A 54,487-nucleotide genomic window follows, 5' to 3' on the forward strand; every position below is an offset into this window, starting at 1 on the left:
CAGGAGATCGCCGCCGCCGGCAAGGATCCCCTGTCCGGGCCGCTGCGTCTGGGCGTGATCTACACCATCGCGCCCTACCTGCTGCCGCGGCTCATCCCGCGTGTGCATAAGCTCGCGCCGCGCATGCCGCTGATCATCCACGAAAACTACACGACGCGGCTGCTCGAGGCGCTCAAGCGCGGCGAACTGGACGTCATCGTGCTGTCGCTGCCTTTCGAGGAGGCCGGCGTCGTCGCGCAGCCCGTCTATGACGAACCCTTCCGTGTGCTGATGCCGGCGAGCCACCCCTGGACCGACCTCGAGCACATCGACCCCGACAAGCTCGCCGACGACCAGCTGCTGCTGCTCGGCGCCGGCAACTGCTTCCGCGACCAGGTGCTCGAAGTCTGCCCGCACTGCCGCAGCGTCAGCGGCCTGCAGCGCACGCTCGAAGGCAGCTCGCTCGAAACGATCCGCCACATGGTCGCGACCGGCCTCGGCGTCACGGTGCTGCCCAGCACCGCCGCCGACGAGCTGCCGGCGCAGAACGCGCTCGTCGCCGTGCGGCCCTTCTCCGACCCCGAACCCTCGCGCCGCGTCGTGCTCGCGTGGCGCGTCACCTATCCGCGCAGCGGCGCGATCGACGTCCTGCGCACGGCCATCCTCGAAAGCGAACTGCCCGGCGTGCGCCCGATCGGCCGTGTCGTACCGCTGGAGGCCGTGGCGACCTGAGCCGCGCGCGTCGGCTGCTGCCGCCGGCGTGACCGATTGCCGCGCCCCGCCACCCGGCGGGCTATAGTTTGAAGGCAGGCTTTCACCGGGGGATCGCCGTGGCTGCTCCGCTCCTGATCGTCGGCACCGGCCTCGCCGGCTACGCGCTGTTGCGCGCGGTGCGCCAGGTCGATCGCCACCGCGAGATCTGCATGATCGACGCAGACGCCGCCGCGGCCTACTCCAAGAGCCAGCTGCCGGACGGGCTCGCCCGCGGACGCGATGCGGGCGAGCTGGTGATCGCCACGGCCGAGCAGATGGCCTACCGGTTCGAGGCGACGATCACGCCGCACCGCCGCGCGCTCGTGCTCGACCCGGTGCGCCGCATCCTGCGCACCGACAACCCCGCCCAGGCCGAGCAGCCCTGGTCGCAGCTCGTCCTCGCCACCGGCGCCGAGGCGATCCGTCCGGCCAATGTGCGCGGCAGCGGCGCCGCCGCCATCCTGACCGTCGGCAGCCTCGCCGAGTACGCCTACCTGCGCACGCAGCTGGCCGGCCGCCGCCGCGTCGCGGTGATCGGCGGCGGCATCGCTGCCTGCGAACTGGCCGAAAGCTTCAAGCGCGGCGGCTGCGAGGTCGTCCTGCTGGAGCTGGGCAGCCACCTCCTCGGCCGTGCCTGCCCCGCGCTGTGCGGGCAGCGCGTCGCCGAGGCGCTCGCCGCGGCAGGCGTGCGGGTGCGCCTCGAGGACCGGGCGCAGCGCATCGACCACGGCATGCATGACTTCGAGCTCACGACCCTGGGGGGCCATACGCTGCCGGTCGATGTCGTCGTCGCCGCGCTGGGCACCCGCCCGCGCATGCAGCTGGCGCGAGCGGCCGGACTGGATGTCGCGGGTGGCATCGTCGTCGACCACGGGCTGCGCACCTCGGCCGAGGGAATCTTCGCGCTGGGCGCGTGTGCGGAGCTGGACGGGCGGCTGTTCGCGCTCAGGGAAGACATCGAAAACGCCGCCCACGTCCTCGCCGACGTGCTCGGCGGGCACGCCACGCGCATGCGCTGGAGGCCGCGCACGCTGCAGCTCAACCTGGAATGCTGCCCGGTGGCGATCTGCGAGCCGCCGCCGGTTGCGGGCGAATGGCACGAATCGGCGACCGCGCGCGGCGTGCGGGCGCTGTTCCACGACCTTTCCGGCGCGTTGCGCGGCTTTGCGCTGGTCGGCGAGCCCGCCGGCGAAGCGGGCCGGCTGCTCGCCCGCGTCATGCACTGACGCGCTCAGGCTTCCTTGCGTGTCCGCGGGCTGGCCTTGCGGGCCGCCGGCTTCGCGGCGGCGTCCGCCGTCGCCGCCGCGCCTTCCTTGGCCGCACCGTCGCCCGCCTTGCCCTTGGCCCCGGCCTTCGGCGCCTTGGGTTCGAACTCGAAGCCGACCTTGCCGTCGGCCCCGCGCACGAGGAAGGCCGAGAACTTGCGCTTGGTGCGCGTCGACACGAAGCCCTTGAGGAGATCCGTGCGCCCGTCCGCGAGCAGCTTCGTCATCTGCTCACGCTCGACCGGCTGCTGCAGGATGATCTTGCCCGAGCGGAAATCGCAGGACTTTTCCGGCCCGACCGATTTCTCGCACACATAGGCCATGCCGTGCTCGTACACCGACGCGCTGCACTTCGGGCACGCGCCGAGCGCCTCCTGGCCGGAGAAATCGACCGCCTCCGCACCCTCGCCGTCGTCCTTCGGCTGGCCGAAGTCGAACTCGGGCTGCTTGTCGTCATTGAGGCGGATCTCGGCGTTGAAGAGCCGCCCCATCTTGCTGCGGAAGCCCATCAGCGGGCCGACCCGGCCCTCGCGCAGCAGCGTCTCGATCTCGTCGATCTCGAACTGGCGCCCGGCGACGATCTTCCACGCGCTCCAGTCGCAGGCCTGGCAGGCGAACTTCTTGTAGTTCTCCTTCACCACGCCGCCGCACTTCGGGCACGGCGCGCCGAGCGTCGCGAAGTCGCCCGGCACGGTGTCCGATTCGTAGCGCTTGGCGCGCTCGACCACTTCGCGCGCCATCTCGGCGATCTCGCGCATGAACTCGGGGCGCGAGAGCTGGCCGCGCTCCATCTGCGCGAGCTTGTGCTCCCATTCACCGGTGAGCTCCGGCGAAGTCAGCGCGGAGACGTCGAGGCCCTTCAGCAGCGTGATCAGCGAGAACGCCTTCGCGCTCGGGATCAGCTCGCGGCCCTCGCGATGGATGTACTGCTCGGCGATCAGCCCTTCGATGATCTGCGCGCGCGTCGCCGGCGTGCCGAGGCCGCGCTCGGCCATCGCCGCGCGCAACTCCTCGTCGTCGACCATCTTGCCCGCACCTTCCATCGCGGAGAGCAGCGTCGCTTCGTTGTAGCGCGCGGGCGGCTTGGTCACGAGGCTCTTCACGAGGATGTCGTCGGTCGACACCGTCTCGTTCGGCTGCACCGCACACAGCTGCGTGCCCCCGCTCTTGTCGTCGTCGTCGTCCTTGACGCCTTCCTTGCCGTACACCGCGAGCCAGCCCGCGTTCACCAGCACCTTGCCCTCGGTCTTGAAGGCCTCGCCCTCGACGCGCGTGATGCGCGTCGTCACGCGGTATTCGGCCGCCGGGTAGAACACCGCCAGGAAGCGCTTCGTCACCAGGTCGTAGATCTTGTGCTCGGCTTCCGACAGGCTCTTCGGCAGCGTGCCGGTCGGGATGATCGCGAAGTGGTCGGAGATTTTCGCGTTGTTGAAGATGCGTTTGTTGGGCTTCACCCAGCCCTGCTTCGCGATCTCGTCGGCGAACGGCGCGTAGGCGTCCGGCAGCGCGCGCATCACGTCCTTCACGGCGCCGACGTAGTCCTCGGGCAGCGCGCGTGCGTCGGTCCGCGGGTAGGTCAGCACCTTGTGCTTCTCGTACAGCGCCTGCGCGATCTGCAGCGTCACCCGCGCGGAGAAGCCGAAGCGGCCGTTGGCCTCGCGCTGCAGGCTGGTGAGGTCGAAGAGCAGCGGCGAGAGCTGCGTCGACGGCTTGGATTCCTCGCTGACCGTGCCCGGCTTGCCGTCGCACTTCGCCTTGATCGCCTCGGCGCGCGACTTGTCCCACAGGCGGAACGCGGTCGCGTGCTCGTCGCCCTCGGGCTTCCTGAACTTCTCGTCGAACCAGCGTCCGGCGTAGCTGCCGGCCTGGCAGCCGAAGGACGCTTCGAGTTCCCAGTAGTCGCGCGGCTTGAACTGGCGGATCTTCTGCTCGCGCTCGACCACGATCGCCAGCGTGGGCGTCTGCACGCGCCCGACCGTGGTCAGGTGGAAGCCGCCGGTCTTGGAGTTGAACGCGGTCATCGCGCGCGTGCCGTTGATGCCGATCAGCCAGTCGCTCTCGGCGCGGCACACCGCGGCCTGGCGCAGGCCCTCGACGTCCTGCGCGGCGCGCAGGTGGGCGAAGCCCTCGCGGATCGCGTTGGCCGTCATCGACTGCAGCCACAGGCGGCGCACCGGCTTGTCGGTCTTCGCGTGCTGCGCGATGAAGTTGAAGATCAGCTCGCCCTCGCGGCCCGCGTCGCAGGCATTGACGAGGCCGGTGACGTCCTTGCGCTTGATTAGCCGCGTCAGTAGCTTCAGGCGGTCGTCGGTCTTCTCGATGGGTTTCAGCGCGAACTGCGGCGGGATCACCGGCAGGTGGGCGAAAGTCCATTTGCCGCGCTTGACTTCGTATTCGTCCGGCACGACCAGCTCGAGCAGGTGGCCGACGGCCGAGGACAGCACGTAGTCGTCCGACTCGAAGTAGTCCTTTTCCTTCGTGAAGCCGCCGAGTGCGCGGGCGATGTCCTGCGCGACCGATGGTTTCTCCGCGATGATCAGTTGCTTGCTCATGCCGCTTGGCCGCCTTGGAAAGCCCTGGGGGCTTTCATGTATGGGGTGATCGAGCGGCGCATGATAAGCAGCGCGCCGTCAAGGGCGCAAGCGCAGCGGGCGCGCCTAGTTCGGCAATTGCCCCGCTTCTTCGCCTTCTTCGCCGAGCAGTTCGTCGATGATCAGGCTGTCGAGCGGCAGTTCGCGCTGCCACAGCACCATCAGCACGATCACCTTGAGCCGCGCGACGCTGACGCTCAATCCGCTCAGCGCGAGGGTGCGTTCGATGATGATCTCGCGCGTCGCGGCGTCGAGCGCGCCGGCGCCTTCGAGGAAGGCGAGAAAACCGCGGCATTCGGCGTTCAGCCGCGCTTCCTCCTCGGCCGCATAGATGCGGAAGGCGCCCGGGGCGGGCGTCGTCGCGAGCGGCGAGGCGTCGGAAATGCTGCGCAGGCCCGAGAGCCAGTCGAGGGCCTCGGTGATTTCATCCTCCTCGAAACCGGCCGCCGAGAGCTTGCGGGCGAGCTGGTCGATTTCGGGGCAGGCGGTGGCGTGAACGTAGTTCTCGAAGAGATATACAAGGATGTCGAACATGGCGGCACACCGGCAGGTCAATGGCGCTGGAAGCGTCCGCCGGGAAGTCGGCTGACTCGCCCGTCGAGTTCCAGTGTCAGCAGAATGGCGTAGAGCGCATCGAGCGTCAAGCCGCTGCGTGCCGCCAGGCTGTCGACGTCCAGCGGGTCGTGGCCCAGCGCGGCGAGCACGGCGGCGTGCTCGGGCGGAAGGTCCGTCTCGGGTTCGGGCGGGGCGAACAGCGCCTGCGACGCGGCGCCCGCCGCGCGGCTGCGTCCCCGCGCCGTGCCGCGCGCGGGCGGCGGTGCGGCGGGAGCGGCAGCCGGCCGGCCCCAGGCGAGTTCGTCGAGCACGTCGGCCGCGGTCTCGACCAGCTTGGCACCGTCGCGGATCAGGCGGTGGCAGCCGCGCGCGAGCGGCGAGTGGATGGAGCCGGGGATCGCGAACACCTCGCGGCCGCAGTCGGTCGCGAGGCGCGCCGTGATCAGCGAGCCGCTGCCGACCGCCGCCTCGACGACCAGCACGCCGCGCGACAGGCCCGCGATGAGGCGGTTGCGGCGCGGGAAGTTGTGCGGCAGCGCGGGCGTGCCGAGCGGCAGTTCGCTGACGATGGCGCCCTGCCGCGCGATCTCGCGGGCGAGCGGCTGATGGCGCGCAGGATAGACACGGTCGGCGCCCGTGCCGATGACCGCAATCGTCCTGCCGTTTTCGTGCGCGAGGGCGCCCTGGTGCGCGGCCGCGTCGATGCCGAGGGCGAGCCCGCTGACGATCGTGAGCCCGGCCGCGGCGAGGCTTTCGGCGAAGGCCTGGGCATTGGCGACGCCGCCCGGCGTCGCGGAGCGGGCGCCGACGATCGCGAGCGCGGGCGAAGACAGCAGCGCCGGATCGCCTTTCACGTACAGGAGGACCGGCGGATCGGGGATCTCGAGCAGGCCGCGCGGGTAGGCGGCGTCGGCGAGCGTGAGGACGTGGTTGCCGGGTTCGGCCGCCCACGCGAGGGCCGCGTCGAGGCGCGCCTGCTCGGGGGCGGCGAGCAGCAGGTCGGCTGTTTCCGCGCCGACGACCGCCGTGATCGCGCTGCGCCCGGCGGCGAAGATCCGCCCGGGCAGCCCGAAGGCCGCGAGCAGGCTGCGCTGCCGTTCGGGGCCGATGCCGGGGAGGAGGGTCAGCCGCAGCCAGGCGGCGAGATCGTCCTCCACGCGAGCGCCCGTCAGGGCTTGCGCACGCTGTCGCCGACCGCGACCTGGCCGTCGGTTTCCATCACCAGCGCGTAGGACACGCGGTTGAAGACACGGAACACGAAGGCGAGGCCATAGCGCTTTTCCGGCAGCACGAAGGATTCCTTGTTGCCGTCGTCATCCTTGTAGACAACCGAACCGCGGTTGCGGTGCAGCGCCAGCACGGTGCCGCGATCGACGCCTTCGCGGGTGCCGACGTTGAGCGTGACGACGTGGTTGCGCCCCGTTTCGGAGACGCCGCGGTAGATGCCGATCAGGCGCCCGGCGACGTCGGCCACCGGCGCGTGCGGCACGAACGAGAAGACTTCGGGCTTGTCGCTGGCGACGAGGCGGTCGCCGGTGCCGATCTCTTCGACCGCGCTGAGAATCTCGAGCGTGGCGGGCGTGCCGTTCGCGGTGACGCGCGCGGCGCCGAGATAGGCGGCCTCGTAGCCGAGCACTTCCCCGGTCACCGGATCGACCAGCGGTTTGGCCGGACGCAGGACCTGCCACACCTTCTGGTCTTCCCGGATGTTCTTGGCGAAGATCGTGTCGCCCGGTCCCATGAAGACCCGGCTGGTCTCGGTCGCGACCACGGTGCCGGCGTCGGCCAGCCGCGCTTCGTCGATGACCAGCGGCTTCGTCAGGAAGGGCTCGATGTCCTGCGTGGGGATGCTGGAGATGGCATCCTTGAGGTCTTCCTGATAGACCTGCGGCTCCAGCTTCTGGTCGCCGACGCGGCGGCCGATCGAGAGATAGGGACCGCTGCGGTCGAGCACGATGACCTGGCCGGGGTAGATCAGGTGCGGGTTGCGGATCTGTTCGCGGTTGAGGCGCCAGACTTCGGGCCAGCGCCAGGGTTCCTTGAGGAATTTCCCGGAAATGCCCCACAGCGTGTCGCCGCGCACGACGGTATGGCTGTCGGGCGCGTCGTCGGCGAGGGCGGCCGGGGCTGCGAGGGCGGGCGTGCCGAGAAGGGTCGCAACGCTGAAGAGGAGAGGGAATATAATGCGGGTCATCGCTCGCTTCCGATTGGGACGGGCCGGATTTCTCGCTGTCGGAACGCCTCCCGATGGCCGAGGATCCAATCCGCAGAGTCGATTCGAATGCCGGGACGACCCCGACAGCATGCCAAAGCACTTGAAATTCTGCACGTAATGACTTAACCCGGCAAGCATTTATGGCGCTATTACCGATCCTCCGTTATCCCGACCCCCGCCTGCACAAACGCGCCGCTGCGGTCGCGCAGGTGGACGAGTCGATCCGCCAGCTCGTCAAGGACATGGCCGAGACGATGTACGAGGCGCCCGGCATCGGGCTCGCCGCGACGCAGGTCGACGTACACCAGCGCGTGGTCGTGATCGACGTCAGCGAGGACCGCTCCGACCTGCGCGTCTTCATCAACGCCGAGATCCTCGAGAAGTCCGGCGAGCACGTCGGCGAGGAAGGCTGCCTGTCGGTGCCCGGCATCTACGAGAGCGTGCGCCGCGCCGAGCGCGTGCGCGTGAAGGCACTCGATGCCGACGGCCAGGCTTTCGAGCTGGAGGCCGACGGCCTGCTGGCGGTATGCATCCAGCACGAGCTCGATCACCTCGAAGGCAAGGTCTTCGTCGAGTACCTGTCGCCGCTCAAGCTCAACCGCATCAAGACGCGGCTGGCGAAGAAAGCGCGGATCACCGCGTGAGCGCCGCACCCTTGCGCGTCGCCTTCGCGGGCACGCCGGAGTTCGCCGCCGCGGCGCTGGAAGCGATCCTCGCCGCGGGTTTCGAGGTGCCGCTGGTGCTGACGCAGCCCGACCGCCCCGCCGGGCGCGGCATGAAACTCACCGCGAGTGCGGTGAAGCAGGTGGCGCTGGCGCACGGCATCGCCGTCGACCAGCCCGAGAAGCTGCGCACCGAGGAACAGCGCGCGGCGCTCGCCGCGTGTGCGCCGGACATCCTCGTCGTCGCGGCCTACGGCCTGCTGCTGCCGCCAGCGGTGCTCGGGCTGCCGCGCCTCCTGGGCTGCATCAACATCCACGCGTCGCTGCTGCCGCGCTGGCGCGGCGCCGCGCCGATCCATCGCGCGATCGAGGCGGGCGATGCGGAGACCGGCATCACGATCATGCAGATGGACGCGGGCCTCGACACCGGCGCGATGCTGATGAAGCGTGCGCTGGCGATCGCGCCCGAGGACACGACCGCGACGCTGCATGACCGCCTTGCCGCGCTGGGCGCGGAGATGGTTGTCGCGGCGCTGCATGCGCTGCCGCAGGGTGAGCTGACGCCCGAGCCGCAGCCGGAGGCCGGTGTGACCTATGCGGCGAAGATCGGCAAGGCCGAGGCCGCGATCGACTGGCGCCGGCCGGCGCTGGAGATCGCGCGGGCGGTGCGCGCCTTCAATCCTTTCCCGGGCGCGGTCGGGACACTGCGCGACGTGCCGGTGAAGGTGTGGCGCGCGGAGCCTGGCGCGGGAACGGGCGCGCCGGGCACGGTGCTGTCGGCGGACGCGTCGGGCGTCGTCGTCGCGTGCGGCGCGGGCGCGCTGCGCCTCGTCGAGCTGCAGAAACCCGGCAGCCGGCGCATGCCGGCCGGGGAATTTCTGCGCGGCTTCCCGGTCAGTGCAGGCGAACGCTTCGACGCCGTCGCGGCCTGAGCCATTTCGACTCCCGGCGCGGCCTGCCGGTTGATTCAGGCGCGTTCGGCCCCATCTGGGGTGCTACAAGCCCATTCACTGAGGAAGGAATCACGCACATGTTCGGCAACTGGCTCAAGACCTCGATCCTGATGGCAGGCATCGTCGCCCTGTTCGGTGCCGTGGGGGGCATGCTCGGCGGCAGGCAGGGCATGCTGCTGGCGCTGGCGTTCGGCGGCGCGATGAACGTGTGGGCCTACTGGTTCTCCGACAAGATGGTGCTGCGCATGTACAACGCGCGCGAAGTCGATGCGACCAGCTCGCCCTACCTGTACAACATGGTGCAGGGCCTCGCGCAGCGCGGCGGCCTGCCGATGCCCAGAGTGTATATCATCGACGAGGAGCAGCCCAACGCGTTCGCGACCGGGCGCAACCCGGAGCACGCGGCAGTCGCGGCGACCAGCGGCATCATCCGCATGCTGTCCGAGCGCGAGCTGCGCGGCGTGATGGCGCACGAGCTGGCGCACGTGCAGCACCGCGACATCCTGATCTCGACGATCTCGGCGACGGTGGCGGGCGCGATCTCGATGCTGGCGCAGTTCGGCATGTTCTTCGGCGGCAGCCGCGACGACGAGCGGCCGAACCCGGTGCTGGCGATCCTCGTGATGATCCTCGCGCCGCTGGCGGCGATGATCATCCAGATGGCGATCTCGCGCACGCGCGAATTCGGCGCGGACCGCGGCGGCGCGGAGATCTCGGGCGACCCCGAGGCGCTCGCGAGCGCGCTCACGAAGATCGACGCCTACGCGCGCGGCATCCCGATGCACACCGCCGAGGCGCATCCGGAGACGGCGCAGATGATGATCATGAACCCGCTGTCGGGCGAAGGCCTGCGCGGGCTGTTCTCGACCCACCCGTCGACGCAGGAGCGTGTCGCCCGCCTGCGCGAGATGATGGTCGCCCGCTAAGGCGCGCCCTTTGCCGGCGTCGAGCCGTGCCGCGCATTCCGGAGCGTCGCGCCGCCCGCGCTGGACCGATGCGCTGCGGCGCTCGGTGCGGGCCAAGCTGCTGGCGCTCGTCCTTGCCCCGCTGCTCGCCGGGGTGCCGGTGCTGCTGGGCCTGGTGTGGACCTGGGGCAGCGAGGCCTACGGACGCCTCCTGAACTTCAAGATCGGGTCCGATCTCGTCACTGCGCACGAGTATTTCGACCGCGTGCGCATCGGCGTCGGCAGCGAAGTGCAGGCGCTCGCCGAGTCGCACCGCCTGATCCGGCAGCTCGGCGCGCCGTCGTCCGCGACGTCGGTGCTGCTCGCGGAGCTGGCGCCCGCCCGGCGGCTCGATTTCCTGCTGCTGCTCGATCGCGAGGGGCGCCCGGTGGCGGCCTCGCAGGCGCTGGCGGGCGAGCCGGCGCCGCGTGTCGACTGGCCGGTCGTCGCGTCCGCGCTGCGTGGTGCGGCGCTGACGACGGTCGAACGATTCTCCGTCGATGCGCTCCAATATCTGTCTCCGGCCCTGCGCGAGCGCGCCTGGCTGCCGCTGGTGGAAACGCGCGCCGCCGCACCCGATGCGCGTACCGCGGAGGGCCGCGGGCTGGTGATCCACGCTGCCGCACCGGTGTATGACGACAAGCGCAACCTCGTGGGCGTGCTCGAAGGCGGCGTGCTGCTCAATGGCAATCTCGAGATGGTCGACCGCATCAACGCCATCGTCTATCGCGACGGCTCGCTGCCGCTCGGCAGCCGCGGGACGGCCACGTTGTTCCTCGACGACACCCGCATCGCGACCAACGTGCGCCTGTTCGGCGACACGCGGGCGCTCGGGACGCGCGTGTCGCAGGCGGTGCGCGAGCGCGTGCTGGGGCGCGGCGAGACCTGGCTCGGCACGGCCTTCGTCGTCAATGACGACTACGTGTCGGGCTACGAGCCGATCGCGAACGGTCGCGGCGAGCGCATCGGCATGCTGTACGTGGGCTTCCTCGAAGCGCCCTTCCGCGACGCCGGCCGCATGGCGATGGGGGCGCTGTTCGTGCTGTTCATCGTGATCAGCGCGGCCGGCGCGGTGCTCAGCCTGCGCTGGGCGCGCAGCGTGTTCCGGCCGATCGAGCGCATGAACGCGGTGATCCAGCGCGCCGCACAGGGCGAGGCCGATGCACGCGTCGGCGCGGTGGAGAGCCGCGACGAGCTGGGGCGGCTCGCGGGCGAATTCGACCACCTGCTCGACACGCTGTCGGCCAAGCGCGAGGAACTGGAGCGCTGGGCGGAGGAGCTCGATCGCAAGGTCGCCGAGCGCACCGTGGAACTGCGCGAGGCGAACGAGATGCTGCGGCGTGCGCAGCAGCAGCTGGTGATGAGCGAGAAGCTCGCGGCGATCGGCGAGCTGACGGCGGGCGTCGCGCACGAGATCAACAATCCGGTCGCGGTGATCCAGGGCAACCTCGACGTGCTGCGTGACCTGCTGGGACCGGCCGCCGAGCCCGTGCGCCAGGAGATCCGCCTGATCCATCAGCAGGCCGACCGCATCCGCCAGATCGTCACCAAGCTGCTGCAGTTCGCGCGCCCCGGCGAGTTCGCGGGCTATGCGGAGGCGGTGGAGGTGAACGAGGTGGTCGCCGACTGCCTGTTCCTGACGCAGCACAACTTCGACCGCCGCGCGATCGGGGTCGTGACCGACTACCGGGCGACGGTGCACATCGAGATCAACCGCAGCGAGCTGCAGCAGGTGCTGATCAACCTCATCGTCAATGCCGCGCAGGCGATGCCCGACGGCGGCCGGCTCGCGATCGCGAGCGACGACTGGCGCGAGGACGGCGTGCCGACCGGCGTCACGATCGCGGTGCGCGATACCGGCGCGGGCATCGCGCCCGAGGACCTGTCGCGCATCTTCGACCCCTTCTTCACCACCAAGAAGGGCAGCGGGACCGGGCTCGGGCTGTCGATCAGCTACACGATCGTCGAGCGCTATGGCGGACGCATCACCGTCGAGAGCCGCCCGGGCGAGGGCAGCGTGTTCACGCTGTGGCTGCGGCACGTCGCGCGCTACGACGAAACGCCTAGTGCGCCGGGTTTCCTGAAACGTTGGTAAACCCTTATTCGGCGCCCCGTGCGCAGGGAGTCGGTTATCATCGGAAGTCAGGCCACGCAGAAGGGGCGCGCGCCACCGGATATGAAAAGGACATTCATGCAGCACGAGCGCGAGGATGGGGCGCCGAGCCCTGCCGGCACTCCGGAATTCAACTGGCAGGCGCATTCCATCCTGATCGTCGACGACGAGGAGGGAATGCGCAGCTTTCTCGAGCGCGCATTGAAGCCGCGCTGCGGGCTGGTCGAGACGGCGCCGGATGCGGAACATGCGATGCGCCTGATGGCGCGCGTGCACTTCGACCTGCTGATCCTCGACATCGCGCTGCCGGGCAAATCCGGCCTCGACTGGCTGCACGAGCTGCGCGAAGCGGGCTTCGCGGGCGACGTGATCCTGATCACCGCCTTCGCCGACCTCGACACCGCGATCAACGCGCTGCGCGGCGGCGCATCGGACTTCATCCTCAAGCCTTTCCGCGTCGACCAGATCCTCAACGCGATCAAGAACTGCTTCCAGCGCGCCCACCTCGCGCGCGAGAACTTCATCCTCCGCCGCGAGCTGGCGGGCCTGTCGGTGGAAGTCGACGGCCTGGTCGGGCACTCGGCGGTGATGGAGAACCTGCGCGCGGTGCTGCGGCGCGTCGCGCAGACTGCCAGCACCGTGCTGCTGCTGGGCGAATCGGGCACCGGCAAGGAAGTCGCCGCGCGCGCGCTGCATCGCATGAGCCCGCGCGCGCAGCGCCCCTTCGTGCCGGTGAATTGTCCGGCGATCGCCGCCGAGCTGATCGAGAGCGAGCTCTTCGGTCACGTGAAGGGCGCCTTCACCGGCGCGACCGAGAGCCGCAACGGCCTGTTCTACTACGCGCACGGCGGCACGCTGTTCCTCGACGAGATCAGCGAACTGCCGCTTCCGCTGCAGACGCGCCTGCTGCGCGTGCTCGAGGAGCGCCGGCTGCGGCCGGTCGGTTCCGAGCGCGAAGTGCCGGTGGATGTGCGCATCATCGCCGCGTCGAACCGCGATCTCGCGGCCGAGGTCGCGGCCGGGCGCTTCCGCCAGGACCTGTACTTCCGCCTCGCCGTCGTCGACATCGAGATCCCGCCGCTACGCGAGCGCGCCGAGGACATTCCCGACCTGATGCGCCATTTCATGAACCTGCTGACCGCGCAGCTGGGCGTCGCGCCGCTGGCGATCACGCAGACCCTGCTCGCCCGCCTCACGGCCTATGGCTGGCCGGGCAACGTGCGCGAGCTGCGCAACTTCGTCGAGCGTTCGCTGATCCTCGACGGTTTCCCGGTCGAGACGCTCGCGGCGCGCAGCGACACCTTCAGCGGGGTCGATCTGCCGCTCGGCGAGGTCGAGAAGCGCCACATCCTCAGGATGCTCGACGCCTGCGGCGGCAACAAGTCGGAAGCCGCGCGGCGCCTGGGGGTGTCGCGCAAGACGCTGGAGCGCAAGTGCGCGGAGTGGGGCGAGTCGGTCGCGTGAGCGCGCACCGACGCCCGTGAGACAGGACAGACCATTGAAAGTGATCGGATTCGCCGGCTGGTCCGGCAGCGGCAAGACTTCGCTGATCGAGAAGGTCGTCGCGGTGCTCGCCGGGCGCGGGCTCGAGGTGTCGCTGATCAAGCACGCGCACCACACGTTCGACATCGACCACGAGGGCAAGGACTCGTGGCGCCACCGCGAGGCGGGCTGCCGCGAGGTGCTGATCAGCTCGGAGCGGCGCTGGTCGCTGATACACGAGCTGCGCGGCGACGCCGAGATGTCCCTGGAAGCGCTGCTGCTGCAGCTTTCACCCTGCGACCTGGTGCTGGTGGAGGGCTTCAAGCACGCGGCGATCCCCAAGATCGAGGTGCGCCGCACCGTGGTGCGCGAGGCGCCGTTCTACCTGAAGGACCCGCACGTCGTCGCCGTCGCGACCGACGTCAAACTCGATACCGCGCTGCCGCAGCTGGACATCAACGATGCGCAGGCGGTCGCGGATTTCGTCGTCGATTACGCGTTCAGGATGGCGGCGGTACAGCCATAGAACGCTCGGAGCGGAGTGACGACGGGGGCGCCTGCCGGGCGCCCTCGGTGCTTGTGGGCCTGGAGATCAATGCAGCCGGCGTTTCCCGTCGTAGCGACGCCGGCCTGTTGATTTCATTGTCATTTTAACGCTGAAATATAATGACAATGGAGTTATCATCATGGCTGGACCAACCCAGCGCGCGAGCAAATTTTGCGTAGTAACGAAAATTCTTGACCCGGGCAATTATCGTTACCACAATAAATATGAGCACGCGCATCGTCTGGGACGAGGTCAAGCAGGAAGGCAACCTGGACAAGCACGGCCTCGATTTCCTCGATGCGGTTCTGGTGCTGGAGAGCCCCTATCGCCTGGACGTGGAGAGTGTGCGCAGCGGAGAGTGCAGGACTCAGTCGTTCGCCTATGTATTCGATGTCCTGGCAGTCCTGACGGTGGTGCCTGTCGAGCGTGGCAATGCCTTGCGGATCGTCAGTTTCCGCCCGGCGAGTGAAGAGGAAAGGAGCGCCTATCATGACTGGCTCGAAAACGACTTCGACGACGATTGCCCGGATGCGGGCCGGGCGCGCGCGGGGCGAGAGCAAGACTGATGCGGCGAAGCTTCGCGCCGCCGCGCCCTACGCGTGGGACGGTGAGAACGAGGACGAAAGGCCGTTGACGCGCGAAGAGATGCAGGCGGGCATCGCGGCCTATCGCAGACGGCGCGGTCGGCCGGCGGGCAGCGACAAGGAGTCGACGACCATCCGTCTCGACCGCGACATCCTCGCGGTCTTCCGCGCCAGCGGGCCGGGCTGGCAGACACGCATGAACGCGGCGCTGCGCGACTGGCTTAGAACGCACACGCCGACGTGACCGGTCGATGCCCGTCGCTTTCGGGCGGAGCTGCGCTCAATCCAGTGGTGATACCTGTCCCAGCGTCGTGAGCTCGTAGCCGCCGAGCTGCCGCGCGAGCTCGCCGAGCTCCGCGCTGCCCAGCCGCGCGAGCAGGCGCTGGAAGAGGTGGCGGAAGTAGATTTCCTTCGGCAGCGCGAGGTCCAGCGCTTCCCAGCCGAGCGGCAGGAAGTCGAGGCCGAATTCGGCGGCGGTCGCGCGCGTGCCGGGCGTGCAGTCGGCGCCGTCGTGCAGGAGCAGGGCCGCGGCCTCGCGTTCGCCGGCGGCGGTTGCGACGGCGCTGCAGTCGTCGGCATGCAGTCCGCGCGCGCGCAGCGCCGAGGCGAGGAAGTGGCCGGCGCCCGATCCCGCGCCGCGCATCGCCCAGCGCACGTCGAAGGCGACCAGGGTTTCGAGCTGGTCGATGCCGAGCCCGGGGCGCAGCAGCACGCCTTGCTCGCGCAGGCCGAGGCGCACCAGCGTCCAGCGGGCGTGGCCGGGATGGGCGCGCAGCAGCGTCGCATGCTGGGCGAGGCTGTGTTCGGCGCCGCCCCAATGCACGGCGCTGAGATCGACGCGGCGGCGGGCGAGCTGTTCGAGGCCGGTCAGGGTCGCGGTCGGGCTGTAGGCGACGAAGGCCTCGGCGCCCAGTTCGGTGGCGAGCAGCCGCACGGCCGCGGCGAGCAATGGGTCATCGCCGCCGGCGATCAGCAGGCGGTCGGTGAGTACGCCGCCGTGCGCCTGTTCGAGCAGCCATTCGTCGAGCAGCCGGCGCGGGAAGAGCCACTTGCCGCCGACGCGCGCGGCCGGGACTTCGCCGCTGTTGGCGAGTTCGTACAGCTTCTTCTCGTTGAGGTGCAGGTAGGCCGCTGCCTGCTTCGCGGTGAGGCAGGGGCTCTCCGGCGCAAGGGGGGCGACGACCGGCGGCTCGGGGGCGCTCATTTCTCGACGTCGTTGAGCTCGTCGCGCGTGTTGATGTTGCGGAACGCGGCTTCCTCGTCGTCGAAGCGCACTTCGACGATCTTCAGCGTCGCATACCAGAAGTCGATCTTGCGCCCGCCGCCGGCGAGGAATTCGTCGAGGTGCGGCAGCACGTCGCGCCGGCACAGGCAGAACACCGGGTGCGGCTGGTCGAAGGTGCGCGCGACGGCGAGCTCGGCGCCGGCTTCGGCGAGGCCGCGATGCAGGCGTTCGACGAGGTCCTGCGGCAGGAAGGGCGAATCGCAGGGCGCGGTTGCGACGAGCGGATGCCGGGCGCGCGACAGCGCCGCGTGCAGGCCCGCGAGCGGGCCGGCGAAGCCGCCGATGTCGTCGGGGAACACGGGATGGCCGAAGGCGGCGTAGCGTTCGGCGTTCTGGTTGGCGTTGATGATGAGCTCATCGACCTGCGGGCCGAAGCGTTCGATCACCCATTCGGCCATCGGTCGCCCGCGCAGCTCGACCAGACCCTTGTCGACGCTGCCCATGCGGCGCCCCTGCCCGCCGGCGAGGATCACGCCGGTGATTTTCTCTCTCGCGTTCATCGCGTGAACCGCTCCTCGCCGGTGAATAGGAGGTAGTGCTTGCCCTGCGCGCGCCCGATCATCGTGAGCCCGATTCGGCGCGCGATCTCCCAGCCCATCTGCGTGAGGCCGGAGCGCGAGACGAGGAAGGGGATGCCCATCTGCGCGGTCTTGATGACCATCTCGGACGTGAGTCGGCCGGTCGTGTAGAAGATCTTGTCGCCGCCGTCGAGGCCGTCGAGCCACATCTGGCCGGCGATCGCGTCGACGGCGTTGTGGCGGCCGACGTCCTCGACGAACATCAGGATCTCGCAGCCGCCGCCCGCGCCCGGCGCTGCGAGCGCGCAGCCATGCACGGCGCCGGCCTGCTTGTAGATCGATTCGTGCACGCGCACCGCGTCCATCAGCGCGTACAGCGTCGCCTGCGACAGGCGGCGCTCGGCCGGCAGGCGGATCGCGTCGATCTCGTCCATCAGGCCGCCGAACACCGTGCCCTGGCCGCAGCCGGTGGTGACGGTGCGGCTGCCGAGGCGTTCCTCGGCGTCGATGAGGCCGTGGCGCGTGGTCACCGCGACGGCGTTGACCTCCCAGTCGACCTGCACGGATTCGATGTCGTCGAGGCTCGCGACGAGGCGCTGGTTGCGCAGCCAGCCGATCGTGAGCGCCTCGGGCGCGGCGCCCAGCGTCATCAGCGTGACGATCTCGCGGCGGTCGACGTAGATCGTCAGCGGGAACTCGCCGGCGATCGGCGTCGGCACCGCTTCGCCGAGTTCGTTGACGGCCGGGATGGTCACCGTCAGGGGATGGCTCGCGTGGCTCAGCAGCGGGCGGCGCGGCGTGTCGGGGGCTGGGGGCATGGAGGTCGCAGGAAGGTTTGGCCGGTATTCTAGTGTGGCGGGCCGCATGTTCGCCAAGGGCCGCGGCGCGCGGGTCGCCCGGCGTCGCGGCTTCGCCTATCCTATGAGGGATCGAGTCACCCGGAGTTCGCCGCATGGATCGCTTTCCCCTCGCCGTCATCATGGAGCGCCGCCGCCTGCAGAATCGCTGGGCGGACGAGGCGTGGGAGGCGGTCGGTGTCGTGCCGGCCTTCGGCGACAACCCGGCCGCGACGCGCCTGCTCGTCGCCGAGAGCGATCGCGACCAGTACCTCGTCGGCGGCTTCGCGCTCGAGCTCTTTCGCGACGAGGCGGACAACTACTTCCTCAACCTGAGTTCGCCGGTGCCCAAGGTGTTCGTGATGTGTCGGCGCGAGGACGGCGTCGCCAAGCCGCTCGTCGTCACCGTGAGCTACGGCGAGGCGGCGCGCCTGCTCGACTCGGGCGAGCAGGTCGATGGCGTGGCGATGCCGCGCGAGATCGCCGACTGGGTCGGCGAGTTCGTGAACCTGCATTACAAGCCGGAGCCGCGCAAGAAGGTGCGCCGCAACGACCCGTTCGCGCAGGATCGGGAACACCTATGAGCGACCGTTTCCTCTCCCGCTGGTCGCGCCTGAAGCGGCAGGGCGAGGCGCCGCCGAGCGCCCCGCCGCCGGCTTCGCCGGCGCCTGCGGCAGAGCCGGTGCCCGCCGCGCCCGCAACCGAAGCGGCACCTTCTGCCGCCGCCGCGGAGGCCGCGCTGCCGCCCGTCGACAGCCTGGACTTCGCCGCCGACTTCAGCGCCTTCATGCAGAAGGAGGTCAGCGAAGCGCTGCGCCGCACCGCACTGCGCAAGCTCTTCAGCGATCCGCACTTCCACTTCGAGCAGATGGACAAGCTCGACATCTACATCGACGACTATTCCGTCTCCGATCCGATCCCCGCGGACGTGATGCAGCGCCTGCGCCAGTTCGAGGTTTTCCTCAAGGACGAGGAAGCCGCCGCGGCGGCGCCGGACGTGCCGGCGAAGGGGCCGGACGAGCAGGCGGACCCTGCCGCCGCAGCGCCCCCGTCGGGCAAGGCCGCAGCGCCCGCCGCGCAATCCGGGCCCTCGGGCGACTCCGATGCGGCCCCTGATCCTTCGCCGGACCCTGCATAAGGAATGCGACATTTTGGGGACTGCGGGACATTTAGTCCCGCTTGAGTCTTTTTTTGGCGCCGGGCGACGGTAAATCGAGGATCCCTGCTCCGTTCTCTTCCCGCGTCGATGGTATGTCATCTGCTTGGCCTTCATCACTACCAACAGGCAGGCAGAACCCGAAAAGTGGAGAGACAGATCAGGCTGTGCGACTGCAACCGCAGTTTCACGGTCGATGAAAAAGCCCTCGCGGCGGGCATCCAGGCGCCGCTGAAAGTCCATCACGAACTCTGCCGGCGCGAGATCGGCGAGGTCGAGTCCGCGCTCGCCTGCGGCGACGTGCTGGTCGGCTGTACGCAGGAGGCCGCACTCTTCGCCGAAGTCGCCGCCGAGCGGCCGGCCGCGCGCATCGACTTCTTCAATCTGCGCGAAAACGCCGGCTGGTCCGCCGAAGGCCGCGGTGCGACGCCCAAGATGGCGGCGCTGCTCGCGGCGGCGACCCTACCCGAGCCGGAGCCGGTGGCGGGCGTCACGCTCGTCGCCGGCAACCATCTGCTGATCGTCGGCGAAGCCGGGGCGGCGCTGGGCTGGGCCGAGCGGCTGGCGGCGCGCTTCGACGTGTCGGTGCTGCTCACCGGCGCGAGCCGTGATGCGGAATTGCCGACCGAACGGCGCTACCCGGTGTGGTCCGGCGCGGGCGTGAAGCTCTCCGGCCATCTCGGCGGCTTCGAGGTCGCGTGGACGCAGCAGAACCCGATCGACCTCGACCTGTGCGTGCGCTGCAACGCCTGTATCCGCGTCTGTCCCGAAGGGGCGATCGGCTGGGACTATCAGGTCGACACCGCGCGCTGCCAGTCGCACCGCGCCTGCGTGACGGCCTGTGGCACGGTCGGCGCGATCGACTTCGCGCGCGCCGACGGGCAGCGCGAAGGCCGCTTCGACCTCGTGCTCGATCTTTCCGCCGAACCGCTGCTGAAGCGCGTCGAGCCGCCGCAGGGCTACGCCGCGCCGGGGCGCGATGCGCTCGACCAGGCGCTCGCCGTGCAGGCGCTGGGCGAGCTCGTCGGCGAATTCGAGAAGCCGCGCTACGTCGCGCTCGAGCCGAAACTGTGCGCGCACAGCCGCTCGCGCAAGACCGGCTGCACGAACTGCATCGAGTCCTGTTCGGCCGAAGCGATCGTGTCGGCAGGCGATGTCGTGCGCGTCGACCCCTACCTGTGCCAGGGCTGCGGCACCTGTTCGACGGTGTGCCCGACCGGCGCGCTCGCGGCGCAGTATCCGCGCGTCGAGGACCTCGGCCTGCGCGTGAAGACGGTGCTCGCGCGCTACCGCGACGCGGGCGGCGAGGCGCCCTGCCTGCTGTTCCATTCCGCCGAAGCCGGGCGCGCGCTGATTGAACGCCTCGCGCGCCGCGGCAAGGGCCTGCCCGCGCGCGTGATCCCGCTCGAAACCTGGAGCGCCGACGCGGTCGGCCTCGACTTGATGCTGGGCAGCGTCGCGCTCGGCGCCTGTCAGGTCGCGGTGCTCGCCGCCGGCACGCACGACGCGGCGCCCCTGCGGGCGCAGGCCGCGCATGCGCAGGCGATCCTCGCGGGCCTCGGCTACGCCGGCGAGCACCTGCGCATCATCGACGCGGAAGACTGGAACGGACTCGAAGCCGCCCTGTGGGACTGGACTCCGGCGCAGGGCGTGAGCCCCGCGGCGACCTTCCGCCTCGTGCCGCGGAAGCGCGACACGCTCGATCTCGCGCTGCGCCATCTGCACGAATCGGCCCCCGCGCCGGTCACGGAAATCCCGTTGAAGGCCGGCGCGCCCTTCGGTGCGGTCGCGGTCAGCGACGCCTGCACGCTGTGCATGTCCTGCGTCGGCGCCTGCCCGACCGGGGCGCTCAATGCCGCGACGGACGCGATGCGCCTCGGCTTCCTCGAGAAGGCCTGCGTGCAGTGCGGCCTGTGCGCGAATTCCTGCCCCGAGAATGCGATCACGCTCACGCCGCGGCTGCTGCTCGACGAGTCGGCGCGCCGTAGCGTGCCGCTGAAGGAGGCGGAGATCTTTCACTGCGTCCGCTGCGGCGCCGCGATGGGCGCGAAGCCGATCATCGACGCGATGGTGAGCCGCCTTGCCGGGCACGCGATGTTTGCCAGCGAGGCGCAGCGCCGGCGCCTGCACATGTGCGCCGACTGCCGCGTGATCGACCTGATGGAAAACGAGAACGGCACCAAAGCCTGGAACATGACCGAATGAACGCACCCGCCGCGATCATCGAAGCACACCCGGCGCCGGCCGGCGACACGCTGATCCTGGGCGACGAGGACCGTGCCCGCGCCCATCACTATGCGCTACTCGCGCGCCTGTTCTTCGCCGCGCCGGATGCTCCGCTGCTGGCGGCGCTCGCCGCGTCGGCACGCGTGATGGGCGACGGCGACTCGCCCTTCGCCCGCGCCTGGGCCGAGCTCGGCGAGTGCGCCGAACAGGCCGACGCGTCCGCGCTGCGCGACGAATACGACGCGCTCTTCTACGGCATCGGCCGCCCCGACGTGATGCTGTACGGCTCGTGGTACCTGGCCGGCTTCCTGATGGAGGAGCCGCTCGCCGAACTGCGCGACGACCTCGCCGAGCTGGGCCTCGCACGCCGCGCCGGCGTCGCCGAGACCGAGGACCACATCGCCGCGCTCGCCGAGGTGATGCGCCACCTGGCGCTGACCGGCCCCGACGAGGCCGGCCTCGCGCGGCAGCGCCGCTTTTTCGTCCGTCATCTGCAGCCCTGGTACGCGCGCCTCGCCGACGCGCTCGCCGCGGCGCCGCAGGCACGGTTCTATGCCCGCACCGGTGCGCTGATGCGGGCGTTTTTCGACATCGAGAGCGAAGCTTTCGCAATGGAGCAGGGCGCCGCCGGTCACTAAGGACCGGACGAGGCGACCCGGCATGGGGGAAAGAGGATGGAAGACAAAAAATCCGGCCTGCAGCGCCGTCATTTCCTGCTGACGCTCGGTGCCGGCGGTGCCGCTGCGGCAGCGGCGGTCGCGACCGTCGCGGGCAAGCCGGCCACCGTGGCCGCACCGCTCGCCGCGGCCGCGGGTGAGCCCGAAGCGGAGCGCGGCGTCAGCGAGCACGCCCGCAACTACTACCGCACTGCGCGCATCTAGGCGGGGGACACGCGATGCTTACGAGGAAATCCACCCAGGCGACGGGCGCGGCCCGTCAGCTGCGCAGCTCGGCCGCGCGGCATTTCGGCCAGACCATGGACCGGCGCACCTTCCTGAAGCGCTCGGGTTTAGGCGTCGGCGTCGGCGCGCTCGCCGCGCAACTGCCCTATAACCTGATCGGCAGCGCCGATGCGGCCGCCCCCGCAGCGGCCGGCGCGGCAGGCGACACGAGCGTGCGCCGCACCGTGTGCACGCACTGTTCGGTCGGCTGCGCGATCGACGCAGTCGTCAAGAACGGCGTGTGGGTGCGCCAGGAGCCGGTGTTCGACTCGCCGATCAACCTCGGCGCGCACTGTGCCAAGGGCGCATCGGTGCGTGAGCACGGCCACGGCGAGCATCGCCTCAAGTACCCGATGAAGCTCGTCGACGGCAAGTACCAGAAGATCACCTGGGACCAGGCGATCCAGGAAGTCGGCGACCGCCTGCTGAAGATCCGCGAGGAATCCGGCCCCGACGCCGTGTACTGGATCGGCTCGTCGAAGCACAGCAACGAGCAGTCCTACCTGCTGCGCAAGTTCGTGTCCTTCTTCGGCACGAACAACATGGACCACCAGGCGCGCATCTGCCACTCGACCACCGTCGCCGGCGTCGCCAACACCTGGGGCTACGGCGCGATGACGAACTCCTACAACGACATGCAGAACGCGAAGGCGATGCTGTTCATCGGCTCCAACGCGGCCGAGGCGCACCCGGTGTCGCTGCTGCACATCCTGCATGCGAAGGAGAACGGGTCGAAGATGGTCGTCGTCGACCCGCGCTTCACGCGCACCGCGGCGAAGGCCGACTACTACGTGCGCATCCGCTCGGGCACCGACATCGCCTTCATCTGGGGCCTGCTGTACCACATCTACCAGAACGGCTGGGAGGACAAGGAATACATCCGCCAGCGCGTGTTCGGCATGGACAAGGCGCACGAGGAGTTCATGAAGTGGACGCCGGACCGCGTGCAGGAAGTCACCGGCGTGCCCGAGGAACAGGTGAAGAAGGTCGCCGAGACGCTGGCGAAGAACCGGCCGTCGACGGTCGTGTGGTGCATGGGCCAGACCCAGCACACCGTCGGCAACGCCAACGTGCGCGCGATGTGCATCCTGCAGCTCGCGCTCGGCAACGTCGGCGTTTCGGGCGGCGGCACGAACATCTTCCGCGGCCACGACAACGTGCAGGGCGCGACCGACGTCGGCCCCAACCCGGACTCGCTGCCCGGCTACTACGGCCTCGCGCCCGGCTCGTGGAAGCACTGGTGCAGGGTGTGGGGCGTCGACTACGAGTGGGTGAAGTCGCGCTACAGGTCCGAGGACCTGATGACCAAGTCCGGCATCACCGTGTCGCGCTGGATCGACGGCGTGCTCGAGAACCCGGAGCTCATCGACCAGCCCAACGGCAACCTGCGCGCGGTCGTGTACTGGGGGCACGCGCCGAACTCGCAGACGCGCGGCGCCGAGATGGTCGAGGCGATGAAGAAGCTCGACACCCTGGTCGTCATCGACCCCTATCCGTCGGCCACCGCCGCGATGGCGGCGATGGTGCGGAAGGACGGCGTGTACCTGCTGCCCGCGTGCACGCAGTTCGAGACCTCCGGCTCGGCCACCGCGTCGAACCGCTCGCTGCAATGGCGCGAGAAGGTGATCGAGCCGCTGTTCGAATCCAAGCCCGACCAGACGATCATGTATGCCTTCGCGAAGAAGTTCGGCTACGCCGACGAGCTCGTGAAGAACATCAAGCTCGTGAAGGACAAGCAGGGCTGGGACGAGCCCGAAACCGAGGACATCCTGCGCGAGATCAACCGCGGCACCTGGACGATCGGCTACAGCGGCCAGTCGCCCGAGCGGCTCAAGCTGCACATGCGGAACATGGCCACCTTCGACGTGAAGACGCTGAAGGCCAACGGCGGCCCGTGCGACGGCGAGTATTTCGGCCTGCCCTGGCCGTGCTACGGCACGCCCGAGCTCAAGCACCCCGGCACGCCCAACCTGTACGACACCTCGAAGCACGTGATGGACGGCGGCGGCAACTTCCGCGCCAACTTCGGCGTCGAGCGCGACGGCGTGTCGCTGCTCGCCGGGGACGGTTCCGCGTCGAAGGGGTCCGAGCTGCAGATGGGCTACCCCGAGTTCGACGACGTGCTGCTGAAGAAGCTCGGCTGGTGGGATGAGCTCACCGACGCCGAGAAGGCCGCCGCCGAAGGCAAGAACTGGAAGACCGACCTGTCGGGCGGGATCATCCGCGTGACGATGAAGAACCACGGCGTGCACCCCTACGGCAACGCGCGCGCGCGCGCGCTGGTGTGGAACTTCCCCGACCCGATCCCGCTGCACCGCGAGCCGATCTACTCGCCGCGCCCGGACCTCGTCGCGAAGTACCCGACGCACGACGACAAGATGAAGTTCTGGCGCCTGCCGACGCTGTACAAGTCGCTGCAGGAGAAGGTCAAGGACATCTCCAAGGAGTACCCGCTGATCATGACCTCGGGGCGCCTCGTCGAATACGAGGGCGGCGGCGAGGAGACGCGCTCCAACCCGTGGCTCGCCGAGTTGCAGCAGGAGATGTTCGCCGAGGTCAATCCGAAGGACGCCAACGACGCCGGCTTCCGCGACGGCGACTACATCTGGGTCGAATCGCCGACCAAGGCGAAGCTCAAGGTGCGCGCCCAGGTCACGCAGCGCGTGGCGCCGGGCACGGTGTTCCTGCCCTTCCACTTCTCCGGCTGGTGGCACGGCAAGGACATGCTCGAGTTCTACCCCGAAGGCGCGGCGCCGATCGTCCGCGGCGAGGCGGTCAACACCGCGACGACCTATGGCTACGACTCGGTGACGATGATGCAGGAAACCAAGACCACCCTGTGCCGGGTTTCGAAGGCCTGAGGGAGGGGAGAACGATATGGCACGCATGAAATTCCTGTGTGACGCCGAGCGCTGCATCGAGTGCAACGGCTGCGTCACCGCCTGCAAGAACGAGCACGAAGTGCCGTGGGGCGTGAACCGCCGGCGCGTCGTCACGATCAACGACGGGGTGCCGGGCGAGCGCTCGATGTCGGTCGCCTGCATGCACTGCTCGGACGCGCCATGCGTCGCGGTGTGCCCGACCAACGTCATCTACCAGACCGAGGAAGGCATCGTCCTGCACGACAAGGACGGCTGCATCGGCTGCGGCTACTGCTTCTACGCCTGTCCGTTCGGCGCGCCGCAGTTCCCCAACGGTCCGGCGGCCTTCGGTGCGCGCGGCAAGATGGACAAATGCACCTTCTGCGCCGGCGGCCCGGAGGAAAACGGCTCGCAGGTGGAGTTCGAGAAGTACGGCCGCAACCGCATCGCCGAAGGCAAGCTGCCGCTGTGCGCCGAGATGTGCTCGACCAAGGCGCTGCTCGCGGGCGATGCGGCCGAAATCTCGGAGATCTTCCGCGACCGCGTGCTGCGCCGCGGCAAGGGCGTCGAGGCCTGGGGCTGGATGACCGCTTACGGCAAGGAGGAGGCGAAAAAATGAAGACGCGCATCCCTTACGTGATCGCCGCCGCATGCGCGGCGGTGCTGCTGGCCGGCTGCGGCGAGAAATCGCAGGTCGCCAAGTACGAGCACGGCAAATATGCCGGCAAGAGCGACACCCGCCCGTGGGAGGGCGGTGTCTACAAGGGCGACAAGGGGGCGTGGGAGCAGGCGCTGCGCAACCGCATCCGCACCCAGAACGAATACAAGCGGGTCGAGTGAGGAGCCGGTGATGAGCACAACCCTCAGGCAACGCAGCGGCGTCGCGCTGCTGCTGGCGCTGGTGTCGTGGCTGTTCCTGCTGGGCAGCGGGGCGGCGATGGCGCAAGCCGACCCGGCCGCGGCGCAGGTCGAACGCCAGCAGACGCAGCCGCTCAACAACGCCCCGGTATGGCGCGAGGTGCGCTCGGGCGAGTCCCACTTCACGACCGTGCGCGGTCCCGAGACCGGCGTGCTGATCCAGACCGAAGGCCAGGTGTGGCGGCAGTGGCGCAACGGCCCGATCACGTTCTACGGCGGCATCCTGCTGCTGGTCGTGCCGACGGCGATCGGACTGTTCTTCGCGATGAAGGGCGCCCTGAAGCTGCACGGCGCGCCGACCGGACGCCGGCTGCAGCGCTTCAGCACCTTCGAGCGCGTCGTGCATTGGGGCACCGCGGCCACCTTCGTCATCCTGGGCCTCACCGGCGTGTGCATCCTGTTCGGCAAGCACTTCATCGCCCCGGTGTTCGGCACCGCGGTGCTGGGCGGGCTGCTGACGGCGGGCAAGGCCGTGCACAACTACGTCGGCCCGCTGTTCGGCGTGTTCACGCTGCTGATGATCGTCGCCTTCCTGCGCGACAACGTGTGGCAGGCGATCGACAGCGTATGGATCCGCAAGGCCGGCGGCATCGCCAGCGGCGAGCACGTGCCCTCGGGGCGCTTCAACTTCGGCGAGAAGACCTGGTTCTGGATCGGCGTGACCTTCCTCGGCCTGATCGTCGCCGGTTCCGGCCTCGTCATGGACTTCCCCAACTTCGGCCAGACGCGCGCCGACATGCAGCTTGCCAACGTCATCCACGGCGTCGGCGCGATCCTGCTGATCGCCCTGTCGCTGGGCCATATCTACATGGGCACGATCGGCGTCGAAGGCGCGTACCAGTCGATGAGGACCGGCTACGTGGACGAGACCTGGGCGAAGGAGCACCACGAAGCGTGGTACGAGGAGGTGAAGGCCGGCCGCTCGGGCCATCCGTGATCCGGGACCGACCGGACCGACTGTCGCCTCGTGCCAAACTCGTCACGCGTGCGCGGTTTTCCTGCATCGCGTTCGCGACTAGACTGAGCGGGTAAAAAGGGCGCCGGTCGGCGCCTTCCAACCGCAAGGAGAACCCCGCATGAGCACCGTGACCCTGGGTGGCAACCCGATCGAAGTCGCCGGCAAGTTCCCGCACAAGGGCGACACCGTCCCGCCGCTGTCGCTGGTCGGCGCGGACCTGAAGGACGTGACGCTCGCCGACTACGGCCGCAAGCGCAAGGTCCTCAACATCGTTCCCAGCCTCGACACCCCGACCTGCGCGACCTCGACGCGCAAGTTCAACGCCGAGGCGTCCAAGCTCGCCGACACCGTCGTGCTGGTCATCTCCGCCGACCTGCCCTTCGCCGCCAAGCGCTTCTGCGTCGCCGAAGGGCTGGAGAACGTCATCACGCTGTCGACGATGCGCGGGCGCAGCTTCATGAAGGACTACGGCGTCGAGATCGCCTCCGGCCCGCTCGCCGGCGTCGCTGCGCGTGCCGTCGTCGTGCTGGACGCCGACAACCGCGTGCTGCATTCGCAGCTCGTGGGCGAGATCAAGGATGAACCCGACTACGCGGCGGCGCTCGCGGCGCTGAAGTAAGCAGCGGGCATAACCCGTCACCTAAAACGGGTTTATCATACGGGAGCGAGTGGCCGCGAGCCGGCTGCGCGCTCCCGCTTCCGGCTGACGGAATCAGCCGCTCCCTCGTCCGTCGCCCGAAGCAAGCAGATGCCGGATTTACTGCCGAAAGTCGGCCTCGAACAGCTCCAGGTGGGCATGTTCGTGTCGCTCGACGTGCCCTGGCTGGACCATCCCTTCCTGGTCAATTCCTTCCGCATCAGCAGTGCGAGGCAGCTCGCCACGCTGCGCGAGCTGGGGCTGCGCAAGATCGCCTACGACCCGACACGCTCGGCCGCCGAGCCCTTGCCGCCGGGCGGCGAAACCCCGTCCGTGCCGCCGTCCCTGCCCGAACCCGGGGAGCGGGAGCACATCGAGGCCAAGCGGACCCGCGCCGCGCGCATGGCCGAACAGCGCGACCTCATCCGCAGCTGCGAAAAGGCCTATGCGAACTGCGTGGATTCGACGCGCGACCTGCTCGCCGACGTGCTGCACTATCCGGCCGACGCGACCGCGCAGGCCGGGGCGATGGTGGGCGAGCTCGCGTCCACTTCCTCGAGGATGCCGGCGCCACCGTGATGCTCATCGCGTCGCGCAAGCGCGACGACGCCACGCACCAGCATTCGCTCAACGTGATGATCCTGACGATGATCCTCGCGAAGGGGCTGAACCTCAAGCGCGAGGTGTTCGAGGCGGCCGGCATGGGCGCGCTGCTGCACGACATCGGCGCCCGGCGCATCAATCCCATCGTGCTGCGCACGAAGGAGCGCAGCCGTCCCGAGGAATCCCTCTACCGCATGCACGGCGAGTACGGGCTGCAGATCGTCGGCAAGCACGTCCCGGCCCCGGTGTGCGCGATCATCCGCGAACACCACGAAGCCATGGACGGCAGCGGTTTCCCGGCCGGGCGCAAGGGCCCGGACATCAACCCGCTGGCGCGCATGGTCGCAATCGCAAACCGCTACGACAACCTGTGCAATCCGCACTCGCTCGTCGAGGCGCTGACACCCGCGGAAGCGCTGTCGCAGATGTATGCGCGCGAGGCCGCGCATTTCGATCCCTTCATGCTGTCGGTGTTCATCAAGGAGCTCGGCATCTATCCGCCCGGCTCCTTCGTGCGCCTGTCGACCGGCTCGATCGCGATCGTCGTCGCCGTTACGCCGGGCAACACGCTGCGGCCGACCGTGCTCGTGTATGAACCGGGCGTGCCGCGGCGCGACGCGCTGGTGCTGAGCCTCGCCGACGCGCGCGAGGTCGCGATCGACACCGTGCTCAAGCCGCGCGCACTGCCGCGCGAAGTCGTCGATTACCTCAACCCGCGCATGAACCTCGCGTACTTCGCGCAGCGCGCGCGCCGCTGATCACGCGGGGGCGATCGCGTCGAGCGCCTTTTCCAGCGCCTTGACGCTGCGCTCGACCGCGTGCAGCTTGTCGAGGCCGAAGAGCCCGATGCGGAAGGTGCGGAAATCCGCCGGCTCGCCGCACTGCAGCGGCACGCCGGCGGCGATCTGCAGGCCCTGCGCGGTGAATTTCTTCCCCGACTGGATCTCCGCATCGTCCGTGTAGCACACGACCACGCCCGGCGCCTCGAAGCCTGCTGCCGCGACGCTGCGGAAGCCGCGCGCGGCGAGCAGTGCGCGCACGCGCCGGCCCAGCTCCTGCTGTTCCGCCTGCACCTTGTCGAAGCCGTAGGCCTCGGTCTCCAGCATCACGTCGCGCAGCGCGGTCAGCGCGTCGGTCGGCATCGTCGCGTGGTAGGCATGGCCGCCCTTCTCGTACGCTTCCATGATGTGCAGCCATTTCTTCAGGTCGCATGCGAAGCTGGTGCTGCCGGTGGTCTCGAGGCGCTCGCGCGCGCGTTCGCCGAGCATCACCAGCGCGCAGCACGGCGGTGCGCTCCAGCCCTTCTGCGGCGCGCTGATGAGGATGTCGACGCCGCTTGCCGCCATATCCACCCAGATCGTGCCGGAGGCGATGCAGTCGAGCACGAACAGGCCGCCGACCGCGTGCACGGCGTCGGCGACCGCGCGCAGGTAGTCGTCGGGCAGCATCATGCCGGAGGCCGTCTCGACGTGCGGCGCGAACACCAGCTCGGGCCGGTGCTCGCGGATCGCCGCGACGACCTCGGCGATCGGTGCCGGCGCGAAGGCCGCCTGCGGGCCGGGTGCGACCGGACGTGCCTTCAACACCGTGCATTGCGACGGGATGCCGCCCATGTCGAAGATCTGCGTCCAGCGGTAGCTGAACCAGCCGTTGCGGATCACCAGGCACTTCTTCCCGGTCGCGAACTGGCGCGCGACCGCCTCCATGCCGAAGGTGCCGCTGCCGGGCACGACGATCGCCGTGTGCGCGCCATACACCTTCTTCAGCACGCGCGAGATGTCGCGCATGACGCCCTGGAAGCGCTGCGACATGTGGTTGAGCGCGCGGTCGGTATAGACGACGGAGTATTCGAGCAGACCTTCGGGATCGGGGTGGGGCAGCAGGCTGGGCATCTTCTTCGGGCTCCGCAGAAATGAATCCAACATGGCCGTCCAGCTTAGCACGCGACGCGGTTCAGGGCGGGCAGGGGCGTTGGTGCAGGTACTTCTCGCATTCCTCGGCGGTGAAGCCGTGTGTGACGCGCTCGCGCAGCGCCGCCGCGAGCTGTGCCGGGTCGAGCGGAAGGAAATGCACCCGCTTGTCGCCGCCGCCGGTCGCGAGCGTGCTTCCGTCGGGGGAGAACGCGACCGCATTCACCGCGGCGTCCTGCGGCGGCAGCGTGAAGCGCTCCGTGCCGCTCGCGACGTCCCACACGCGCGCGCTGCGGTCGCGGCTGGCGGTTGCGAGCAGGCGGCCGTCGGGGCTGAAGGCGAGCGCGCCGATGGCGCCGGTGTGGCCGGCGAGTTCGCGCAGGGCCTTGCCGCTGGCGAGATCCCACAGGCGCGCGCGCCGGTCCGCGCCGGCCGCCGCGAGCAGGGCGCCGTCCGGGCTCAGCGCGATGTCGTCGATCTCGTCGCCGCGTTCCTGCAGGCGGCGCTGCAACTTGCCGTTCGCGGCGTTCCACTCCGCGAGCCCGCCGTCGGCGCCGGCCGTGAGCACGTGCTGCCCGTCGCGGCTGAAGAGGGCGCGGTTCAGCGGCGCCGTGCCGGTGCGCAGCCACAGGCGCCGCACTCCGCTCGCCGCATCCCAGATGCCGGCCATGCCGTCGTGCCCGGCGGTGACGACGAGGCGCCCGTCGGCGCTGAAGGCCACGCTTTGCACGCGTCCCGCATGTCCGCGCAGCAGGCGCGGCGCCTGGGCGCCGGTGGCGTCCCACAGCGCCGCCGTGCCGTCGACGCTCGCCGTCGCGAGGTGCTTGCCGTCCGGGCTCCACGCGACGCGGAACACCGTGCCCGTGTATCCCGTCAGCTGCTGCAGCACCTTGCCGCCGGCGCGGTCCCAGATTTTCGCGACGGCGTCGCGCGAAGCCGTCGCGAGCCGGCTGCCGTCGGGGCTGAAGGCGATATCGGAGATCGCGCCGCCGTGGGTGAAGGCGACGTCCCACAGCCTCACGCTGCCGTCCCCCCCCGGCGGTCGCGAGCCTGGGGCCTGCCGGATCGAAGGCGAGGCCGTGGACGGCGTCGCCGTGGCCGCCGAGCGTCGTCAGCGGCTGGCACTCGCCTTGCGGCCGGGTGCAGCCGGCGACGTCCCACAGGCGCGCGGTGCCGTCGAAGCCGCCGGTCGCGAAGGTCAGGCCGTCCGGGCTGAAGGCGAGCGCATCGACCGCGTCGGGCTGCTCGGGCAGTTCGCGCACCAATGCGCCGCTCGCAGCGTCCCACAGGCGTACGCTGCGGTCCTGGCTCGCGCTCGCCAGCCAACGCCCGTCGGGGCTGAAGGCCACCGCGAAGACCGTGTCCGTGTGGCCGTCGAGCACGTGCTCGGGCCGTCCGCTCAGCAGGTTCCAGATGCGCACCGATGACTCCCGCCCGGCGGTCGCGAGGCGCCGGCCGTCGGGACTGAAGGCCACTGCGTGCACCTCGGCCCGGTGCCCGGTCAGGTTCGTGAGCAGGCGGCCGGTGTCGACATCCCACAGGCGCACGACCGGGTCCTGGCCGACCGTTGCGACGAGCTCGCCGTCGGGGCTGAACGCGACGCCCTGCAGGCGTTCGGCCTGGCGCGGCAGCTCGCGCAGCCGCTCGCCGCGCGCGACGTCCCACAGGATCGCCCTGCCGTCATGGCCCACCGACGCGAGTGTCCCGCCGTCGGGGCTGAACGCGACGGCGCGCACCGCGCCCTCGTGCCCGCGCAGCACCGCGAGTTCGGCCCCGTTCGCGGCGTCCCACAGGCGCACGCTGCCGTCCTGTCCGGCGGAGGCCATGTGCGTGCCGTCCGGGCTGAAAGCCACCGCCTGCACGCGCTGCGCATGCCCGTGCAGCGTCAGGCGCAGCCGCGTCGCATCGAGTGCGCGTCGCGCCGCATCCTCGGCCTCCCCGCGCACGAACGGGGGGGCGTCCGCGGTGCGCCGCAGTGCCTCCAGTGCGGCGTGGGTGCTGATTTCCGGGTCGCTGTCGAGATAGCGCAGCGAGGTCGCGACGAGCTGCACCGACAGCGCCAGTTCGGTCTTCTGCCGCCGCTGTGTCTCGGCCACCTGCTGCGCGATCAGCGTGCCGATCGCCGCAATCGCCGCGAGGAAGGCGATCACCCCCAGCCCGACCGCGAACCGCCGCATGCGCCGCGCGATCGCGGCCTCCTCCGCGGCCTGCGCGCGTGCCGCCGCGAGCTCGCGCGCGCGTTCCGCGTCCTGTTCGCGCTGCAGGTAGCCGTGCCGCCACGCCAGGATCGCCGGTGCGAGCACGTCGTGGCAGATCTCGTACTGCGCACCGCGGTCGTCGCCCTGCGGCGGCGCAATGCGGTTCAGCACCTGTTCGCCGGTAAGGCGCTGCAGCACCGCCGCGATCTCTTCGTCCGGCGCCTCGGCGCAGTCACGCAGGTCCGCGACGCGGCACGCGATCTTGGCCCCTGAAGGCGTCACCATGCGTTCGAAGAACTGCGCGCACAGCCTTTGCTCGTCGGTGTCCAGGCGTGCCATGAGCTCGGCGAGATGCCGGTGCGCGATCTCGTGCACGTCGCCCAGCGCCATGAGGCTCGCCAGCCGCAGCACGCGGGAGCCGGCGCGCATCTCCTCGTGCCAGATGTGCGTCAGCACCAGCTGCAGGGTCGCCGCCGGGATGCCGTTCGCGCCCCTGCCGTCGCCGGCGCCGACCTCGGCGATCGCACACTCGACGAATCCGTCCTCGACCGTCAACGGCACGTCCTGCGCGCCCGTGCCGTTGAAGACCGCGAGCGGGCCGCGGATCGCCGCCGCAGCGCCGGGCGTGTCGAGGGGGTCGAGGCGGAGCGTGTTCGCGAGCAGCGTGGGGATGCGCCCGCACAGGCGGTCGAGGCGCGCGAGGCTGTCGTCGCGCAGCGACAGCAGCACGCCGAAGTCGAGGCCGGCGTTGACCGCGTCCGTGAATTCGCGCTCGAAGGCATCGCCGGTCGCGGTATCCGGGTGGTAGAGGAAGTACTCCTCGAACTGGTCGAGCACCAGCAGCACCGCGCCACCCACCGCCTGCGCGAGTGCCGCGACGATGCCTTCGAGGGGGGCTGCGGCATCGACGCCGGGCGTCGTCCCGGCCGGGAACGCCGCGATCAGTTCTCCCTTCAGCGCCGCGAGGAAGTCCGTGCGCGGCCACGCACGGAACACCGCGATCGCCGTGCCCGGCCGCGCCTTCAGCGCCGGCACGACGCCTGCGAGCAGCACCGAGCTCTTGCCGACGCCGCTCGCGCCGTAGAACACCGTCAGCGGGGCGGACGACAGGTGCGACGCGACGACGCGCTGCTCGCGCTCGCGGCCGAAGAACAGTCCGTGCTCGGTCTCGGTGTAGGGGCGCAGGCCGACGTAGGGGCAGGACTCCGCGCCCGCGACATCGCTCATCGGCGTGCCCCCGCGGCCACCGAGGCACGGTACTGGCAGGGTCGCGGTTGAAACGGTACCACCCGGCTGCGCCGCGGCCGGATCCAGATCACGCCGTAAAGGGGGTTCCGCCACCGCCGTCCTCCATGCCGATCCGTCGCAGGGCGCACCGCTATGTCATCCGGCGCGCCTCCGATGCTGAACTATAGTTGAAATCGTACTCCCGGCCGAAGGAGTTGGATGCGGGCCCCGACATCGGCCACGCTGCCCCGTCCCGCGTGCATGCGCCCGGTGTGACCGCGCCGTTCCCCTCGAGTTCGCCGCCCATGCTGCGGACATGAATCCGGCGCTGATCGTCCCTTGGCACGGGGCCGGGTCGCGCCTGGCGCGTACCGGCCTGCCCGCGCACTCGGGGTCAACCCGCATCACCGATTGCCGCGCAATGCCTTACGATTGGCGCGGGAGCATGCTGTTCGCCGCACGTGCCGGCCTCGCGCGGGCGCCGTGCCGAAGGCATTTCAGACCAACGCGATTGGAGTGTCCGTTCATGCGCAAGTCCCTCACCGCTATTGCCCTGTGTTGCGCCGTCGCCGGCCTCGCCGCGCCCGCGCACGCCCAGCTCACCGGCACGCTGCAGAAGATCAAGGATTCCGGCGCGATCACGGTCGGCCATCGCGAATCCTCGGTGCCCTTCTCCTACCTCGACGCCAACCAGAAGCCGATCGGTTATGCGATGGACCTGTGCGCGAAGGTCGTCGACGCGATCAAGGCGGAGCTGAAGATGCCCAACCTGAAGGTCAATTACCAGGCCGTGACCTCGCAGAACCGCATCCCGCTGATGCAGAACGGCACGATCGACCTCGAATGCGGTTCGACCACCAACAGCATCGCGCGCCAGCAGCAGGTCGGCTTTTCCGTCGCCTACTTCGTCACCAGCGTGCGCCTGGCGGTGCGCAAGGACTCCGGCATCAAGGACATCGGCGACCTCAACGGCAAACCCGTCGTCACGACCACCGGCACGACCTCCGACCAGCTCATCAAGATGAACGAGCGGGGCAGGTCGATCAATGCGAGGAACATCTACGGCAAGGACCACGCCGATTCCTTCCTGATGGTCGAGAGCGGCCGCGCCGCCGCCTTCGTGATGGACGACATCCTGCTCGCGGGCCTGATCGCCAGCTCCAAGAGCCCGGCCAGCTTCGAGATCGTCGGACCCTCGCTGCGCGACGAGCCCTACGCGGTGATGATGCGCAAGGACGACGCGCCGTTCAAGGCGCTGGTCGACAAGACCCTCATCGGCCTGATGAAGTCCGGCGAGGCCGAGAAGCTCTACACCAAGTGGTTCATGAGCCCGATTCCGCCGCGCAACGTGAACCTCAACTTCCCGATGAGCGCGGCAGTCAAGGCGGCGTTCCAGCATCCGACCGACAAGGGCGTCGAGTAAGGCGCCCCGCGCGGCGGCCTGAGCCGGGCCGCCGCGACCCGACATCCGACAGACCGGCCCGGCGCGCCGCCCAGGGAGGGGAGTTCGCATGAACTACCATTGGGACTGGATGTTCTTCTTCCGGGAGACCGACGACGGTCTCAAGTATTACGACTGGATCATGTCCGGCCTCGGCTGGACCACCGCCGTGTCGCTCGCCTCGCTGGCGGTCGCGCTGCTCCTCGGCTCGGTCCTGGGCGTCATGCGCACGACGCCCCGGCGCTGGCTCGTCGGCCTCGGCGACGCCTACGTCGATGCCTTCCGCAACGTCCCGCTGATCGTCCAGCTCTTCATGTGGTTCTTCGTCGTGCCCGAGCTGGTGCCGGAAAAGTTCGGCATCTGGCTGAAGCAGGACCTGCCCTACGTCGTCACCGCGGTCGTCGGCCTGGGCCTCTACACCGCTGCGCGCATCGCCGAACAGGTCAAGGCGGGCATCAACGCGCTGTCGCGCGGCCAGCGCAACGCCGGCCTCGCGCTCGGCTTCACCGAGTGGCAGACCTATCGCTACGTGCGCCTGCCGATGGCCTACCGCATCGTGCTGCCGGCGCTCACGTCGGAGGCGATGAACATCTTCAAGAACTCCGCCGTCACCTACGCGGTGGGCATCCTCGAGCTCTATTTCCAGTACAAGCAGATCATCGAGAAGACCTCGCAGGTGCTGGAGATCACCATCGTCGTGACCCTGTGCTACTTCGTGCTGGCCTTCGTCATGAACCGGCTGCTTGCCTTCATCGAGGCGCGCACGCGCGTGCCGGGCCTGATCGTCGGCACCAAGGGCGACAAGTGAGGAGGCCGGCACCATGAGCGACTTCGACTTTTCCGTCATCGCCGCGAACTGGGCCTTCCTCGCCGAAGGCCTGCGCTACACGCTGCAGGTCACCGTCACCGCGATGCTGGGCGGCATCCTCATCGGCACGCTGCTCGCGCTGATGCGCCTGGGCTCGATCACGCCGCTGCGCTGGTTCGCCATCGGCTACGTGAACTTCTTCCGCAGCGTGCCGCTGGTCCAGGTGATCCTCGCCTTCTACCTCATCCTCCCGCTCGTGCTGCAGATGATCACCGGCCGGCTGGAGCCGATCGGCGCGGCGAACTCGGCCTACTTCACCTTCACCATCTTCGAGGCCGCCTACTACTCGGAAATCATGCGCTCGGGCATCCAGTCCGTGCCCCGCGGCCAGATCGGCGCCGGCTACGCGCTCGGTTTCACCTACGCCCAGACGATGCGCCACGTCGTGCTGCCGCAGGCCTTCCGCAACATGCTGCCGGTGCTGCTCACGCAGACCATCATCCTGTTCCAGGACATCTCGCTGGTGTATGCGATCGGCGCGACCGACTTCTTCGGCGCCGCCGACAAGATCACCCAGCGCGACCTGCGCCCGGTCGAGATGTACACGACCGTCGCGGTCGTCTATTTCATCATCTGCTTCTTGCTGTCGCGCCTCGTGAAGAGGCTGCAGTCGCGCATCGCCATCATTCGATAGGAACCGGAGCCCGGAACGATGATCGAGATCACGAACGTCTCCAAGTGGTACGGCACTTTCCAGGTGCTCACCGATTGCACGACCAAGGTCGACAAGGGCGAGGTCGTCGTCGTGTGCGGGCCGTCGGGCTCGGGGAAATCGACGCTGATCAAGTGCGTGAATGCCCTCGAACCCTTCCAGCAGGGCAGCGTCGTCGTCGACGGTATCCGTGTCGAGGACCCGAAGACCAACCTGCCCAGGCTGCGCTCGCGCGTCGGCATGGTGTTCCAGCATTTCGAGCTCTTCCCGCACATGACGATCACCGACAACCTCGCGATCGCGCAGGTCAAGGTGCTCGGCCGCAGCCGGGACGAGGCCGTCGAGCGCGGCCTGAAGCTGCTCGACCGCGTCGGCCTCAAGGCGCACGCGGCGAAGTTCCCGGGCCAGCTGTCGGGCGGTCAGCAGCAGCGCGTCGCGATCGCGCGTGCGCTCGCGATGGACCCGATCTGCATGCTGTTCGACGAACCGACCTCCGCGCTCGACCCCGAGATGATCAACGAGGTCCTCGATGTCATGGTGCAGCTCGCCCAGGAAGGCATGACGATGATGTGCGTCACGCACGAGATGGGCTTCGCGCGCAAGGTCGCCAACCGCGTGATCTTCATGGACCGCGGCGCGATCGTCGAGGACGCCGCGAAGGAAGCGTTCTTCGGCCAGCCGCGTTCCGAGCGCGCGCAGACCTTCCTCGCGAAGATCCTCAGTCACTGAGGCATCGGGGGCGAGGCGCCGCCCCCGGTGTTCACACCTTCTTCAGGTAGCAGGCCTTCAGCATGAAGTTGCCGGCGTCCATCCGGCAGTCGACCTCGTGATCGCCGCCCACCAGGCGGATGCTCTTCACCTTGGTGCCGACCTTCAGCGTGATCGACGAACCCTTCACCTTCAGGTCCTTGATCAGCACCACCGCGTCGCCGTTCTGCAGCACGTTGCCGTTGGCATCCTTGACGACCGCCTCGCCCTCGTCGTCAGCGGGCGCGGCTTCGGCCATCGGCCACTCGTAACCGCAGTCGGCACACACGTAGTTCGCGCCATCGGGGTAGGTATTCTCGAGGGTGCATTGGGGGCAGGACGGGATGTTCGACATGGCGTACTCGCTGATTGCGGCTGCGAAAAGCCCCGGAGTATCCCTAACGGCGGGGTGGTTGGCAATCTCCGTCGGCGCGCCGCTTTACTCCCGTGCGTGCTTGCAGTCGAATGAACGGCCCGCAGGGCCCAAGGAGTGACGATGAACATCGAACGCAAACCCATCCGCCGCGGCGGCATCCGCTCCGCCGGCTACGACCGCGGCGCGCGCATTCTCGAAATCGAGTTCGATAATGGCAGCGTCGTGCAGCACAGCGGTGTCGGCGACGAGATCGCGCGGCGCTTCCTCGCCAGCAGCTCCCCGGCGAGCTACTACCGCGACAACATCGAGGAAGAGTTCACCGCCCGGCGCGTACGCTGAGAGGCCGCCGCAATGCGCTGGCACCCACGGCAACATGGCCAGCGTATTGCGGGAAGGATGCGGGTCAGGCAGCGTCTCTGCCCGGCTCGTGCAGATGGAAGGGGCCGGTTTCGCTGCGGCGGGCATTGATCAGCACTTCGCTGATCTGGATGACGGGCTGGATGTCCGTGTAGTTGGGAATGTCGGCCATGATCGCTTCGGCATGCGGCGCGAAGGCGTTCTGGAATGCCTCCACCGAATCGAAGAACAGGTGCGCCATCGCCACGTTCTGCGGCGCCGACCCCGCGGCTTCGCCCGACAGGCCGCGATCCACGGCGATCCCCCGGCAGGCTTCCCCGAGTCTGTCCTTCACCATCGGCATGTGCCGCTTGCAGTAATAATCGAGGTCGAACCGGAAACCGTCGGAGTAAGGGTACAAAACGCTGACTTTGATCATGATCCACGCTCCTCGTGTGCTGGCGTGCGCGGGGGGCCGCGACGCTCGACGCATCTCATGTCCTTCGATCAGGAATAGCATAGCCAAAGCGACTCCGCCTGTCGCACGGTTCGCCGCAGCGATCCCGGCCATCGCTGAAATTGTGCCTCAAGTAACTGTTTGACAATGGATTTTCCGTGAAACACCGCGGCGCAACCCTAGGCTTTCGCACTGCAACAGCGTAAAATCCCCGGCCTTCCCGCTTCACCTGCGCCGGGGTGCGCCATGCTCTATCCCTCCCGTTTCGATGTCATCGTTGTCGGTGGCGGCCATGCCGGCACCGAGGCCGCGCTCGCGTCCGCGCGCATGGGCGCGAAGACGCTGCTCCTCACGCACAACATCGAGACCCTCGGCCAGATGAGCTGCAACCCGTCGATCGGCGGCATCGGCAAGGGCCACCTGGTCAAGGAAGTCGACGCGCTGGGCGGCGCGATGGCCGCCGCCACCGACGAAGGCGGCATCCAGTTCCGCATCCTCAATGCGTCGAAAGGCCCGGCGGTGCGCGCGACCCGCGCCCAGGCCGACCGCGTGCTGTACAAGGCCGCGATCCGCCACCGCCTCGAAAACCAGCCCAACCTGTGGCTCTTCCAGCAGGCCGTCGACGACATCACCGTCGCGAGCGACCGCGTCACCGGCGTCGTCACGCAGATCGGCCTCGCCTTCGAGGCGCCCGCCGTCGTCCTCACCGCCGGCACCTTCCTCAACGGCCTGGTGCATGTCGGCCTCGAACACTACTCCGCGGGCCGCGCCGGCGACCCCCCGGCGATCTCGCTCGGCCAGCGCCTGAAGGAACTCAAGCTCCCGCAAGGCCGCCTCAAGACCGGCACCCCGCCGCGTCTCGACGCGCGCACGATCGACTTCTCGGTGATGCAGGAACAGCCCGGCGACGACCCCGTGCCGGTGTTCAGCTTCCTCGGCTCCGCCGCACAGCATCCCGCGCAACTCCCGTGCTGGATCACACACACCAACGAGCGCACCCACGACATCATCCGCGCCAACCTCGACCGCTCGCCGATGTACTCGGGCGTCATCGAAGGGGTGGGCCCGCGCTACTGTCCGTCGATCGAGGACAAGATCCACCGCTTCGCCGACAAGGACAGCCACAACATCTTCCTCGAGCCCGAAGGGCTCACGACGCACGAGATCTACCCTAACGGCATCTCCACGTCGCTCCCCTTCGACGTCCAGCTCGCGGTCGTGCGCTCGATCCGCGGCCTCGAGAACGCCCACATCCTGCGCCCCGGCTACGCGATCGAATACGACTACTTCGACCCGCGTAACCTCAAGAGCAGCCTCGAAACCAAGACTTTCCACGGCCTCTTCTTCGCCGGCCAGATCAACGGTACCACCGGCTACGAGGAAGCCGCCGCGCAAGGGCTCTTGGCCGGTGCCAACGCCGCGCTGCAGGCGCAGGGCCGCGAAGCCTGGTGCCCGCGCCGCGACGAGGCCTACCTCGGCGTGCTCATCGACGACCTCATCACGCGCGGCGTCGCCGAGCCCTACCGCATGTTCACGTCGCGCGCCGAATACCGCTTGTCCCTGCGTGAAGACAACGCCGACCTGCGCCTCACCGAAAAGGGGCGCGAACTGGGCCTCGTCGATGACATCCGCTGGGAAGCCTTCTGCCGCAAACGTGACGCGATCGAGCGCGAAACCGCGCGCCTGAAAGCCACCTGGGCCGTTCCCGAACGCGTGCCGGCGACGGACGCCGAGCGTGTCGTCGGCAAGGCGCTGGAGCGCGAATACCGCTTCTTCGAGCTGCTGCGCCGCCCCAACACCCGCTACCCGGACCTGATGACGCTGCCCGGCGCGCCCGAAACGCCCGAGACCGACCCGCAAGTCATCGAGCAGCTCGAGATCGCCGCCAAGTACCAGGGCTACATCGACCGCCAGCAGGACGAAGTCGCCAAGCAGCTGCAGGCCGAATCCACGCGCCTGCCCGCCGATCTCGACTATGCCGACGTGCGCGGGCTCTCCAAGGAAGTGCAGCAGAAGCTCAACCTGCACAAGCCCGAGACCATCGGCCAGGCCGGCCGCATCCAGGGCGTCACGCCGGCCGCGATCTCGCTGCTCCTCGTGTGGCTCAAGCGCCGCGAACTCGCCGCGCGCGTGCGCAACGGCGCGTCCGACACGCAGGCTCGTTCGGCATGAGCGCGATGACGCTCGAGCGCGGCCTCGACGAGCTGGGCCTGGATCTGCCCGCCGACGTGCAGGCGAAGCTCCTCGCCTTCGCCGCGCTGCTCGCGAAGTGGAACAAGGTCTACAACCTGACCTCGATCCGCGACGCCGGCCAGATGCTCACGCACCACCTGCTCGATTCGCTCGCCGTGCTGCCGCATCTCGCGGGCATAGCACGCCTCGCCGACGTCGGCTCGGGCGGCGGGCTGCCCTGCATCCCGCTCGCGATCGCTACGCAGGGGCGCGAACCGGCGCTCGCGATCAGTTCGATCGAGACCGTCAACAAGAAGGCGAGCTTCCAGCAGCAGGCGAAAATCGAGTTGGGACTCGCGAATCTCACCGTGCTCAACGAGCGCGTCGAAAACGTCCGGCCCGACCAGCCGTTCGACGCCGTCATCTCGCGCGCCTTCTCCGAACTCGCCGATTTCGTCGGCCTCACGCAGCATCTGCTGCGCCCCGGCGGTCGCTTCCTTGCCATGAAGGGCGTGTATCCTGATGACGAAATCGCACGCCTGCCGGCCAACTTCCGCGTCGTCGAGGCCGTGCCGCTGACGGTGCCCGGATTGGGCGCCGAACGACACCTCATCATCGTGGAAAAGAGCTGAATGGCCCGAATCTTCTGCGTCGCCAACCAGAAAGGTGGAGTCGGCAAGACCACCACCTGCGTGAATCTCGCCGCCGCGCTGCAGCTTGCCGGCCAGCGCACCCTGCTCGTCGACCTCGACCCGCAGGGCAATGCGACGATGGGTAGCGGCATCGACAAGCGCGAGCTGCAGCACTCCGTGTATCACGTGCTCGTCGGCCTCGCCACGCTCGACGAGGCGCGCGCGACCTCGCCTTCCGGCGGCTACGACGTGCTCCCGGCGAACCGCGACCTCGCCGGCGCCGAAGTCGAACTCGTCGATCTCGAACGGCGCGAAAACCGCCTGCGCGATGCCTTCCGGCAGTTCGACGCCGACTACGACTTCGTCCTCGTCGACTGTCCGCCCTCGCTGTCGATGCTCACCCTGAACGGCCTGTGCGCCGCCCATGGCGTCATCATCCCGATGCAGTGCGAGTACTACGCGCTCGAAGGCCTGTCCGACCTGGTGAACACCATCAAGAAGGTGCATGCCAACCTCAACCGCGACCTCAAGATCATCGGCCTCCTGCGCGTCATGTTCGACCCGCGCATGACGCTGCAGCAGCAAGTCTCCGCCCAGCTCGAGAGCCACTTCGGCGACAAGGTGTTCGACGCCATCGTGCCGCGCAACGTGCGGCTGGCCGAAGCGCCCAGCCACGGCATGCCCGGCGTCGTCTTCGACCGCGCCGCCAAGGGTGCGCAAGCCTACATGGCCTTCGCGAAGGAAATGATCGAACGCGTGAAGACGCTGTAACCCGACCCGAATTTCAGGCAAAGCCCATGTCCCGACCCAAACTCAAAGGCCTCGGCCGCGGCCTCGACGCCCTGCTCGCGGCGAACCACGACGACGAAGCCGCCGGCGAACTGCAGACCCTCGCCGTCTCCACGCTGCGCCCCGGCAAGTACCAGCCGCGCACGCGCATGGACCCCGGCTCGCTCGAGGAACTCGCCGCCTCGATCAAGGCTCAGGGCATCATGCAGCCCATTCTCGTCCGTCCCGTCGACGGTAGCGGCTACGAGATCATCGCCGGCGAACGCCGCTGGCGCGCCGCGCAGATCGCCGAACTCGCCGAGGTCCCCTGTCTCGTGCGCGAGATCCCCGACGAAGCCGCGCTCGCGATGTCGCTGATCGAGAACATCCAGCGCGAAGACCTCAATCCGCTCGAGGAAGCGAGCGGCATCCAGCGCCTCATCGACGAATTCGGCATGACCCACCAGCAGGCCGCCGACGCCGTCGGCCGCTCGCGCCCGGCCGCCTCCAACCTCCTGCGCCTCCTCAACCTCGCGCGCCCGGTGCAGGAACTGCTGATGGCCGGCGACATCGACATGGGCCATGCGCGCGCCATCCTCCCGCTCGACGGCGCCAACCAGATCCAGCTCGCCAACCAGGTCGCCGCGCGTGGCCTGTCGGTGCGCGACACCGAGCGCCTCGTCCAGCAGACCGTCAACCCGCGCCCGAAGAAGGCCGCCCAAGCCCCCGACCGCGACCTCCAGCGCCTCGAGGAAGAAATTTCCGACGTCATGGGCGCGACGGTCCGCATCAAGGCCAACCGCAAGGGCGCGGGGGAAATCACGCTGCAGTTCGGCAGCCTCGACCAGCTCGACGGCCTCCTCGCGCGCCTGCGCGGCCCCTGCGACTGACCCCGCCGAAACGCCCGCGGCGCGGCCGGCGGAGCGAAATGCACTACGCAGTTCTGCGTATCTTGTATAAGATGCATGACTTGGCGCGGACGCCATGTTGCACCGCCATACATATTTGACTTTGTTACGGTTAACCCCTAGTATTCGCGGAATTTTTGAGGCGATCGGCGCCTGACAGGCGCGGCGCGGCGGCAGATCCATGCTGAAGATGGTTTTACTGCAGTTGGGCGCAACGATCGTGGCAACGGCCATTGCGGCCGTTTTTTTCGGCCCGGCCGGGGCGATTTCCGCGGTACTCGGAGGTCTCTCCTGCGTGCTCCCGAGTGCGCTCTTCGCGCTCAGGTTGCATCTCGTCGCCCAGCGCGGCGGGTCAGGTCATGTGACAGCTTTTTTTGTCGGCGAGTTCTTCAAGGTCGCGTCGATCGTGGGATTGTTGGTGCTGGTCGGGCTGAAATATGAAGACGTCCACTGGGGCGGCCTCTTCATCGGCCTGATCCTGGCACTCAAGGCGAATTTGTTTGCATTTTTGGTGAAGACCTGAATATGGCTACCGAAGCACCCACCGCAGGCGAGTACATCGTCCACCACCTCACCCACTTCAACTCCACCGGGCACGCGCAGAAAGCCGTCATCGACTGGAGCATCCTCAACCTCGACACCCTGTTCTTCTCGATCGCGCTGGGCGTCATCACGCTGTTCTTCCTGATCCGCGCCGCCAACAAGGCTACCGCGGGCGTGCCGGGGCGCTTCCAGGCCGCCGTCGAGATCCTCGTCGAGATGGTTGCTGACCAGGCCAAGGGCATCGTGCATAGCGCCGAGTCGCGCAAGTTCGTCGCGCCGGTCGCCCTCACCGTGTTCCTGTGGATCTTCCTCATGAACTCGATGGACTTCCTGCCGGTCGATCTGCTGCCCAAGCTGTGGCAGGTCTCGACGGGCAATTCGCACGCCTTCCTGCGCGTCGTCCCGACTGCCGACCTCAACGGCACGCTGGGCATGTCGATCGGCGTGTTGCTGCTGTGCCTCTACTACAACGTCAAGATCAAGGGCGTCTCCGGCTGGGTGCATGAACTCTTCACCGCGCCTTTCGGCGGCCACCCGCTGCTGTACCCGATCAACTTCTTCATGCAGATGATCGAGTTCCTCGCCAAGACCATCTCGCACGGCATGCGACTGTTCGGCAACATGTATGCCGGCGAACTGATCTTCATGCTGATCGCGCTGCTCGGGGGCACCGCCACCGTGTTCGGTTTCGTCGGCCACATCGTCGCCGGTTCGATCTGGGCTGTGTTCCACATCCTGATCGTCGCCCTGCAGGCCTTCATCTTCATGATGCTGACGCTGGTGTACATCGGCCAGGCTCACGAAAGCCACTAACTGTTTTGTAGTCGTCACTGGTTTCTTTTTAACTTCAATCTCTAACTAAGGAGTCGTCATGGAAAACGTTCTGGGTTTTGTTGCGCTGGCCGCCGGTCTGATCATCGGTCTGGGTGCTATCGGTGCTTGTATCGGTATCGGCATCATGGGCTCGAAGTACCTCGAAGCCTCGGCCCGTCAGCCTGAGCTGATGAACGCGCTGCAAACCAAGATGTTCCTCCTCGCCGGTCTGATCGACGCAGCGTTCCTGATCGGTGTCGGTATCGCGATGATGTTCGCCTTCGCCAACCCGTTCCAGCTCTGATCGGTTCGCTCATTTGGCCAATATCGGCCTCATTGAACACAACTGAGGAGCAAGAACAGTGAATTTGAACGCAACACTGATCGCCCAGCTCGTTGTGTTCTTCATTCTGGCGTGGGTCACGATGAAGTTCGTGTGGCCCCCCATCGTGAAGGCACTCGACGAGCGCGCGAAGAAGATCGCGGACGGGCTCGCGGCTGCGGACAAGGCAAAGGCCGACCTCTCTCACGCCGAGAAGAAGGTCGTCGAGGAAATGCGCAAGGCCCGCGAATCGGCCGGCGACATGCGTGCTGTTGCCGAAAAGCAGGCAACCAATGTTCTCGACGAAGCCCGCGCGGAAGCCGCACGCATCATTTCCCAGGCGCGTGAAGCCGCGCAAGGCGAAGCCGCCGCTGCCGCGCAGCGCGCGAAGGAAGCCCTGCGCGACCAGGTCGCCAACCTCGCCGTTGCCGGCGCCGAGCGCATCCTGCGCCGCGAGATCAACGCCCAGGTGCACGCCGACCTGCTCGCCAACCTGAAACAGGAACTGCAATAAGCCATGGCCGAGAACGTCACCATCGCGCGCCCCTATGCGGATGCCGCCTTCGAGCTGGCTCGCGGGGCCGCTGCGCTGGGGCCTTGGTCGGAAGCTCTCGATCGGCTGGCCGCGATTGCCGCGGACAGCTCGATGCGGGCCTGCATCAGTGATCCGAAACTGTCGGCGCAGCAGCTGTACCAGCTGTTCCTCGACGTTGCGGGTCAGGGCCTGACCCCCGAGCTGCAGAATTTCGTTCGCGTCCTCGTGGATAACGAACGCCTGCAGGTGCTTCCGGAGATCCGTGACCTGTTCGTCGATCTCAAGAACGAACATGAAGGTGTCAGGGAGGCCGATATCGCCTCCGCCTTCCCGCTCGACGATGCGACTCTGGCCACGCTGAAGTCCGATCTTGAAGCCCGCTTCAAGACCAAGCTGAACATCAGCGTGAGCCTCGACCCCGAACTCATCGGTGGGGTCCGTATCGCCATCGGCGACGAAGTGATCGACGCCTCGGTCCGCGGCAAACTCGCGAACATGGCCGCTGCGCTAAAGAACTAGGAGCATACCCAGATGCAACTCAACCCCTCTGAAATCAGTGATCTGATTAAGAGCCGGATCCAGAACCTGCAGCTCGCAGCCACGTCGCGCAACGAGGGTACGGTGGTGTCGGTTACCGACGGCATCACCCGCGTTCACGGCCTGGCGGACGTCATGCAGGGCGAAATGCTGGAATTCCCCGGCAACACCTTCGGCCTCGCGCTGAACCTCGAGCGCGACTCGGTCGGCGCGGTGGTTCTCGGCGAATACGAGCACATCACCGAAGGCGACTCGGTCAAGGCGACCGGTCGCATTCTCGAAGTGCCGGTCGGCCCCGAACTCGTGGGCCGCGTCGTCAACGCCCTCGGTCAACCGATCGACGGCAAGGGCCCGATCAACGCCAAGCTGACCGACAAGATCGAGAAGGTCGCGCCGGGCGTCATCTGGCGCCAGTCGGTGTCGCAGCCGGTGCAGACCGGCCTGAAGTCGGTCGACTCCATGGTGCCGATCGGCCGGGGCCAGCGCGAGCTGATCATCGGCGACCGCCAGACGGGCAAGACCGCCGTCGCCGTCGACGCGATCATCAACCAGAAAGGCCAGGACATGTTCTGCGTCTACGTTGCGGTCGGCCAGAAGGCCTCGACGATCGCCAACGTGGTGCGCAAGCTGGAAGAGCACGGCGCGATGGAATACACCATCGTCGTCGCCGCGACCGCTTCCGAGTCCGCCGCGATGCAGTTCATCGCCCCGTACTCGGGCTGCACGATGGGCGAATACTTCCGCGATCGCGGCCAGGACGCCCTGATCATTTACGACGACCTGACCAAGCAGGCCTGGGCCTACCGTCAGATCTCGCTGCTGCTGCGCCGCCCGCCGGGCCGCGAAGCCTACCCCGGCGACGTGTTCTACCTGCACTCGCGCCTGCTCGAGCGCGCCTCGCGCGTCTCGGTCGACTACGTCGAGAAGTTCACCAACGGCGAAGTCAAGGGCAAGACCGGCTCGCTGACCGCGCTGCCCGTGATCGAAACCCAGGCCGGCGACGTCTCCGCATTCGTTCCGACCAACGTGATCTCGATTACCGACGGCCAGATCTTCCTTGATACCGACCTCTTCAACGCCGGTGTCCGTCCCGCGATCAACGCCGGCATCTCGGTGTCGCGCGTCGGTGGCGCCGCGCAGACCAAGGTCGTCAAGAAGCTCTCCGGCGGTATCCGTACCGACCTCGCGCAGTACCGCGAACTCGCGGCCTTCGCGCAGTTCGCGTCGGACCTCGACGATGCGACGCGCAAGCAGCTCGAGCGCGGCCGCCGCGTGACCGAGCTGATGAAGCAGGTCCAGTATGCACCGATGTCGATCGCGGAGATGGCCATCACGCTGTTCGCGGTGAACAACGGCTACTTCGACGACGTCGAAGTCGGTCGCGTGCTCGCCTTCGAGAACGGCCTGCTGCAGTTCGTCAAGACGAAGAACGCCGCGCTGGTCTCCAAGATCCTGTCCGCCAAGGAACTCGACGCCGACGGCGAGAAGCAGCTCGTCGCCGTGATCGAAGAGTTCAAGAAGAGCTGGGCCTAAGCCCGCGGACGGAGACGGAAAATGGCTAGCGGTAAGGAAATCCGTACCAAGATCAAGAGCGTGCAAAACACGCGCAAGATCACCAAGGCCATGGAAATGGTGGCCGCGTCCAAAATGCGCAAGGCGCAGGACCGGATGCGTGCTGCCCGTCCCTATGCCGAGAAGATCCGCCGACTCGCCGCGAACCTGTCCCAGGCCACTGTGACCGACTACAAGCACCCGTTCCTGGTCCACAAGGACCAGGTCAAGCGGGTGGGCCTGATCCTCGTCACCACCGACAAGGGTCTGTGCGGCGGTCTCAACACCAACATCCAGCGTGTCGCGCTGAACGCGATGAAGGATTGGAGCGCCAGCGGCGCCTCCGATATCCGCGCCTGCTGCATCGGCAACAAGGGGCTCGGCTTCATGCAGCGGATGGGCGCCAACGTCGTGTCGCATGTCGTGCAGATGGGCGACACGCCGCACCTGGAAAAGATGATCGGCCCGGTCAAGGTCATGCTCGACGCGTTCCAGAACGGCGAGCTCGACGCGGTCTACATTGCCTACACGCGCTTCATCAACACGATGAAGCAGGAGCCGGTGCTGGAGCAGTTGCTCCCGCTGTCCGGCGAGCAGCTGGGCACACCGGAAAGCTCGTGGGATTACCTCTACGAGCCGGATCCGCAGGTGGTCATCGACGAGATGCTGGTGCGTTACGTCGAGGCGCTGGTGTACCAGGCTGTCGCCGAGAACATGGCTTCCGAACAGAGTGCGCGAATGGTGGCAATGAAGGCCGCCTCCGACAATGCCAAGACCGTGATTGGCGACCTGCAGCTGGTCTATAACAAGACCCGCCAGGCTGCGATCACGAAGGAGCTGTCGGAGATCGTCAGCGGCGCCGCCGCGGTGTAACGGAATATTGAATTAAGGAAACGACGATGAGTCAAGGAACTATCGTTCAGTGCATCGGCGCCGTGGTGGATATCCAGTTCCCCCGCGAAGCGATGCCCAAGGTTTACGACGCGCTGAAGCTCGAAAGCGCCGCCGATTCCTTCGCGGAAGAGGGGCTCACTTTCGAGGTGCAGCAGCAGCTCGGTGACGGGATCGTGCGCACCATCGCGCTCGGTTCGTCCGACGGGCTGCGGCGCGGCATGAAGGTCGCCAGTACCGGCAAGCCGATTTCGGTGCCCGTCGGTCACGGCACGCTGGGCCGCATCATGGACGTGCTCGGTCGTCCGATCGACGAAGCCGGTCCGGTGGAAGCGGACGAGCTGCGTCCCATCCACGCCAAGGCCCCCAAGTTCGACGACCTGTCGCCGTCGGTCGACCTGCTCGAAACCGGCATCAAGGTTATCGACCTGGTCTGCCCGTTCGCGAAGGGCGGCAAGGTCGGCCTGTTCGGCGGTGCCGGCGTGGGCAAGACCGTGAACATGATGGAGCTGATCAACAACATCGCGAAGCAGCACTCGGGTCTCTCGGTGTTCGCAGGCGTGGGCGAGCGTACCCGTGAGGGCAACGACTTCTACCACGAGATGAAGGACTCCAACGTTCTCGACAAGGTTGCGATGGTGTTCGGTCAGATGAACGAACCTCCGGGCAACCGTCTGCGCGTCGCGCTGACCGGCCTGACGATGGCCGAGCGCTTCCGTGACGAAGGCCGCGACATCCTGTTCTTCGTGGACAACATCTACCGCTACACGCTGGCCGGTACCGAAGTGTCCGCGCTGCTCGGCCGGATGCCGTCCGCGGTGGGTTACCAGCCGACGCTGGCGGAAGAAATGGGCCGCCTGCAGGAGCGCATCACCTCGACCAAGGTCGGCTCGATCACCTCGATCCAGGCGGTGTACGTCCCTGCGGACGACTTGACCGACCCGTCGCCTGCCACGACCTTCCTCCACCTCGACTCGACGGTCGTGCTGTCGCGTGACATCGCCGCGCTGGGTATCTACCCCGCTGTCGATCCGCTCGACTCGACCTCGCGCCAGCTCGACCCGCTGGTCGTCGGCGAGGAGCACTACGGCGTGGCCCGTCAGGTGCAGATGACGCTGCAGCGCTACAAGGAACTGCGCGACATCATCGCGATTCTGGGCATGGACGAACTGTCGCCGGAAGACAAGCTGGCCGTGTCGCGCGCGCGCAAGATCCAGCGCTTCCTGTCGCAGCCCTTCCACGTCGCGGAAGTGTTCACCGGTTCGCCGGGCAAGTACGTGCCGCTGAAGGAGACGATCAAGGGCTTCAAGATGATCGTCAACGGCGAGTGCGATCACCTGCCGGAGCAGGCGTTCTACATGGTCGGCGGCATCGAAGAGGCCATCGAGAAGGCCAAGAAGCTCCAGTAATCTGGCGCGCGCCGTGCGGCAGTCCGCTGCCGCGCGGCCTTGAATAGGAGTCAACATGGCAATGATGGTCCACGTGGATATCGTCAGCGCGGAAGAGCAGATCTTTTCCGGTCTGGCGGAGTTCGTTGCGCTTCCCGGCGAGGCGGGCGAACTCGGGATCCTGCCCGGCCACATGCCGCTGATGACCCGGATCAAGCCGGGCGCGGTGCGTGTGAAGGTGCGGGATCAGGCGGACGAGGAGCTGGTATTCGTCGCCGGCGGCATCCTGGAAGTTCAGCCGGGGCTGGTCACCGTTCTGGCCGACACCGCGATCCGCGGCAAGGATCTCGACGAGGCCAAGGCCCTCGAAGCCAAGCGTATGGCGGAAGAGGCGCTGCAGAACAGGTCGTCGGAGCTCGATTACGCGAAGGCCCAGGCAGAACTCGCCGAAGCGATCGCCCAGATCGCCGCGATCCAGAAGCTGCGCAAGCGCGGTCACTGAGCGGCGGGCGTCGCGGCCGCGGCGCGCACGACGCACGAAGGGCAGTCCGTATCGGGCTGCCCTTTTCATTTACGGGGCGGGAACAGTTATGCGGGGGCCGCGCCCGGTAGGTTCAAACTCGCCGTTCGTGCCGGCCGGGGACGGGACGCGTGCCCGCGCTGCGGGTTTCAGCCGCGTCGTCCGGCCGTCGAGAGCCGGCCGACACGCTTGTCGAGGCGCGCGAGATCATCGCGCAAGCGGCCCAGTTCGTCGCCGAGGGACGCGAGGGTTCCGCGCGTGACGAGGGCCTGCTGTTCCTCGACGAGGTATTCGGCAAGGTTGCCGGTGAGGCCGGACCACGCTCGTTCGTGCATGCGTCGCAGCGCGCCGACACCTTCAACCATGCGGTGCGCGACGATGTCGCCGAAGATACGCGACAGGTCTTCCTCGGCGTCCCAGCGCAGGTGGCGGAACACGAAACCCAGGGTGTCGGCGAGCTCGGCGTTGCCCTCGATACGCACGGCCTTCATCGCCTTGTTGGTGTCGCCGCCGATGAGCCCGGGCAGGGCCGCGAGCGGCACCGACAGCGTGACCGCGGGTGGCGTGTCCGTGCCGGCGTCGATCAGGTAGCCGTCGGCATCGATCGCGAACAGCAGTTCGGCCGGTTCGGCGCGCAGGAGGGCGTACTGTCCGGCGTGCGGGGCCAGCCGCTCGCGCGCCCAGTCGGCGCGGGCGAGCAGATGGTTGGCAGCGGAGAGCGTGCCGCGGGTGCCGAAATTCAGGATGGACATGGAGGCGGCCGCCGGGCGCGGCGGCGAGGCACGATCAGGCGACTTGCTGGATGCCGGCAACGATCCAGCCGCCGCTGCCGCTGCGCGGTTTGGTGAGGTGCCAGATCTCGTCGAAGGGGGCGGGCGGTGCGCCGGGTTCCTCGCGCAGCATCCCGGTGAAACGCACGCTGACGATGTAGCGTTGCGCTTCCTCGACAACCTCGAGCACCTGGGCGTTGAGTTCGATGACGTCGGTACGTTGCGCGCTCATGCCGCGGTCGGCCATCTGCAGGCGGATCTCGGCGTACATCTCGGGGGTGGTGAATTCCCGGATGTCGTCGAGGTTGCCGGCATCGTGTGCGGCCTGCAGGCGGATGAAGTTCACCTTCGCCTGGCGGGCGAAGGCGTCGGCGTCGAAATCGGGCGGTATCGCAGGCTTTGCCGGGGCCGCCGCGCCGCCGCCGAATGCGGGGGCGGCGGGGGCGACATCGGCAACGCTGGTCTGAGCCGCACCGGCGTACTGCATGCCGCCCGCTGCGGGCGCGCCGGTGCTGCGCCGCGACAGCAGACGGAAGAGTGCGACGGCGGCCAGCACGAGCAGGCCGATCGTGAGCATGGAGCCGAATTCCCCGCCCAGACCGAAGTGCGAGAACAGCGCGGCGAGGCCCACGCCCGCGGCGAGGCCGGCAAGCGGACCCAGCCAGGAGCGCCGGGGCTGCGGCGCCTGCGGCGGAATGGGCGCGGTCGCCGGGGAAGCTTGCGGGGCCGGGGCGGGCGTCACGGCTGGCCGTGGGGCTTGAGGCGGGGTGATCTGCCGCTGCATGCCGAGGCTGCTGCCGCCGCCGAGGCGCTTGGCTTCGACGTCGCCGACGCCCAAGCCAAAGACGACGATAACCGTGAGGAGGGTGAGGAGGAAGTTCTTCATGACGCGTATCGCTCCAGGGCGCGAAGTGTTTGTTTCGGGGGGAGTCGTCCGCGGCGCCGCTGTCAGACCTTGTAGCCGCGGTGCAGCGCAACGATGCCGGCGCTGAGGTTGAAGTAATCGACCCGCTTGAAGCCGACTTGTTCCATCAGCGCCTTGAGCTCTTCCTGGGGCGGATGCATGCGGATCGATTCGGCCAGGTAGCGGTAGCTGTCGGGGTCGCCGGCGACCTTCGCACCCATCCACGGCAGGATCTTGAAGGAGTACAGGTCGTAGGCGGGCGCGAGCGGTGCCCACACCCTGGAGAATTCAAGCACCAGCAGGCGCCCGCCGGGACGCAGCACGCGGCGCATCTCGGCCAGCGCGGCGTCCTTGTGCGTCATGTTGCGCAGGCCGAAGGCGACCGTCACGCAGTCGAACCAGTTGTCCGGGAAAGGCAGCTTCTCGGCGCTGCACTGCGCGACCGGCAGGGCGTAGCCGCGATCGAGCACGCGGTCGCGGCCGACGGAGAGCATCGCGTGGTTGATGTCGGTGAGCCAGACCTGGCCTTCGCGCCCGACGCGCTTGGCGAAGGCGAGCGACAGGTCGGCGGTGCCCCCGGCGACGTCGAGCACGCGATCGCCGCGGCCGACGCCGGAGATCTGGATCGTGAACGCCTTCCACAGCCGGTGCAGGCCGAAGGACATCAGGTCGTTCATGATGTCGTACTTGGTCGCGACCGAGGAGAAGACCTCGGCGACGCGTTGCTGCTTCTCGCCTTCGGCGACGGTCTCGAAGCCGAAGTGGGTGGTCTTGTCGTTCATGTTCAGTGCTTGTGGCCGCAGCCGTGCTTGGGCGCGGGCGGTGGGTTGTCGGCGGGGTCGCGGCTCGCGCCGGCCGCGGTGAGGCGGTCGAGGTACTCCTGCCACAGCGTGTCGTGCCGGGTGGCGAGCATGTGGAGGTAGTCCCACGAATACAGGCCGCTGTCGTGCCCGTCGGAAAACACAAGCTTCACGGCGTAGTGGCCGACCGGTTCGATGTCGAGGAGCTCGACGTCGCGCTTGCCGACCTGCAGGGTTTCCTGCCCCGCACCGTGGCCGCGGACTTCCGCAGACGGGGAATACACGCGCAGGTACTCGAAGGGCAGCGAGTATTCGTTGCCCTCGCCGAACGCGATTTCGAGCATGCGCGATTTGCGGTGCAGCGTGAGTGCGGTGGGGATGGGGGTGTCGTCGTCGAGGCCGGCCATGCTTGCCCCTGCTTGCGGTTGAAGGGGATATCAATCATACCCGAATCGGGGCCCGCCCGTGCCCTGCGGGCGCAGCCGGAGGGCTTGTTGCGGGAACGTGACCTGTCACAAAATCGTCAATTTCCCGCAATACACTGCGTGCTACGACATGGAGTGTGCATAGATATGGCCGCGAACATCCTGCTGGTGGAAGACGAGCCGGCGATCCAGGAACTGATTGCCGCAAACCTTGGACGGGCGGGCCACCACGTGGTGCGCGCCGGGGACGCTGAGACGGCGCAGCGTATCGTGCGCGAGGCCCTGCCGGATCTGGTGCTGCTCGACTGGATGCTGCCGGGGATGTCGGGGATCGAGCTGGCGCGCCGGCTGCGGGCGGACGAGCGCACGCGCGGCATTCCGATCATCATGCTGACGGCGCGCGGCGAGGAGCAGGACAAGGTCGCGGGCCTGGAGATGGGGGCGGATGACTACATCACGAAGCCCTTCAGCCCGCGCGAGCTGGTCGCGCGCATCAAGGCGGTGCTGCGCCGCCGTGCGCCGCAGGCGACGGAGGATCCGGTGCAGCTGGGGGGCCTGAGCCTCGATCCGGCGACGCACCGGGTCAACGCGGGGGAGCGGCCGGTGGTGCTGGGGCCGACCGAGTTCCGCCTGCTGCACTTCCTGATGACCCATCCCGAGCGCGTGCATTCGCGCGCGCAGTTGCTCGATCAGGTGTGGGGTGATCACGTGTTCGTCGAGGAGCGCACGGTGGATGTGCACGTGCGCCGTCTGCGTGCGGCGTTGGAGCCGGTCGGGCAGGACGGCCTGATCCAGACGGTGCGTGGCAGCGGCTACCGCCTGTCGGCCCTGCCAGCGGTGGCCGGTGCGTAAGATCGTTGCGGCGCCAGTTTCGGGCGGGAGTTTCTCCATTAGACAAGTGACGCGATACGTGTGGTGGCAGGCGGTGCGCATGCTGGGCCTGGTGGCGCTGCTGGCGCTGGTCGTCGGCGCGCTGGGCGGCAAGGCGGCGGCGCTGGGGACGGTGTTCGTCGGCATCGTCGCGATGCTCGTGTATCAGTTGCTGAACCTGCACCGGCTCGTCGAATGGACCTATGCGCCGGTCGGGTCGCCGCTGCCGCCCGGGGTCGGCATCTGGGCGCATATCTACTACGACCTCGACCGGCGTTCGCGCACGTCCGTGGACCTGCGCGAGCGCCTGACGAGCGCGCTCGACCGTTTCCACGAAGCGAGCCAGGCGATGCCCGACGGCGTGCTGTACCTCGCCGCGAACGATCGCATCGAGTGGCTGAACCGCAAGGCGGAGCGCCATTTCGGCATCGACAGCCGGCGCGACCGCGGCGCGCTCGTGACCACGCTCGTGCGCGAGCCGGAGTTCGTGCACTTCCTGCAGGCCGGCGATTACGCGGAACCGCTGGTGCTGCATTCGACGCGCCGGGCGGGGCTCACGCTGCTGTTGCAGGTGGTGCCCTTCGGCGACGACCAGAAGATGGTGGTGTCGCGCGACGTCAGCCAGCTGGAGAAGCTCGAGACGATGCGGCGCGATTTCATCGCCAATGTGTCGCACGAGCTGCGCACGCCGCTGACCGTCGTGACGGGTTTCCTCGAGACGCTGATCGAAGGCCGGGACGACTTTGCGCCCGAGGACGTGACGAACTTCCTGCAGCTCGCGCTGGACCAGTCGCTGCGCATGCAGACGCTGATCGAGGATCTGCTGACGCTTTCGGCGCTCGAGACCGGGGCCCCGGCGCCGGTCGAGGAGTGCGTGGATATCGCCAGTCTCGTGCAGAGCATCGCCGAGGACACGCGCCTGCTGTCGAACGGCCGGCACGTGATCGACGCCAGCATCGACGGGCGTCCCGGTTGTGCGCGGTTGCTGGGCAGCGCCAAGGAGCTGCGCTCGGCGTTTGCCAACCTCGCCAGCAATGCGGTCCGGTACACGCCGGCCGGCGGGCACATCCGGTTGAGCTGGGCCTGCAGCGACGGCTGCGGGGAATTCGCGGTCGAGGACGATGGCATCGGGATCGCCACCGAGGACATCCCGCGCCTGACCGAGCGCTTCTATCGTGTTGACCGCGGCCGTTCGCGCGAGACCGGCGGCACGGGCCTCGGCCTGGCGATCGTCAAGCACATCCTGTCGCGCCACCAGGCCGAGTTGCGCATCGCCAGCGAACTCGGCAAGGGGAGCCGTTTCAGCGTACGCTTTCCGGCCGGGCGGCTGGGGCAGGCGAATCC

Annotated in this window: 58 protein-coding genes and 1 pseudogene (3 of these 59 cut by a window edge); 42 read left to right on the plus strand and 17 right to left on the minus strand. The window is 68.3% G+C overall.

The features are described from left to right. Together CDA09_RS00235 and CDA09_RS00240 are read left to right on the plus strand one after the other, a co-directional pair. Positions 1-711, plus strand: partial view of a hydrogen peroxide-inducible genes activator gene (locus tag CDA09_RS00235; protein WP_121426782.1) — the 3' portion only. Its footprint begins 234 nt before the window's first position; 711 of the gene's 945 nt are visible here — the last part of the coding sequence; the start codon falls outside the window, past its left edge; it ends in the stop codon at positions 709-711. A 98-nt stretch (positions 712-809) separates the two neighbouring features. Next, complete coding sequence (locus tag CDA09_RS00240; RefSeq protein ID WP_121426783.1) at positions 810-1,958, plus strand: NAD(P)/FAD-dependent oxidoreductase; 1,149 nt, start codon at positions 810-812, stop codon at positions 1,956-1,958. 5 nt (positions 1,959-1,963) lie between these two features. Here the strand turns inward: CDA09_RS00240 and CDA09_RS00245 are convergent, their stop codons facing one another. The 4 genes from CDA09_RS00245 to CDA09_RS00260 all read right to left on the minus strand — a co-directional run bounded on the left by CDA09_RS00245 (position 1,964) and on the right by CDA09_RS00260 (position 7,337). Then, entirely contained in the window at positions 1,964-4,549 is a 2,586-nt protein-coding gene (locus CDA09_RS00245; RefSeq protein ID WP_121426784.1) for a DNA topoisomerase III, read from the minus strand. Between the two features lie 105 nt (positions 4,550-4,654). Then, positions 4,655-5,122, minus strand: a complete 468-nt coding sequence (locus CDA09_RS00250) for a Smg family protein (RefSeq protein WP_121426785.1) — start codon at positions 5,120-5,122, stop codon at positions 4,655-4,657. Positions 5,123-5,139: 17 nt separating this feature from the next. Further along, positions 5,140-6,300, minus strand: coding sequence for a DNA-processing protein DprA (gene dprA, locus CDA09_RS00255; protein ID WP_121426786.1), 1,161 nt, complete (start codon positions 6,298-6,300; stop codon positions 5,140-5,142). A gap of 11 nt (positions 6,301-6,311) precedes the next feature. Continuing rightward, a complete protein-coding gene (locus tag CDA09_RS00260; protein WP_121426787.1) occupies positions 6,312-7,337 on the minus strand; it encodes a LysM peptidoglycan-binding domain-containing protein in 1,026 nt (341 codons plus the stop codon). Positions 7,338-7,498: 161 nt separating this feature from the next. Between CDA09_RS00260 and def the strand changes: the two genes are divergently transcribed. From def to CDA09_RS00300, 8 genes are all read left to right on the plus strand, one after another. Then, a complete protein-coding gene (gene def, locus CDA09_RS00265; RefSeq protein ID WP_121426788.1) occupies positions 7,499-8,002 on the plus strand; it encodes a peptide deformylase in 504 nt (167 codons plus the stop codon). Further along, entirely contained in the window at positions 7,999-8,952 is a 954-nt protein-coding gene (fmt, locus tag CDA09_RS00270) for a methionyl-tRNA formyltransferase (RefSeq protein WP_121426789.1), read from the plus strand. The genes def and fmt overlap by 4 nt, the downstream gene beginning before the upstream one ends. Before the next feature lie 98 nt (positions 8,953-9,050). Next, entirely contained in the window at positions 9,051-9,899 is an 849-nt protein-coding gene (gene htpX, locus CDA09_RS00275; RefSeq protein WP_121426790.1) for a zinc metalloprotease HtpX, read from the plus strand. Positions 9,900-9,909: 10 nt separating this feature from the next. Then, positions 9,910-12,012 (plus strand): sensor histidine kinase, encoded by a 2,103-nt coding sequence (locus tag CDA09_RS00280; RefSeq protein WP_121426791.1) that lies wholly within the window; start codon positions 9,910-9,912, stop codon positions 12,010-12,012. A gap of 96 nt (positions 12,013-12,108) precedes the next feature. Further along, positions 12,109-13,494 carry a sigma-54-dependent transcriptional regulator gene (locus CDA09_RS00285; protein WP_121426792.1) on the plus strand — a complete coding sequence of 462 codons (1,386 nt, stop codon included), beginning with the start codon at positions 12,109-12,111 and terminating at the stop codon, positions 13,492-13,494. A gap of 34 nt (positions 13,495-13,528) precedes the next feature. Beyond that, entirely contained in the window at positions 13,529-14,038 is a 510-nt protein-coding gene (gene mobB, locus CDA09_RS00290) for a molybdopterin-guanine dinucleotide biosynthesis protein B (protein ID WP_121426793.1), read from the plus strand. A gap of 245 nt (positions 14,039-14,283) precedes the next feature. Then, the gene (locus CDA09_RS00295; protein ID WP_121430662.1) at positions 14,284-14,625 is read left to right on the plus strand and encodes a BrnT family toxin; all 342 of its coding nucleotides are present in this window, start codon (positions 14,284-14,286) and stop codon (positions 14,623-14,625) included. Positions 14,626-14,689: 64 nt separating this feature from the next. Next, entirely contained in the window at positions 14,690-14,887 is a 198-nt protein-coding gene (locus CDA09_RS00300; RefSeq protein ID WP_286164317.1) for a BrnA antitoxin family protein, read from the plus strand. A 36-nt stretch (positions 14,888-14,923) separates the two neighbouring features. On the opposite strand, the gene CDA09_RS00305 is transcribed toward CDA09_RS00300, so the two are convergent. The 3 genes from CDA09_RS00305 to CDA09_RS00315 are packed head-to-tail and all read right to left on the minus strand — an operon-like array spanning position 14,924 to position 17,264. Further along, a complete protein-coding gene (locus tag CDA09_RS00305) occupies positions 14,924-15,847 on the minus strand; it encodes a substrate-binding domain-containing protein (protein WP_121426795.1) in 924 nt (307 codons plus the stop codon). Further along, complete coding sequence (mobA, locus tag CDA09_RS00310; RefSeq protein WP_121426796.1) at positions 15,844-16,428, minus strand: molybdenum cofactor guanylyltransferase MobA; 585 nt, start codon at positions 16,426-16,428, stop codon at positions 15,844-15,846. The genes CDA09_RS00305 and mobA overlap by 4 nt, the downstream gene beginning before the upstream one ends. Continuing rightward, positions 16,425-17,264, minus strand: a complete 840-nt coding sequence (locus tag CDA09_RS00315; RefSeq protein WP_121426797.1) for a formate dehydrogenase accessory sulfurtransferase FdhD — start codon at positions 17,262-17,264, stop codon at positions 16,425-16,427. Before CDA09_RS00315 ends, mobA begins: the two co-directional genes overlap by 4 nt. Positions 17,265-17,398: 134 nt before the next feature. Here CDA09_RS00315 and CDA09_RS00320 point away from each other — a divergent pair, with 134 nt between their 5' ends. From CDA09_RS00320 to CDA09_RS23565, 12 genes are all read left to right on the plus strand, one after another. Continuing rightward, positions 17,399-17,866, plus strand: a complete 468-nt coding sequence (locus CDA09_RS00320; protein WP_121426798.1) for a DUF3305 domain-containing protein — start codon at positions 17,399-17,401, stop codon at positions 17,864-17,866. Further along, positions 17,863-18,420 carry a DUF3306 domain-containing protein gene (locus tag CDA09_RS00325; protein WP_121426799.1) on the plus strand — a complete coding sequence of 186 codons (558 nt, stop codon included), beginning with the start codon at positions 17,863-17,865 and terminating at the stop codon, positions 18,418-18,420. Before CDA09_RS00320 ends, CDA09_RS00325 begins: the two co-directional genes overlap by 4 nt. A 108-nt stretch (positions 18,421-18,528) precedes the next feature. After that, on the plus strand, positions 18,529-20,643 hold the full coding sequence (locus CDA09_RS00330; protein ID WP_121426800.1) for a 4Fe-4S binding protein: 2,115 nt from the start codon (positions 18,529-18,531) through the stop codon (positions 20,641-20,643). Further along, positions 20,640-21,302 (plus strand): TorD/DmsD family molecular chaperone, encoded by a 663-nt coding sequence (locus tag CDA09_RS00335; RefSeq protein WP_121426801.1) that lies wholly within the window; start codon positions 20,640-20,642, stop codon positions 21,300-21,302. Before CDA09_RS00330 ends, CDA09_RS00335 begins: the two co-directional genes overlap by 4 nt. 36 nt (positions 21,303-21,338) lie before the next feature. Beyond that, on the plus strand, positions 21,339-21,545 hold the full coding sequence (locus CDA09_RS00340) for a hypothetical protein (protein ID WP_121426802.1): 207 nt from the start codon (positions 21,339-21,341) through the stop codon (positions 21,543-21,545). Positions 21,546-21,559: 14 nt separating this feature from the next. Next, a complete protein-coding gene (locus CDA09_RS00345) occupies positions 21,560-24,466 on the plus strand; it encodes a formate dehydrogenase subunit alpha (protein ID WP_121426803.1) in 2,907 nt (968 codons plus the stop codon). A gap of 16 nt (positions 24,467-24,482) precedes the next feature. After that, positions 24,483-25,085, plus strand: a complete 603-nt coding sequence (gene fdh3B, locus CDA09_RS00350) for a formate dehydrogenase FDH3 subunit beta (RefSeq protein WP_121426804.1) — start codon at positions 24,483-24,485, stop codon at positions 25,083-25,085. Further along, positions 25,082-25,306, plus strand: a complete 225-nt coding sequence (locus CDA09_RS00355; protein WP_121426805.1) for a hypothetical protein — start codon at positions 25,082-25,084, stop codon at positions 25,304-25,306. Before fdh3B ends, CDA09_RS00355 begins: the two co-directional genes overlap by 4 nt. Positions 25,307-25,316: 10 nt before the next feature. Beyond that, positions 25,317-26,321 (plus strand): formate dehydrogenase subunit gamma, encoded by a 1,005-nt coding sequence (locus tag CDA09_RS00360; RefSeq protein ID WP_121426806.1) that lies wholly within the window; start codon positions 25,317-25,319, stop codon positions 26,319-26,321. Between the two features lie 139 nt (positions 26,322-26,460). Further along, the gene (gene tpx / locus CDA09_RS00365) at positions 26,461-26,961 is read left to right on the plus strand and encodes a thiol peroxidase (protein WP_121426807.1); all 501 of its coding nucleotides are present in this window, start codon (positions 26,461-26,463) and stop codon (positions 26,959-26,961) included. Between the two features lie 129 nt (positions 26,962-27,090). Next, positions 27,091-27,558 carry a DUF3391 domain-containing protein gene (locus CDA09_RS23560; RefSeq protein ID WP_286164319.1) on the plus strand — a complete coding sequence of 156 codons (468 nt, stop codon included), beginning with the start codon at positions 27,091-27,093 and terminating at the stop codon, positions 27,556-27,558. Then, positions 27,558-28,340 carry an HD-GYP domain-containing protein gene (locus tag CDA09_RS23565; protein ID WP_286164504.1) on the plus strand — a complete coding sequence of 261 codons (783 nt, stop codon included), beginning with the start codon at positions 27,558-27,560 and terminating at the stop codon, positions 28,338-28,340. Before CDA09_RS23560 ends, CDA09_RS23565 begins: the two co-directional genes overlap by 1 nt. Here the strand turns inward: CDA09_RS23565 and CDA09_RS00375 are convergent, their stop codons facing one another. The 3 genes and pseudogenes from CDA09_RS00375 to CDA09_RS23750 all read right to left on the minus strand — a co-directional run. Next, entirely contained in the window at positions 28,341-29,474 is a 1,134-nt protein-coding gene (locus CDA09_RS00375) for an aminotransferase class V-fold PLP-dependent enzyme (protein ID WP_121426808.1), read from the minus strand. Between the two features lie 61 nt (positions 29,475-29,535). Continuing rightward, the gene (locus tag CDA09_RS00380; protein ID WP_121426809.1) at positions 29,536-30,513 is read right to left on the minus strand and encodes a WD40 repeat domain-containing protein; all 978 of its coding nucleotides are present in this window, start codon (positions 30,511-30,513) and stop codon (positions 29,536-29,538) included. A gap of 52 nt (positions 30,514-30,565) precedes the next feature. After that, positions 30,566-32,917, minus strand: a pseudogene (locus CDA09_RS23750) (nSTAND1 domain-containing NTPase); the annotation flags it as partial. Between the two features lie 526 nt (positions 32,918-33,443). Here CDA09_RS23750 and CDA09_RS00405 point away from each other — a divergent pair. The 4 genes from CDA09_RS00405 to CDA09_RS00420 all read left to right on the plus strand — a co-directional run bounded on the left by CDA09_RS00405 (position 33,444) and on the right by CDA09_RS00420 (position 36,607). Beyond that, positions 33,444-34,340, plus strand: coding sequence for a transporter substrate-binding domain-containing protein (locus CDA09_RS00405; RefSeq protein WP_121426811.1), 897 nt, complete (start codon positions 33,444-33,446; stop codon positions 34,338-34,340). 88 nt (positions 34,341-34,428) lie between these two features. Next, positions 34,429-35,166 carry an amino acid ABC transporter permease gene (locus CDA09_RS00410; protein ID WP_121426812.1) on the plus strand — a complete coding sequence of 246 codons (738 nt, stop codon included), beginning with the start codon at positions 34,429-34,431 and terminating at the stop codon, positions 35,164-35,166. 13 nt (positions 35,167-35,179) lie between these two features. After that, positions 35,180-35,860 carry an amino acid ABC transporter permease gene (locus CDA09_RS00415; protein WP_121426813.1) on the plus strand — a complete coding sequence of 227 codons (681 nt, stop codon included), beginning with the start codon at positions 35,180-35,182 and terminating at the stop codon, positions 35,858-35,860. An 18-nt stretch (positions 35,861-35,878) separates the two neighbouring features. After that, positions 35,879-36,607, plus strand: a complete 729-nt coding sequence (locus CDA09_RS00420) for an amino acid ABC transporter ATP-binding protein (protein ID WP_121426814.1) — start codon at positions 35,879-35,881, stop codon at positions 36,605-36,607. A 31-nt stretch (positions 36,608-36,638) separates the two neighbouring features. Here the strand turns inward: CDA09_RS00420 and CDA09_RS00425 are convergent, their stop codons facing one another. Further along, positions 36,639-36,980 carry a zinc ribbon domain-containing protein YjdM gene (locus CDA09_RS00425; protein ID WP_121426815.1) on the minus strand — a complete coding sequence of 114 codons (342 nt, stop codon included), beginning with the start codon at positions 36,978-36,980 and terminating at the stop codon, positions 36,639-36,641. Between the two features lie 141 nt (positions 36,981-37,121). On the opposite strand from CDA09_RS00425, the gene CDA09_RS00430 reads away from it, so the two are divergent. Next, positions 37,122-37,340: a KTSC domain-containing protein gene (locus CDA09_RS00430; RefSeq protein WP_121426816.1), complete on the plus strand. Its 219-nt coding sequence runs from the start codon at positions 37,122-37,124 to the stop codon at positions 37,338-37,340. A gap of 64 nt (positions 37,341-37,404) precedes the next feature. Here CDA09_RS00430 and CDA09_RS00435 read toward each other — a convergent pair whose 3' ends face one another. Then, complete coding sequence (locus CDA09_RS00435; protein WP_121426817.1) at positions 37,405-37,776, minus strand: EthD family reductase; 372 nt, start codon at positions 37,774-37,776, stop codon at positions 37,405-37,407. A gap of 264 nt (positions 37,777-38,040) precedes the next feature. Between CDA09_RS00435 and mnmG the strand changes: the two genes are divergently transcribed. The 13 genes from mnmG (at position 38,041) to CDA09_RS00500 (ending at position 49,356) form a co-directional block, all read left to right on the plus strand. Next, on the plus strand, positions 38,041-39,966 hold the full coding sequence (gene mnmG, locus CDA09_RS00440; protein ID WP_121426818.1) for a tRNA uridine-5-carboxymethylaminomethyl(34) synthesis enzyme MnmG: 1,926 nt from the start codon (positions 38,041-38,043) through the stop codon (positions 39,964-39,966). Next, the gene (rsmG, locus tag CDA09_RS00445) at positions 39,963-40,598 is read left to right on the plus strand and encodes a 16S rRNA (guanine(527)-N(7))-methyltransferase RsmG (RefSeq protein ID WP_121426819.1); all 636 of its coding nucleotides are present in this window, start codon (positions 39,963-39,965) and stop codon (positions 40,596-40,598) included. The genes mnmG and rsmG overlap by 4 nt, the downstream gene beginning before the upstream one ends. Continuing rightward, positions 40,599-41,369, plus strand: a complete 771-nt coding sequence (locus CDA09_RS00450) for a ParA family protein (protein ID WP_121426820.1) — start codon at positions 40,599-40,601, stop codon at positions 41,367-41,369. A gap of 26 nt (positions 41,370-41,395) precedes the next feature. Then, positions 41,396-42,256 carry a ParB/RepB/Spo0J family partition protein gene (locus tag CDA09_RS00455; protein WP_121426821.1) on the plus strand — a complete coding sequence of 287 codons (861 nt, stop codon included), beginning with the start codon at positions 41,396-41,398 and terminating at the stop codon, positions 42,254-42,256. A gap of 199 nt (positions 42,257-42,455) precedes the next feature. Continuing rightward, complete coding sequence (locus CDA09_RS00460; RefSeq protein ID WP_121426822.1) at positions 42,456-42,797, plus strand: ATP synthase subunit I; 342 nt, start codon at positions 42,456-42,458, stop codon at positions 42,795-42,797. A 2-nt stretch (positions 42,798-42,799) separates the two neighbouring features. Then, entirely contained in the window at positions 42,800-43,630 is an 831-nt protein-coding gene (gene atpB, locus CDA09_RS00465) for a F0F1 ATP synthase subunit A (RefSeq protein WP_121426823.1), read from the plus strand. A gap of 58 nt (positions 43,631-43,688) precedes the next feature. Then, entirely contained in the window at positions 43,689-43,934 is a 246-nt protein-coding gene (gene atpE, locus CDA09_RS00470; RefSeq protein WP_002925444.1) for a F0F1 ATP synthase subunit C, read from the plus strand. A gap of 58 nt (positions 43,935-43,992) precedes the next feature. Beyond that, entirely contained in the window at positions 43,993-44,466 is a 474-nt protein-coding gene (locus tag CDA09_RS00475) for a F0F1 ATP synthase subunit B (protein ID WP_121426824.1), read from the plus strand. Positions 44,467-44,469: 3 nt separating this feature from the next. Continuing rightward, entirely contained in the window at positions 44,470-45,006 is a 537-nt protein-coding gene (locus CDA09_RS00480) for a F0F1 ATP synthase subunit delta (RefSeq protein ID WP_121426825.1), read from the plus strand. Between the two features lie 12 nt (positions 45,007-45,018). Beyond that, the gene (gene atpA, locus CDA09_RS00485) at positions 45,019-46,557 is read left to right on the plus strand and encodes a F0F1 ATP synthase subunit alpha (RefSeq protein ID WP_121426826.1); all 1,539 of its coding nucleotides are present in this window, start codon (positions 45,019-45,021) and stop codon (positions 46,555-46,557) included. Positions 46,558-46,578: 21 nt separating this feature from the next. Next, positions 46,579-47,448 carry a F0F1 ATP synthase subunit gamma gene (atpG, locus tag CDA09_RS00490; RefSeq protein ID WP_121426827.1) on the plus strand — a complete coding sequence of 290 codons (870 nt, stop codon included), beginning with the start codon at positions 46,579-46,581 and terminating at the stop codon, positions 47,446-47,448. Positions 47,449-47,474: 26 nt separating this feature from the next. Then, positions 47,475-48,875 (plus strand): F0F1 ATP synthase subunit beta, encoded by a 1,401-nt coding sequence (gene atpD / locus CDA09_RS00495; protein WP_121426828.1) that lies wholly within the window; start codon positions 47,475-47,477, stop codon positions 48,873-48,875. Between the two features lie 55 nt (positions 48,876-48,930). Beyond that, positions 48,931-49,356 carry a F0F1 ATP synthase subunit epsilon gene (locus CDA09_RS00500; RefSeq protein ID WP_121426829.1) on the plus strand — a complete coding sequence of 142 codons (426 nt, stop codon included), beginning with the start codon at positions 48,931-48,933 and terminating at the stop codon, positions 49,354-49,356. A gap of 167 nt (positions 49,357-49,523) precedes the next feature. Here CDA09_RS00500 and CDA09_RS00505 read toward each other — a convergent pair whose 3' ends face one another. The 4 genes from CDA09_RS00505 to CDA09_RS00520 all read right to left on the minus strand — a co-directional run bounded on the left by CDA09_RS00505 (position 49,524) and on the right by CDA09_RS00520 (position 52,255). Beyond that, a complete protein-coding gene (locus CDA09_RS00505; RefSeq protein ID WP_121426830.1) occupies positions 49,524-50,126 on the minus strand; it encodes a ubiquinone biosynthesis accessory factor UbiJ in 603 nt (200 codons plus the stop codon). A gap of 34 nt (positions 50,127-50,160) precedes the next feature. Beyond that, positions 50,161-51,030 (minus strand): Tim44 domain-containing protein, encoded by an 870-nt coding sequence (locus CDA09_RS00510; protein WP_121426831.1) that lies wholly within the window; start codon positions 51,028-51,030, stop codon positions 50,161-50,163. Between the two features lie 62 nt (positions 51,031-51,092). Next, positions 51,093-51,830, minus strand: coding sequence for a bifunctional demethylmenaquinone methyltransferase/2-methoxy-6-polyprenyl-1,4-benzoquinol methylase UbiE (gene ubiE / locus CDA09_RS00515; RefSeq protein WP_121426832.1), 738 nt, complete (start codon positions 51,828-51,830; stop codon positions 51,093-51,095). A 2-nt stretch (positions 51,831-51,832) separates the two neighbouring features. After that, a complete protein-coding gene (locus CDA09_RS00520) occupies positions 51,833-52,255 on the minus strand; it encodes a gamma-butyrobetaine hydroxylase family protein (RefSeq protein ID WP_121426833.1) in 423 nt (140 codons plus the stop codon). Positions 52,256-52,420: 165 nt separating this feature from the next. On the opposite strand from CDA09_RS00520, the gene phoB reads away from it, so the two are divergent. Beyond that, positions 52,421-53,125 (plus strand): phosphate regulon transcriptional regulator PhoB, encoded by a 705-nt coding sequence (phoB, locus tag CDA09_RS00525; protein ID WP_121426834.1) that lies wholly within the window; start codon positions 52,421-52,423, stop codon positions 53,123-53,125. 79 nt (positions 53,126-53,204) lie between these two features. Continuing rightward, positions 53,205-54,487, plus strand: partial view of a phosphate regulon sensor histidine kinase PhoR gene (phoR, locus tag CDA09_RS00530; protein ID WP_286164505.1) — the 5' portion only. Its footprint extends 16 nt past the window's final position; only the first 1,283 of its 1,299 coding nucleotides appear in the window; its start codon is at positions 53,205-53,207; its stop codon lies off the right edge, out of view. Continuing rightward, a protein-coding gene (locus CDA09_RS00535) for a cyclic-di-GMP receptor FimW-related protein (protein ID WP_121426835.1) crosses the window boundary here: on the minus strand, positions 54,445-54,487 show its final stretch. Its footprint extends 1,586 nt past the window's final position; the window shows 43 of its 1,629 coding nt (coding positions 1,587-1,629); its start codon lies beyond the right edge, outside the window — the gene reads right to left on this strand; its stop codon occupies positions 54,445-54,447. The two genes, phoR and CDA09_RS00535, sit on opposite strands and share 59 nt — an antisense overlap.

This window comes from Azoarcus sp. DN11 (assembly GCF_003628555.1).
Lineage (GTDB): Bacteria > Pseudomonadota > Gammaproteobacteria > Burkholderiales > Rhodocyclaceae > Aromatoleum.

Bases quoted from the DNA above. Each gene is read 5' to 3' on its own strand.
- CDA09_RS00245 (WP_121426784.1), bottom strand. From the start codon at position 4,549: ATGAGCAAGCAACTGATCATCGCGGAGAAACCATCGGTCGCGCAGGAC.
- CDA09_RS00250 (WP_121426785.1), bottom strand. From the start codon at position 5,122: ATGTTCGACATCCTTGTATATCTCTTCGAGAACTACGTTCACGCCACC.
- CDA09_RS00260 (WP_121426787.1), bottom strand. From the start codon at position 7,337: ATGACCCGCATTATATTCCCTCTCCTCTTCAGCGTTGCGACCCTTCTC.
- def (WP_121426788.1), top strand. From the start codon at position 7,499: ATGGCGCTATTACCGATCCTCCGTTATCCCGACCCCCGCCTGCACAAA.
- htpX (WP_121426790.1), top strand. From the start codon at position 9,051: ATGTTCGGCAACTGGCTCAAGACCTCGATCCTGATGGCAGGCATCGTC.
- CDA09_RS00285 (WP_121426792.1), top strand. From the start codon at position 12,109: ATGCAGCACGAGCGCGAGGATGGGGCGCCGAGCCCTGCCGGCACTCCG.
- CDA09_RS00295 (WP_121430662.1), top strand. From the start codon at position 14,284: ATGAGCACGCGCATCGTCTGGGACGAGGTCAAGCAGGAAGGCAACCTG.
- CDA09_RS00305 (WP_121426795.1), bottom strand. From the start codon at position 15,847: ATGAGCGCCCCCGAGCCGCCGGTCGTCGCCCCCCTTGCGCCGGAGAGC.
- mobA (WP_121426796.1), bottom strand. From the start codon at position 16,428: ATGAACGCGAGAGAGAAAATCACCGGCGTGATCCTCGCCGGCGGGCAG.
- CDA09_RS00315 (WP_121426797.1), bottom strand. From the start codon at position 17,264: ATGCCCCCAGCCCCCGACACGCCGCGCCGCCCGCTGCTGAGCCACGCG.
- CDA09_RS00320 (WP_121426798.1), top strand. From the start codon at position 17,399: ATGGATCGCTTTCCCCTCGCCGTCATCATGGAGCGCCGCCGCCTGCAG.
- CDA09_RS00325 (WP_121426799.1), top strand. From the start codon at position 17,863: ATGAGCGACCGTTTCCTCTCCCGCTGGTCGCGCCTGAAGCGGCAGGGC.
- CDA09_RS00330 (WP_121426800.1), top strand. From the start codon at position 18,529: ATGGTATGTCATCTGCTTGGCCTTCATCACTACCAACAGGCAGGCAGA.
- CDA09_RS00335 (WP_121426801.1), top strand. From the start codon at position 20,640: ATGAACGCACCCGCCGCGATCATCGAAGCACACCCGGCGCCGGCCGGC.
- CDA09_RS00340 (WP_121426802.1), top strand. From the start codon at position 21,339: ATGGAAGACAAAAAATCCGGCCTGCAGCGCCGTCATTTCCTGCTGACG.
- CDA09_RS00345 (WP_121426803.1), top strand. From the start codon at position 21,560: ATGCTTACGAGGAAATCCACCCAGGCGACGGGCGCGGCCCGTCAGCTG.
- fdh3B (WP_121426804.1), top strand. From the start codon at position 24,483: ATGGCACGCATGAAATTCCTGTGTGACGCCGAGCGCTGCATCGAGTGC.
- CDA09_RS00355 (WP_121426805.1), top strand. From the start codon at position 25,082: ATGAAGACGCGCATCCCTTACGTGATCGCCGCCGCATGCGCGGCGGTG.
- CDA09_RS00360 (WP_121426806.1), top strand. From the start codon at position 25,317: ATGAGCACAACCCTCAGGCAACGCAGCGGCGTCGCGCTGCTGCTGGCG.
- tpx (WP_121426807.1), top strand. From the start codon at position 26,461: ATGAGCACCGTGACCCTGGGTGGCAACCCGATCGAAGTCGCCGGCAAG.
- CDA09_RS23560 (WP_286164319.1), top strand. From the start codon at position 27,091: ATGCCGGATTTACTGCCGAAAGTCGGCCTCGAACAGCTCCAGGTGGGC.
- CDA09_RS23565 (WP_286164504.1), top strand. From the start codon at position 27,558: ATGCTCATCGCGTCGCGCAAGCGCGACGACGCCACGCACCAGCATTCG.
- CDA09_RS00375 (WP_121426808.1), bottom strand. From the start codon at position 29,474: ATGCCCAGCCTGCTGCCCCACCCCGATCCCGAAGGTCTGCTCGAATAC.
- CDA09_RS00405 (WP_121426811.1), top strand. From the start codon at position 33,444: ATGCGCAAGTCCCTCACCGCTATTGCCCTGTGTTGCGCCGTCGCCGGC.
- CDA09_RS00410 (WP_121426812.1), top strand. From the start codon at position 34,429: ATGAACTACCATTGGGACTGGATGTTCTTCTTCCGGGAGACCGACGAC.
- CDA09_RS00415 (WP_121426813.1), top strand. From the start codon at position 35,180: ATGAGCGACTTCGACTTTTCCGTCATCGCCGCGAACTGGGCCTTCCTC.
- CDA09_RS00420 (WP_121426814.1), top strand. From the start codon at position 35,879: ATGATCGAGATCACGAACGTCTCCAAGTGGTACGGCACTTTCCAGGTG.
- CDA09_RS00425 (WP_121426815.1), bottom strand. From the start codon at position 36,980: ATGTCGAACATCCCGTCCTGCCCCCAATGCACCCTCGAGAATACCTAC.
- CDA09_RS00430 (WP_121426816.1), top strand. From the start codon at position 37,122: ATGAACATCGAACGCAAACCCATCCGCCGCGGCGGCATCCGCTCCGCC.
- CDA09_RS00435 (WP_121426817.1), bottom strand. From the start codon at position 37,776: ATGATCAAAGTCAGCGTTTTGTACCCTTACTCCGACGGTTTCCGGTTC.
- mnmG (WP_121426818.1), top strand. From the start codon at position 38,041: ATGCTCTATCCCTCCCGTTTCGATGTCATCGTTGTCGGTGGCGGCCAT.
- rsmG (WP_121426819.1), top strand. From the start codon at position 39,963: ATGAGCGCGATGACGCTCGAGCGCGGCCTCGACGAGCTGGGCCTGGAT.
- CDA09_RS00450 (WP_121426820.1), top strand. From the start codon at position 40,599: ATGGCCCGAATCTTCTGCGTCGCCAACCAGAAAGGTGGAGTCGGCAAG.
- CDA09_RS00455 (WP_121426821.1), top strand. From the start codon at position 41,396: ATGTCCCGACCCAAACTCAAAGGCCTCGGCCGCGGCCTCGACGCCCTG.
- CDA09_RS00460 (WP_121426822.1), top strand. From the start codon at position 42,456: ATGCTGAAGATGGTTTTACTGCAGTTGGGCGCAACGATCGTGGCAACG.
- atpB (WP_121426823.1), top strand. From the start codon at position 42,800: ATGGCTACCGAAGCACCCACCGCAGGCGAGTACATCGTCCACCACCTC.
- atpE (WP_002925444.1), top strand. From the start codon at position 43,689: ATGGAAAACGTTCTGGGTTTTGTTGCGCTGGCCGCCGGTCTGATCATC.
- CDA09_RS00480 (WP_121426825.1), top strand. From the start codon at position 44,470: ATGGCCGAGAACGTCACCATCGCGCGCCCCTATGCGGATGCCGCCTTC.
- atpA (WP_121426826.1), top strand. From the start codon at position 45,019: ATGCAACTCAACCCCTCTGAAATCAGTGATCTGATTAAGAGCCGGATC.
- atpG (WP_121426827.1), top strand. From the start codon at position 46,579: ATGGCTAGCGGTAAGGAAATCCGTACCAAGATCAAGAGCGTGCAAAAC.
- atpD (WP_121426828.1), top strand. From the start codon at position 47,475: ATGAGTCAAGGAACTATCGTTCAGTGCATCGGCGCCGTGGTGGATATC.
- CDA09_RS00500 (WP_121426829.1), top strand. From the start codon at position 48,931: ATGGCAATGATGGTCCACGTGGATATCGTCAGCGCGGAAGAGCAGATC.
- CDA09_RS00505 (WP_121426830.1), bottom strand. From the start codon at position 50,126: ATGTCCATCCTGAATTTCGGCACCCGCGGCACGCTCTCCGCTGCCAAC.
- CDA09_RS00510 (WP_121426831.1), bottom strand. From the start codon at position 51,030: ATGAAGAACTTCCTCCTCACCCTCCTCACGGTTATCGTCGTCTTTGGC.
- ubiE (WP_121426832.1), bottom strand. From the start codon at position 51,830: ATGAACGACAAGACCACCCACTTCGGCTTCGAGACCGTCGCCGAAGGC.
- CDA09_RS00520 (WP_121426833.1), bottom strand. From the start codon at position 52,255: ATGGCCGGCCTCGACGACGACACCCCCATCCCCACCGCACTCACGCTG.
- phoB (WP_121426834.1), top strand. From the start codon at position 52,421: ATGGCCGCGAACATCCTGCTGGTGGAAGACGAGCCGGCGATCCAGGAA.